Origin of the sequence: Sphingomonas sp. GC_Shp_5 (assembly GCF_026540855.1) — a bacterium.
In the GTDB taxonomy this organism is placed as follows: Bacteria; Pseudomonadota; Alphaproteobacteria; order Sphingomonadales; family Sphingomonadaceae; genus Sphingomonas.
On the sequence record NZ_JALNUP010000006.1, the window covers coordinates 106,132 to 161,878 of the forward strand.

Annotated in this window: 56 protein-coding genes and 1 tRNA gene (2 of these 57 running past the window's edge); 36 read left to right on the plus strand and 21 right to left on the minus strand. The window is 68.0% G+C overall.

The features are described from left to right. On the minus strand, positions 1-804 hold the 5' portion of the coding sequence (fumC, locus tag OXR60_RS06785; RefSeq protein WP_267395041.1) for a class II fumarate hydratase. It extends 588 nt beyond the left edge of the window; 804 of the gene's 1,392 nt are visible here — the first part of the coding sequence; its start codon is at positions 802-804; its stop codon lies off the left edge, out of view. 241 nt (positions 805-1,045) lie between these two features. Further along, complete coding sequence (locus OXR60_RS06790) at positions 1,046-1,531, minus strand: ClpXP protease specificity-enhancing factor SspB (RefSeq protein ID WP_267395042.1); 486 nt, start codon at positions 1,529-1,531, stop codon at positions 1,046-1,048. A gap of 71 nt (positions 1,532-1,602) precedes the next feature. On the opposite strand from OXR60_RS06790, the gene hisB reads away from it, so the two are divergent. The 9 genes from hisB (at position 1,603) to OXR60_RS06835 (ending at position 7,422) form a co-directional block, all read left to right on the plus strand. Then, positions 1,603-2,190: an imidazoleglycerol-phosphate dehydratase HisB gene (gene hisB, locus OXR60_RS06795; RefSeq protein WP_267395044.1), complete on the plus strand. Its 588-nt coding sequence runs from the start codon at positions 1,603-1,605 to the stop codon at positions 2,188-2,190. A gap of 192 nt (positions 2,191-2,382) precedes the next feature. After that, positions 2,383-2,991 carry an imidazole glycerol phosphate synthase subunit HisH gene (gene hisH, locus OXR60_RS06800; protein ID WP_267395045.1) on the plus strand — a complete coding sequence of 203 codons (609 nt, stop codon included), beginning with the start codon at positions 2,383-2,385 and terminating at the stop codon, positions 2,989-2,991. Then, complete coding sequence (gene hisA / locus OXR60_RS06805) at positions 2,988-3,749, plus strand: 1-(5-phosphoribosyl)-5-[(5-phosphoribosylamino)methylideneamino]imidazole-4-carboxamide isomerase (protein WP_267395046.1); 762 nt, start codon at positions 2,988-2,990, stop codon at positions 3,747-3,749. Before hisH ends, hisA begins: the two co-directional genes overlap by 4 nt. Beyond that, positions 3,746-3,985, plus strand: coding sequence for a hypothetical protein (locus tag OXR60_RS06810; protein ID WP_267395047.1), 240 nt, complete (start codon positions 3,746-3,748; stop codon positions 3,983-3,985). The genes hisA and OXR60_RS06810 overlap by 4 nt, the downstream gene beginning before the upstream one ends. Further along, a complete protein-coding gene (gene hisF / locus OXR60_RS06815) occupies positions 3,982-4,743 on the plus strand; it encodes an imidazole glycerol phosphate synthase subunit HisF (RefSeq protein WP_267395048.1) in 762 nt (253 codons plus the stop codon). Before OXR60_RS06810 ends, hisF begins: the two co-directional genes overlap by 4 nt. Positions 4,744-4,798: 55 nt before the next feature. After that, positions 4,799-4,981, plus strand: a complete 183-nt coding sequence (locus OXR60_RS06820; RefSeq protein ID WP_267395049.1) for a hypothetical protein — start codon at positions 4,799-4,801, stop codon at positions 4,979-4,981. 32 nt (positions 4,982-5,013) lie between these two features. Then, complete coding sequence (locus tag OXR60_RS06825; RefSeq protein ID WP_267395050.1) at positions 5,014-5,319, plus strand: phosphoribosyl-ATP diphosphatase; 306 nt, start codon at positions 5,014-5,016, stop codon at positions 5,317-5,319. Positions 5,320-5,353: 34 nt separating this feature from the next. Next, positions 5,354-5,731 (plus strand): histidine triad nucleotide-binding protein, encoded by a 378-nt coding sequence (locus OXR60_RS06830; RefSeq protein ID WP_267395051.1) that lies wholly within the window; start codon positions 5,354-5,356, stop codon positions 5,729-5,731. Between the two features lie 134 nt (positions 5,732-5,865). Further along, positions 5,866-7,422 carry an amino acid permease gene (locus OXR60_RS06835; RefSeq protein ID WP_267395052.1) on the plus strand — a complete coding sequence of 519 codons (1,557 nt, stop codon included), beginning with the start codon at positions 5,866-5,868 and terminating at the stop codon, positions 7,420-7,422. A 106-nt stretch (positions 7,423-7,528) separates the two neighbouring features. On the opposite strand, the gene OXR60_RS06840 is transcribed toward OXR60_RS06835, so the two are convergent. Further along, a complete protein-coding gene (locus OXR60_RS06840; RefSeq protein WP_267395053.1) occupies positions 7,529-8,527 on the minus strand; it encodes an adenosine kinase in 999 nt (332 codons plus the stop codon). Positions 8,528-8,645: 118 nt separating this feature from the next. Here OXR60_RS06840 and OXR60_RS06845 point away from each other — a divergent pair, with 118 nt between their 5' ends. From OXR60_RS06845 to OXR60_RS06855, 3 genes are all read left to right on the plus strand, one after another. Then, positions 8,646-9,323, plus strand: coding sequence for an EI24 domain-containing protein (locus OXR60_RS06845; RefSeq protein WP_267395054.1), 678 nt, complete (start codon positions 8,646-8,648; stop codon positions 9,321-9,323). Positions 9,324-9,415: 92 nt separating this feature from the next. Further along, positions 9,416-9,727 (plus strand): hypothetical protein, encoded by a 312-nt coding sequence (locus tag OXR60_RS06850; RefSeq protein WP_267395110.1) that lies wholly within the window; start codon positions 9,416-9,418, stop codon positions 9,725-9,727. Between the two features lie 49 nt (positions 9,728-9,776). Next, on the plus strand, positions 9,777-10,886 hold the full coding sequence (locus OXR60_RS06855) for an aldose epimerase family protein (RefSeq protein ID WP_267395055.1): 1,110 nt from the start codon (positions 9,777-9,779) through the stop codon (positions 10,884-10,886). Positions 10,887-10,982: 96 nt separating this feature from the next. Here OXR60_RS06855 and queG read toward each other — a convergent pair whose 3' ends face one another. Beyond that, the gene (gene queG / locus OXR60_RS06860; RefSeq protein ID WP_267395056.1) at positions 10,983-12,047 is read right to left on the minus strand and encodes a tRNA epoxyqueuosine(34) reductase QueG; all 1,065 of its coding nucleotides are present in this window, start codon (positions 12,045-12,047) and stop codon (positions 10,983-10,985) included. Positions 12,048-12,163: 116 nt separating this feature from the next. Between queG and OXR60_RS06865 the strand changes: the two genes are divergently transcribed. The 3 genes from OXR60_RS06865 to msrB all read left to right on the plus strand — a co-directional run bounded on the left by OXR60_RS06865 (position 12,164) and on the right by msrB (position 14,964). Next, the gene (locus OXR60_RS06865; protein ID WP_267395111.1) at positions 12,164-13,057 is read left to right on the plus strand and encodes an ATP-binding cassette domain-containing protein; all 894 of its coding nucleotides are present in this window, start codon (positions 12,164-12,166) and stop codon (positions 13,055-13,057) included. After that, positions 13,054-14,283: an ABC transporter permease gene (locus OXR60_RS06870; protein WP_267395057.1), complete on the plus strand. Its 1,230-nt coding sequence runs from the start codon at positions 13,054-13,056 to the stop codon at positions 14,281-14,283. The genes OXR60_RS06865 and OXR60_RS06870 overlap by 4 nt, the downstream gene beginning before the upstream one ends. A 186-nt stretch (positions 14,284-14,469) precedes the next feature. Beyond that, positions 14,470-14,964 (plus strand): peptide-methionine (R)-S-oxide reductase MsrB, encoded by a 495-nt coding sequence (gene msrB / locus OXR60_RS06875; protein WP_267395058.1) that lies wholly within the window; start codon positions 14,470-14,472, stop codon positions 14,962-14,964. An 82-nt stretch (positions 14,965-15,046) separates the two neighbouring features. On the opposite strand, the gene OXR60_RS06880 is transcribed toward msrB, so the two are convergent. Further along, entirely contained in the window at positions 15,047-15,625 is a 579-nt protein-coding gene (locus OXR60_RS06880) for a CHAP domain-containing protein (protein WP_267395059.1), read from the minus strand. A 426-nt stretch (positions 15,626-16,051) separates the two neighbouring features. Between OXR60_RS06880 and OXR60_RS06885 the strand changes: the two genes are divergently transcribed. Then, the gene (locus OXR60_RS06885) at positions 16,052-17,197 is read left to right on the plus strand and encodes an acyl-CoA dehydrogenase family protein (RefSeq protein WP_267395060.1); all 1,146 of its coding nucleotides are present in this window, start codon (positions 16,052-16,054) and stop codon (positions 17,195-17,197) included. Between the two features lie 376 nt (positions 17,198-17,573). Here OXR60_RS06885 and OXR60_RS06890 read toward each other — a convergent pair whose 3' ends face one another. Both OXR60_RS06890 and OXR60_RS06895 read right to left on the minus strand, forming a co-directional pair. Continuing rightward, positions 17,574-19,829, minus strand: a complete 2,256-nt coding sequence (locus OXR60_RS06890; RefSeq protein ID WP_267395061.1) for an NADP-dependent malic enzyme — start codon at positions 19,827-19,829, stop codon at positions 17,574-17,576. Positions 19,830-19,961: 132 nt separating this feature from the next. Further along, a complete protein-coding gene (locus tag OXR60_RS06895; protein ID WP_267395062.1) occupies positions 19,962-20,336 on the minus strand; it encodes a helix-turn-helix domain-containing protein in 375 nt (124 codons plus the stop codon). A gap of 104 nt (positions 20,337-20,440) precedes the next feature. Between OXR60_RS06895 and OXR60_RS06900 the strand changes: the two genes are divergently transcribed. From OXR60_RS06900 to OXR60_RS06915, 4 genes are all read left to right on the plus strand, one after another. Further along, positions 20,441-21,187 carry an SDR family NAD(P)-dependent oxidoreductase gene (locus OXR60_RS06900; protein WP_267395063.1) on the plus strand — a complete coding sequence of 249 codons (747 nt, stop codon included), beginning with the start codon at positions 20,441-20,443 and terminating at the stop codon, positions 21,185-21,187. A 148-nt stretch (positions 21,188-21,335) separates the two neighbouring features. Then, positions 21,336-23,912 (plus strand): DNA mismatch repair protein MutS, encoded by a 2,577-nt coding sequence (mutS, locus tag OXR60_RS06905; RefSeq protein ID WP_267395112.1) that lies wholly within the window; start codon positions 21,336-21,338, stop codon positions 23,910-23,912. A gap of 221 nt (positions 23,913-24,133) precedes the next feature. Next, entirely contained in the window at positions 24,134-26,878 is a 2,745-nt protein-coding gene (locus OXR60_RS06910; protein ID WP_267395064.1) for a [protein-PII] uridylyltransferase, read from the plus strand. A 63-nt stretch (positions 26,879-26,941) separates the two neighbouring features. After that, complete coding sequence (locus OXR60_RS06915) at positions 26,942-27,406, plus strand: DUF4126 domain-containing protein (RefSeq protein WP_267395065.1); 465 nt, start codon at positions 26,942-26,944, stop codon at positions 27,404-27,406. A gap of 41 nt (positions 27,407-27,447) precedes the next feature. On the opposite strand, the gene OXR60_RS06920 is transcribed toward OXR60_RS06915, so the two are convergent. The 4 genes from OXR60_RS06920 to OXR60_RS06935 all read right to left on the minus strand — a co-directional run bounded on the left by OXR60_RS06920 (position 27,448) and on the right by OXR60_RS06935 (position 34,102). Beyond that, positions 27,448-30,261 (minus strand): TonB-dependent receptor, encoded by a 2,814-nt coding sequence (locus tag OXR60_RS06920; protein WP_267395066.1) that lies wholly within the window; start codon positions 30,259-30,261, stop codon positions 27,448-27,450. Positions 30,262-30,469: 208 nt separating this feature from the next. Further along, a complete protein-coding gene (infC, locus tag OXR60_RS06925; RefSeq protein ID WP_267395067.1) occupies positions 30,470-31,003 on the minus strand; it encodes a translation initiation factor IF-3 in 534 nt (177 codons plus the stop codon). Between the two features lie 174 nt (positions 31,004-31,177). Next, entirely contained in the window at positions 31,178-33,187 is a 2,010-nt protein-coding gene (thrS, locus tag OXR60_RS06930; RefSeq protein ID WP_267395068.1) for a threonine--tRNA ligase, read from the minus strand. A gap of 111 nt (positions 33,188-33,298) precedes the next feature. After that, positions 33,299-34,102 (minus strand): LD-carboxypeptidase, encoded by an 804-nt coding sequence (locus OXR60_RS06935; RefSeq protein ID WP_267395113.1) that lies wholly within the window; start codon positions 34,100-34,102, stop codon positions 33,299-33,301. 110 nt (positions 34,103-34,212) lie between these two features. On the opposite strand from OXR60_RS06935, the gene OXR60_RS06940 reads away from it, so the two are divergent. Continuing rightward, entirely contained in the window at positions 34,213-35,643 is a 1,431-nt protein-coding gene (locus OXR60_RS06940) for a Mur ligase family protein (RefSeq protein WP_267395069.1), read from the plus strand. Positions 35,644-35,677: 34 nt separating this feature from the next. Further along, positions 35,678-35,932: a DUF6356 family protein gene (locus OXR60_RS06945; protein ID WP_267395070.1), complete on the plus strand. Its 255-nt coding sequence runs from the start codon at positions 35,678-35,680 to the stop codon at positions 35,930-35,932. On the opposite strand, the gene OXR60_RS06950 is transcribed toward OXR60_RS06945, so the two are convergent. Further along, a complete protein-coding gene (locus OXR60_RS06950; RefSeq protein ID WP_267395071.1) occupies positions 35,925-36,296 on the minus strand; it encodes a PilZ domain-containing protein in 372 nt (123 codons plus the stop codon). The genes OXR60_RS06945 and OXR60_RS06950 overlap by 8 nt on opposite strands. 179 nt (positions 36,297-36,475) lie before the next feature. Here OXR60_RS06950 and OXR60_RS06955 point away from each other — a divergent pair, with 179 nt between their 5' ends. From OXR60_RS06955 to OXR60_RS06980, 6 genes are all read left to right on the plus strand, one after another. Continuing rightward, positions 36,476-37,198: an alpha/beta hydrolase gene (locus tag OXR60_RS06955; RefSeq protein ID WP_267395073.1), complete on the plus strand. Its 723-nt coding sequence runs from the start codon at positions 36,476-36,478 to the stop codon at positions 37,196-37,198. Beyond that, positions 37,195-38,040 (plus strand): hypothetical protein, encoded by an 846-nt coding sequence (locus tag OXR60_RS06960; RefSeq protein ID WP_267395074.1) that lies wholly within the window; start codon positions 37,195-37,197, stop codon positions 38,038-38,040. Before OXR60_RS06955 ends, OXR60_RS06960 begins: the two co-directional genes overlap by 4 nt. A gap of 70 nt (positions 38,041-38,110) precedes the next feature. Beyond that, positions 38,111-38,545, plus strand: a complete 435-nt coding sequence (locus OXR60_RS06965) for a VOC family protein (RefSeq protein ID WP_267395075.1) — start codon at positions 38,111-38,113, stop codon at positions 38,543-38,545. Between the two features lies 1 nt (position 38,546). Next, the gene (gloB, locus tag OXR60_RS06970; protein ID WP_267395076.1) at positions 38,547-39,272 is read left to right on the plus strand and encodes a hydroxyacylglutathione hydrolase; all 726 of its coding nucleotides are present in this window, start codon (positions 38,547-38,549) and stop codon (positions 39,270-39,272) included. 36 nt (positions 39,273-39,308) lie between these two features. After that, positions 39,309-39,716 (plus strand): hypothetical protein, encoded by a 408-nt coding sequence (locus OXR60_RS06975; protein ID WP_267395077.1) that lies wholly within the window; start codon positions 39,309-39,311, stop codon positions 39,714-39,716. Further along, positions 39,713-40,090: a hypothetical protein gene (locus tag OXR60_RS06980; RefSeq protein WP_267395078.1), complete on the plus strand. Its 378-nt coding sequence runs from the start codon at positions 39,713-39,715 to the stop codon at positions 40,088-40,090. The genes OXR60_RS06975 and OXR60_RS06980 overlap by 4 nt, the downstream gene beginning before the upstream one ends. A gap of 59 nt (positions 40,091-40,149) precedes the next feature. Here OXR60_RS06980 and hslU read toward each other — a convergent pair whose 3' ends face one another. The 6 genes from hslU to OXR60_RS07010 all read right to left on the minus strand — a co-directional run bounded on the left by hslU (position 40,150) and on the right by OXR60_RS07010 (position 46,195). Next, complete coding sequence (gene hslU / locus OXR60_RS06985; protein ID WP_267395080.1) at positions 40,150-41,442, minus strand: ATP-dependent protease ATPase subunit HslU; 1,293 nt, start codon at positions 41,440-41,442, stop codon at positions 40,150-40,152. A 123-nt stretch (positions 41,443-41,565) separates the two neighbouring features. After that, entirely contained in the window at positions 41,566-42,132 is a 567-nt protein-coding gene (gene hslV / locus OXR60_RS06990) for an ATP-dependent protease subunit HslV (RefSeq protein WP_276046667.1), read from the minus strand. Positions 42,133-42,200: 68 nt separating this feature from the next. Beyond that, complete coding sequence (locus OXR60_RS06995; protein ID WP_267395082.1) at positions 42,201-42,566, minus strand: 3TM-type holin; 366 nt, start codon at positions 42,564-42,566, stop codon at positions 42,201-42,203. Between the two features lie 27 nt (positions 42,567-42,593). Continuing rightward, positions 42,594-43,133, minus strand: a complete 540-nt coding sequence (locus tag OXR60_RS07000) for a glycosyl hydrolase 108 family protein (protein ID WP_267395083.1) — start codon at positions 43,131-43,133, stop codon at positions 42,594-42,596. A gap of 87 nt (positions 43,134-43,220) precedes the next feature. Continuing rightward, complete coding sequence (locus OXR60_RS07005) at positions 43,221-45,581, minus strand: EAL domain-containing protein (RefSeq protein ID WP_267395084.1); 2,361 nt, start codon at positions 45,579-45,581, stop codon at positions 43,221-43,223. Positions 45,582-45,583: 2 nt separating this feature from the next. Next, positions 45,584-46,195 (minus strand): methylamine utilization protein, encoded by a 612-nt coding sequence (locus OXR60_RS07010; RefSeq protein ID WP_267395085.1) that lies wholly within the window; start codon positions 46,193-46,195, stop codon positions 45,584-45,586. Between the two features lie 116 nt (positions 46,196-46,311). Between OXR60_RS07010 and OXR60_RS07015 the strand changes: the two genes are divergently transcribed. After that, positions 46,312-47,172, plus strand: a complete 861-nt coding sequence (locus OXR60_RS07015; protein WP_267395086.1) for a DUF3034 family protein — start codon at positions 46,312-46,314, stop codon at positions 47,170-47,172. Between the two features lie 4 nt (positions 47,173-47,176). Beyond that, positions 47,177-47,650 carry a group 1 truncated hemoglobin gene (locus OXR60_RS07020; protein ID WP_267395087.1) on the plus strand — a complete coding sequence of 158 codons (474 nt, stop codon included), beginning with the start codon at positions 47,177-47,179 and terminating at the stop codon, positions 47,648-47,650. Between the two features lie 60 nt (positions 47,651-47,710). Here the strand turns inward: OXR60_RS07020 and OXR60_RS07025 are convergent. Continuing rightward, positions 47,711-47,787 (minus strand) — tRNA-Pro (locus OXR60_RS07025). Between the two features lie 207 nt (positions 47,788-47,994). Between OXR60_RS07025 and yajC the strand changes: the two genes are divergently transcribed. The 4 genes from yajC (at position 47,995) to OXR60_RS07045 (ending at position 51,436) form a co-directional block, all read left to right on the plus strand. Beyond that, positions 47,995-48,333, plus strand: coding sequence for a preprotein translocase subunit YajC (gene yajC, locus OXR60_RS07030; RefSeq protein WP_267395088.1), 339 nt, complete (start codon positions 47,995-47,997; stop codon positions 48,331-48,333). Beyond that, a complete protein-coding gene (gene secD, locus OXR60_RS07035; protein WP_267395089.1) occupies positions 48,333-49,931 on the plus strand; it encodes a protein translocase subunit SecD in 1,599 nt (532 codons plus the stop codon). The genes yajC and secD overlap by 1 nt, the downstream gene beginning before the upstream one ends. A 157-nt stretch (positions 49,932-50,088) precedes the next feature. Next, a complete protein-coding gene (gene secF, locus OXR60_RS07040) occupies positions 50,089-51,060 on the plus strand; it encodes a protein translocase subunit SecF (protein WP_267395091.1) in 972 nt (323 codons plus the stop codon). A gap of 7 nt (positions 51,061-51,067) precedes the next feature. Continuing rightward, the gene (locus OXR60_RS07045) at positions 51,068-51,436 is read left to right on the plus strand and encodes an MTH938/NDUFAF3 family protein (protein WP_267395092.1); all 369 of its coding nucleotides are present in this window, start codon (positions 51,068-51,070) and stop codon (positions 51,434-51,436) included. Here the strand turns inward: OXR60_RS07045 and OXR60_RS07050 are convergent. Both OXR60_RS07050 and OXR60_RS07055 read right to left on the minus strand, forming a co-directional pair. Further along, positions 51,418-52,599: a glycosyltransferase gene (locus OXR60_RS07050; RefSeq protein ID WP_267395093.1), complete on the minus strand. Its 1,182-nt coding sequence runs from the start codon at positions 52,597-52,599 to the stop codon at positions 51,418-51,420. The two genes, OXR60_RS07045 and OXR60_RS07050, sit on opposite strands and share 19 nt — an antisense overlap. 82 nt (positions 52,600-52,681) lie before the next feature. After that, the gene (locus OXR60_RS07055; protein WP_267395094.1) at positions 52,682-53,506 is read right to left on the minus strand and encodes a class I mannose-6-phosphate isomerase; all 825 of its coding nucleotides are present in this window, start codon (positions 53,504-53,506) and stop codon (positions 52,682-52,684) included. Positions 53,507-53,591: 85 nt separating this feature from the next. On the opposite strand from OXR60_RS07055, the gene OXR60_RS07060 reads away from it, so the two are divergent. Both OXR60_RS07060 and recN read left to right on the plus strand, forming a co-directional pair. Next, positions 53,592-54,575, plus strand: coding sequence for an outer membrane protein assembly factor BamD (locus OXR60_RS07060; protein ID WP_267395095.1), 984 nt, complete (start codon positions 53,592-53,594; stop codon positions 54,573-54,575). A gap of 157 nt (positions 54,576-54,732) precedes the next feature. Further along, on the plus strand, positions 54,733-55,747 hold the 5' portion of the coding sequence (gene recN, locus OXR60_RS07065) for a DNA repair protein RecN (protein ID WP_267395096.1). Its footprint extends 644 nt past the window's final position; the window shows 1,015 of its 1,659 coding nt (coding positions 1-1,015); it begins with the start codon at positions 54,733-54,735; its stop codon lies beyond the right edge, outside the window.

Here is a 55,747-nt window from a genome sequence, read left to right on the forward strand (position 1 = left end):
CGCCTCGAACTTGTTGGGCGCGGTCTCGAACGGCAGGCCGGTGAGCGCGGCCATCTCGGTCGCGAAATCCTCGGCAAAGCCCGCCGGCGCGTTGAGCCCGGTGCCAACCGCGGTGCCGCCCTGCGCGAGCTTGCACAGGCCATGCTCGATCAGCGGCACCAGCCGCGTCCGCGCCAGCCGCACCTGCGCGTAATAGCCGGAGAATTCCTGGCCGAGCGTCAGCGGCGTTGCATCCTGGAGATGGGTGCGGCCGATCTTGACGATGTCGTCCCACGCCTCGACCTTGGCGAGCAGCGCCGCCTCGAGCTTTTCCATCGCCGGCACCAGCCGGTGGGTCGCGGCGAGCGCCGCGGCGACGTGCATCGCGGTCGGGAAGCTGTCGTTGGACGATTGGCTGCGGTTGACGTCGTCATTGGGGTGGACTGGCACCTTGCCGCCGCGCGTGCCTGCGAGCATCTCGTTGGCGCGGCCGGCGATCACCTCATTGGCGTTCATGTTGGATTGAGTGCCCGACCCCGTCTGCCAGATCACCAGCGGGAACTGGTCGTCGAGCGCGCCGCTCGCGACCTCCGCCGCCGCCGTCTCGATCGCCGCGGCCTTGTCGGCATCGAGCCCATGGCGCCGGTTCACCCGCGCCGCCGCCTGCTTCACCAGCGCCAGCGCATGGACGATCTCGATCGGCATCTGCTCGCGCGCGCCGAACGGGAAATTCTCGATCGATCGCTGGGTCTGCGCGCCCCAATAGGCTTGCGCGGGAACCTCGATCGGGCCGATCGAATCGGTTTCGGTACGGGTGTCGGTCATGGAGACACTACTAGCGCCGGCGATGGGAGTTCCAACGCCTGCCAGCTACCCGCCGTCATCCCAACGAAAGCTGGAATCTCCATTGACGGCGCCGCGCCCGCGGCCGGAGTTCCAACGCCTGCTAACTACACTCCGTCATCCCAGCGATAGCTGGGATCTCCATCGATGGCGCTGCGCCCGCGGCCAAAGATCCCAGCTTTCGCTGGGATGACAGCAGGGAGTGACGCCACCCGCCGCCCGGTCACTTCTTCCGCTTGAAATCCACGCTGACGACGTTGGAGCCATCCTCCACCGGGGTCACGGTCGGGCCGTCGTTCTCGGCCTCGTCGTGCGGCTCGGGGCCGTCGTCGGGGCCTTCGGTCGCCTGGAAGCGCAGCTCGAAGTTCACCGCGGGATCGTGGAAACCGGTGATCGCCGAATAAGGGATCACCAGCTTGCTCGGCACCTGGTTGAAGCTCAGTCCCACCGAGAACTTCCGCTCGTCCACCGTCAGGTCCCAATAGCGGTTCTGCAGGACGATCGTCATCTCGTCCGGAAACCGCTCGATCAGCCGCTTGGGGATGTCCACCCCGGGCGCCTGGGTCTTGAAGGTGATGTAGAAATGATGCTCGCCGGGCAGGCCGCCGCTCTCGGCAACGGTGTCGAGCACGCGGCCGACCACGGCACGCAGGGCTTCCTGGACGATTTCGTCATAGGGAATAAGGCTATCGGGCAGGCCGTCGGTCATTCCCCTTGGGTAGCGGGGTTTGATGACCGGTCAAGATTGCATGACGCCCGATGACCGTTATGGAGCCTGACATGCGCACTTCGACGATCAACCGCTCCACCGCCGAGACCAAGATCGACGTCACCGTCAATCTCGATGGCACCGGCCTTTATGACGTGTCGACCGGAGTCGGCTTCTTCGATCACATGCTCGAGCAGCTGTCGCGCCATTCGCTGATCGATCTCCACGTCCGCACCGTCGGCGATCTGCACATCGACCAGCACCACACGGTGGAGGACACCGGCATCGCGATCGGCGAGGCGGTCGCCCGGGCGCTCGCCGACAAGCGCGGCATCCGCCGCTATGGCGACGCGCTGTCGCCGATGGACGAGACGCTCACCCGAGTCGCGCTCGATATCTCCGGCCGCCCCTGGCTGGTCTGGAAGACCGAATTCAGCCAGAAGCGCCTCGGCGAGATGGACACCGAGATGTTCGAGCACTTCTTCCACAGCTTCGCCCAGGCCGCCGGGATCACGCTGCACATCGAGACGCTCCACGGCAGCAACAACCACCATATCGCCGAAAGCGCGTTCAAGGGCCTCGCCCGCGCGCTGCGCATCGCGGTGGAGATCGATCCGCGCAAGGCCGATGCGATCCCCTCGACCAAGGGGATCCTGTGACGCGTGCCCCTGCCATCACACCGGCAGCGCTACCTCTGCCCTTCCCGTCATCCCGGCGCCCCAAGCCGTCACCCCCGCGCCTATATCCGTCACCCCAGCGCAAGCTGGGGTCTCAAGCCGCAAGCGCGGGACGAGAGTCGCCGGAGACCCCAGCTTGCGCTGGGGTGACGATCATGACGGACGTCCCAGCCCATGGCTGACCTCGCACTCATCGATTATGGCGCCGGCAACCTCCATTCGGTGGAGAACGCCCTGCGCGCCGCCGGCGCCACCGACATCGTCGTCACCGCCGATCCCGCGCTGGTGACGCGCGCCGATCGCATCGTCCTCCCCGGCGTCGGCGCGTTCGGCGCCTGCGCCGCGGCGCTGCGCGCCGTGCCCGGGATGGTCGAGGCGATGGAGCAGCGCGTCCGCCGCGACGGCGTTCCCTTCCTCGGCGTCTGCGTCGGCATGCAGCTGATGGCCGACGCGGGCCACGAGATGGGCGAGCACCGCGGCCTCGGCTGGGTGCGCGGCCAGGTCCGCCGGCTCGAGCCCGCCACCGCTGCCGCCAAGGTGCCGCACATGGGCTGGAACGACGTCGTGCCGCACGGCGACCATCCGCTGGTCCCCGCCGGCGAAGCCTATTTCCTCCATTCCTATGCCTTCGAAGGAGACGATGTGATCGCCACCAGCGACCATGCCGGCCCGGTCACCGCCGCGATCGCGCGCGACAACATGCTCGGCGTCCAGTTCCACCCCGAAAAGAGCCAGCGCTATGGCCTCGCCATGCTCGCCGGCTTCCTCGCGTGGCGGCCATGAGCGAGGCGGTCACGAGCGACGCGGGGCCGCTGATCGTGTTCCCGGCGATCGACCTCAAGGCCGGTCAGGTCGTCCGCCTGGCGGAAGGCGACATGAACCGCGCCACCGTCTATGGCGACGATCCCGCCGCCCAGGCGCTGCTGTTCGCCGAGGCGGGCGCCGAGCACCTCCATGTCGTCGATCTCGATGGCGCCTTTGCCGGCGAGTCGGTCAACGGTGACGCGGTCAGGGCGATCGTCGCGGCCTTTCCCGGCCACGTCCAGCTCGGCGGCGGCATCCGCACCCGCGCCAGCGTCGAGCGCTGGTTCGATCTCGGCGTGTCGCGCGTCGTGATCGGCACCGCCGCGCTCGACGACCCGGAGTTCGTCCGCGCCGCCGCGCGTGATTTCCCCGGCGGCATCGTCGTCGCGGTCGACGCGCGCGATGGCATGGTCGCGACCAAGGGCTGGGCCGATGTTTCCACCACGGCAGTGGTCGATCTCGCCCGCCGCTTCGAGGATGCCGGCGTCGCCTCCTTGCTGTTCACCGACGTCGGCCGCGACGGGCTGCTCAAGGGCTGCAACGTCGAAGCGACGGTGGACCTCGCGCGCTCGGTCGACATCCCGGTGATCGCCAGCGGCGGGGTCAAGGGCCTGGCCGAAATCCACGTCCTCGCGCTCCATGTCCGCGACGGGGTCGAGGGCGTGATCACCGGTCGCGCGCTTTACGACGGCCGGCTCGATCTCGCCGCGGCGCTCAGCGTCGCGCGCGCCGCATGATGCCCGCGGTTACCGGCACACTGATCGGCGGCGTCACCGCCTGCTATGTGCCGCTGCTGCGCGATCAGATCCGCGACGGCGAGATCGGCATCCCGTTGACGGGCACCAACCCCATCAAGGTGCGCAGGATCGAGCATCCCTGGCTGTTCCGCGCCTCCGTTGTCGGCCAGATCGTGCTGGTGACGCTGTTGCTCGCCGCCGCGGTCGTGCTGCTCGCCGAGGCGGTGCTGCGATGACCGTCCGCGCCCGCGTCATTCCCTGCCTCGACGTCGCCAACGGCCGCGTCGTCAAGGGCGTCAATTTCGTCGAGTTGCGCGATGCCGGCGATCCGGTCGAGCAGGCCCGCGCCTATGATCTCGCCGGCGCCGACGAGCTGTGCTTCCTCGACATCACCGCCAGCCACGAAGCACGCGGCACCATCCTCGATGTCGTCCGCCGCACCGCCGCGGTGTGCTTCATGCCGCTCACCGTCGGCGGCGGCGTCCGCACCGCCGACGATGCCCGCGCGCTGCTGTTGGCCGGCGCCGACAAGGTCGCGGTCAATTCCGCCGCGGTCGCGCGGCCCGAGGTGGTTGCCGAGATCGCCGAGCGGTTCGGCAGCCAATGCTGCGTCGCCTCGGTCGACGCCCGCCGCGTCGACGGCGCCTGGGAGGTGTTCACCCACGGCGGCCGCCGCGCCACCGGGATCGACGCGGTCGAGCATGCCCTGCGCCTCGCCGATCTCGGCGCCGGCGAGTTGCTCGTCACCTCGATGGATCGCGACGGCACCCGCAGCGGCTATGACCTCGAGCTGATCCGCACCATCGCCGATCGCGTCAGCGTGCCGGTGGTCGCCTCGGGCGGTGTCGGCGGCCTCGACGACCTCGTCGCCGGCATCCGCGACGGTCACGCCAGCGCGGTGCTCGCGGCCTCGATCTTCCATTTCGGCGAGGCCAGCGTCGCCGACGCCCATGACGCGCTCGCCGCGGCGGGAATCCCGGTGCGGAGCCACTGAGCGCCGCCGCACGGTGAGGGTGACGGCCGCCGGCTCTCCCGCTACACCCACCCCCATGCTCCCGATCCTCTCCGTCGCTGGCGGCCACAGCGGCACCGTCCATCCGCGTGACCAGCCCGAACTGTCCGATTTCGCGCTGTTCGCGGTCGCGATCATCGCGGTGTTCTTCGTCCGCCGCGCGCTGCGCAAGCGCTTCATCACTCGTCGCCGCGAGCGCGACGCGGCGAGGGAGGATTGACCCTGGGGCCGCTCCCGCGCCAAGCGGCAGGGATGGACACGCTCGATCGCCTCGAAGCCACGATCCGCGCCCGCCGCGGCGCCGATGCCGGCACCTCCTACACCGCCAGCCTGTTCGCCAAGGGTCGCGCCAAGATCGCCCAGAAGGTCGGCGAAGAGGCGACCGAGACGGTGATCGCCGCGCTCGCCGCGCCCGACACGCTCGCCGCCGAAGCCGCCGATCTCGTCTTCCACCTGCTCGTCCTGCTCGCCGACGCCGGCCTTAGCCTCGACGACATCCGCGCCGAGCTGGACCGGCGCGAGGGCGTCTCGGGCCACGACGAGAAGGCGTCCCGCTAACCCTCCACCGTCCCGATCTCCAAGGAAGGCCGCCATGCCGATCGACGCCACTCAGCCCTATGACGACCAGAACGTTTTCGCCAAGATCCTGCGCGACGAGATCCCCGCGCGCCGCGTCTACGAAGACGATTATGCGATTGCCTTCCACGACATCGCCCCCTCGGCGCCGAGCCACATCCTGGTGATCCCGCGCGGCCCCTATGTGTCGTGGGACGATTTCAGCGCGCGTGGCTCCGATGCCGAGATCACCGGCTTCGTCCGCGCGGTCGGCACCGTTGCGCGCGCCGCCGGGCTGGTCGAGCCCGGCTACCGGCTGCTCGCCAACACCGGCGGCGATGCCGGCCAGGAGGTGCCCCACCTCCACATCCACCTCTTCGCGGGCCGGCCGCTCGGGCCGATGCTGGCGCGCTGAGCCGCTCCGCCGGGCGCGTTTGCCCAGCCCGTCAAATCAAAAAACATTGCGCCCACCCTATTTGGAGTTAGGCTCGGGCGCTTCACCATGCGGAGGCGCAGCCAGGCGCCGCGCAAGTGGGGGGAATTGACTAGATGATTTTCGGGCGCGTCAAACCACTCGACGCTATCCTCGCCACGGCCGAGAAACGCGGGCTTCATCGCTCGCTCGGCGCGTTCCAGCTCACCATGCTCGGGATCGGCGCCGTGATCGGCACCGGCATCTTCGTGCTCACCTCCGAAGCCGCGCAGAAAGCCGGCCCGGGGATGATGCTCTCGTTCGTCATTGCCGGCTTCGTCTGCGCGGTCGCGGCGCTCTGCTATTCCGAGCTCGCCTCGATGGTGCCGGTCGCGGGCTCCGCCTATACCTATACCTATGCGGTGATCGGCGAGCCGCTCGCCTGGATGGTCGGCTGGGCGCTGATCCTCGAATATGCGCTCGGCGCGAGCGCGGTCGCGGTCGGCTGGTCGGGCTATTTCGTCGGGCTGCTCGCGCATCTCTCCAGCTTCGTGCCGTTCCTGCCCGACATCGCCATCCCGCAATGGCTCGCGGTCGGCCCCAGCCAGGGCGGGCTGATCAACCTCCCCGCGGTGGTGGTGTCGATGCTCGTCACCTGGCTGCTGGTGCTCGGCACCAGCGAGAGCGCCAAGGTCAATGCGATCCTGGTCGGCGTGAAGATCCTCGCGCTCACCCTGTTCATCGCGATCACCCTGCCCGCCGCCAACGGCGCCAATTTCACGCCGTTCATGCCGACCCATCTGTCGGGCGTCGCCGGCGCCGCCGCATCGATCTTCTTCGCCTATGTCGGCTTCGACGCGGTCTCCACCGCCGCCGAGGAAACCAAGAACCCGCAGCGCAACGTGCCGATCGGCCTCATCGCCAGCCTCGGCATCTGCACCATCTTCTACCTGCTCGTCGCCGCCGGTGCGATCGGCTCGCCGCTCGGCGCCCAGCCGGTGATGGACGCCGCCGGCCGCCTGCTCGATCCGGGCACGCCCGAACTCGCCGCCCGCTGCCAGCAGATCATCGCTGGCGGCGCGCTCGAGCCGCTGTCTTGCTCCAAGGAGGCGCTCGCGCACATCCTGCGCGTGTTCGGCTGGCCGATCGCGGGCAACTTCCTCGCCGCCGCGGCGATCATCGCGCTGCCTTCGGTGGTGCTGATGATGATGTTCGGCCAGACCCGCGTGTTCTTCACCATGGCGCGTGACGGGCTGCTGCCGGCGCGGTTCGCCGCGGTCCACCCGAAGTTCCACACCCCGCACGTCATCACCATCGTCACCGGTGTGGTGGTGACGATCGCCGCCGCCTTCGCGCCGGTCGGGCAGCTCGCCAATTACTCCAACTCGGGCACGCTGTTCGCCTTCGCGATGGTCTCGATCGCGGTGCTGGTGCTGCGTCGCACCGATCCCAGCCGCAAACGCCCGTTCCGCACCCCCTTGGTGTGGGTCGTCGCGCCGGTGTCGGTGCTCGGCTGCCTCTACCTCTATGCGTCGCTGGACTGGGCCTCGATCCTGGTGCTGCCGATCTGGGGTGCGGTCGGCCTGCTGATCTACTTCGCCTACAGCCGCAGCCGCAGCCACGTCGGCCGCGGCATCGTCGACGTGGTCGACGATCCGGCGATGCAGCCGGAGATCGCCAAGCCGCTGCACTAGAGCGGCGCACCACCGACACGCAAAAAGGGCCGGGGGAGCGATCCCCCGGCGCTTCTTCTATCGCACCGTCCCGGGCGCGGCCCGGGACAAGCATCGCCGCGGGCGCTCAGCCCAACTTGGCGGCGACCATTGCCTTGAGATCCACCGTTGGCCGCGCGCCGACATGGCTGATGATCTCCGCCGCGCAGATCGCGCCGAGCTTGAGCGACTCGGCAAGGCCCTTGCCCTGCGCCTGGCCGTGGAGGAAGCCCGCCGCGAACAGGTCGCCGGCACCGGTGGTGTCCACCACCCGCGCGATCGGCTCCGCGGCCACTTCGGCGCGGCTCCCGGCCTGCACCGCGATCGCGCCCTCGGCCCCGCGGGTGACGACCAGCGTCGGCACCTGCGCGGCGAGCTTGGCCACCGCCGCGTCGAACTCGTCCACTTCGGCGAGCGCGACCAGTTCGCCCTCGTTGGCGAACAGGATGTCGATCATCCCGTCGGCGATCAGCGCGCGGAAGTCGCCGCCATGGCGACCGATGCAGAACACGTCGGACAGGGTGAAGGCGACCTTGCGGCCGGCCTTGCGCGCGGTCTCGATCGCCGCCCGCATCGCCGCGCGCGGCTCCTCGGGATCCCACAGATAGCCCTCGAGATAGAGGATCGCCGCATCGGCGATCAGCGACAGGTCGAGCGCGCGCTCGGGCAGGAACTGCGAGGCGCCGAGGAAGGTGTTCATCGTCCGCTGGCCGTCGGGGGTGACGAAGATCAGGCAGCGCGCGGTGGTGGGATCGCCGGCGCGCACCGCGGTGTCGAAATGGACGCCCGCGGCGCGGATGTCGTGGCCGAACACCTGGCCGAGCTGGTCGTCGGCCACCTGGCCGATGAAGCCGCACTTGCCGCCGAGCGCGGCGATGCCGGCAACGGTGTTCGCCGCCGATCCGCCCGACACCTCATGCCCCGGGCCCATCTTGGCATAAAGCGCATCGGCGTCTTCCGCCGAGAACATCAGCTGCATCGACCCCTTGGCGACGCCGATCTCGGCGATGAACGCGTCATCGGCCTCGGCGAGGATGTCGACGATCGCATTGCCGATGGCGACGACGTCATAGGTAGGCTGGGACAAGGGGCAACTCCGCAAGACAAAGGACCCGCGCCCCCTATCGCGGAACGCGCGCGCACGCGAGCCCTGCGGTCGCGCGCCGTCATTGACCCCGCCCCCGCGCCGCGCCACCCCTGGCGCCATGCTTCGCGCCCTCATTCTCTCGCTCCGCCAGCTCGGCGACCCGGCCATCGTGCGGCTGCTGGCCAAATCCCTGCTTCTCACCGCCGCGGTGTTCGCCGCGCTCGGCGTCGGCCTCTATTATGCGCTGTCCGCCTCCATCCCCGCGCTCACCGGCTGGCAGGACGACGGCGTCACCGCCGCGGTCGCCACGGTGGTGATCGCGGTGCTCGCCGCCTGGCTGCTGTTCCGGGTCGTCGCCATCGCGGTGCTCGGCCTGTTCGGCGACGACATCGTCCACGCGGTCGAGGCGCGGCATTACCCGGTCGCGCTCGCCAGCGCCCGCCCCGCCGGCATGCTGCGCGCGGCACGCCTGGGCCTCGGTTCGGCGGCGCGTGCGATCGCGCTCAACCTGCTGATGGTGCCGGTCTACATCGCGCTGCTGTTCACCGCGATCGGGCCGGCGGTCGCCTTCTTCGCGGTCAACGCCTGGCTGCTCGGGCGCGACCTCGGCGACATGGTCGCGAGCCGCCATCTCGACGATGCGGCGATGCGGGGCTGGCGCAAGGCCACCGCCGGGCGGCGCTGGCTGCTGGGCCTTGCCGTCACCGGGCTGTTCGTGGTTCCGCTGCTCAACATCCTCGCGCCGATCCTCGGCGCGGCGATGGCGACGCATCTATTCCATGGGGACCAGGCGTGACACGGCGGATCATCACCAGGCAGGCCAACAACCAGGGAGCTCTCACCCGGGCGGCCGTCATCGGCCTCGCCACCACGCTCGCCGCCTGCGCCGTGCCCGCGCCCCAGCCCGCCGCACCCGCGCCGGTCGCCATCCCCTATACCAGCGCCGGGCTCGAGCGCGTGCTCGGCCAGAATGCCGGCGCGCTCACCCGGCTGTTCGGCCAGCCCGATGCCGACGTGCGCGAGGGGCCGGCCCGCAAGCTCCAGTTCGTCGGCCCGATCTGCGTGCTCGATGCCTATCTCTATCCCAAGGGGTCGGACGAGCCGCGCGTCACCTATCTCGACGCGCGCGAGCCGGACGGCAGCACCATCGATCGCGCGAGCTGCGTCGCCGCGCTGATCCGCCGCGACGGCGGCAAATAACCCGGGGGCGCCGGTTGCCGCTGGCGCCACAGCGGCATAAGCTGCCGCGATGCGTCACCTGCCTCTCGCCGCCGCGCTGCTCGCGCCCATGCTCCTCGCCGGCCACCCGGCAGCGGCGCAGATCCGCGAGGATGCGCCCGGGCTCCACGAATACAGCCTGCACAATGCGCATGGCCTCACCGTGCGCTTCCTCAATTTGGGCGGCATCATCACCGCGATCGAGACACCCGATCGCGCCGGCCACCGCGCCAACATCGTCTTGGGCTATGGCTCGACCGCCGATTATCGCGACAAGATCACCAAGAACGGCTTTGGCGCGCTGATCGGTCGCTATGCCGGCCGCATCGCCGGCGCGCGCTTCACGCTCGGCGGCAAGGACTATCGCCTCAACGCCAATGACGGTGCCAACGCGCTCCACGGCGGCGGCAACGGCTTCGACGTCCAGCGCTGGCAGGTCGCCCCCTTCCACGCCGCCGGGGTCGACGGCGCCCGGCTGACGCTGGTCAGCCCCGATGGCGCGCAGGGCTTCCCCGGCCAGCTGACGGTCACCGTCACCTATCGGCTGCTCGCCGACGACAGCTTCCACATCGACTATGCGGTGCGCACCACCCGCCCGACCTTTTTCAACATCACCAACCACAGCTATTTCAATCTCGCCGGCGGCGGCAGCGTGGCCGATCAGCGCCTGCGCATCGCCGCCAGCCGCTGGATCGATTCGGACGCGGTCGGCATCCCCACCGGCGCCCTCGCGCCGGTCGCCGGCACCCCGCTCGATTTCACCGCCGAGCATGCGATCGGCGAGCGCTGGGACGTCAAGGCACCGATGATGGCCGCACATGGCGGCTACAACCACGGCTGGGCGTTCGACGGCGGCGTCACCCGCACAGCCCGTCCGGCGGTGTGGCTGCGCGACCCCGCGTCCGGCCGAACGCTCCGGGTCGAAACCACCGAGCCGTCGGTCCAGGCCTATACCGGTGACTATATCGACGGAAAGGACGTCGATGCGCAGGGTCGCCCGATCCACCCGCGCGACGGCATCGCGCTCGAGACCCAGCATTTCGCCGACGCCCCACACCAGCCGTCCTTCCCCTCGACGCTGGTGACCCCGGCCAAGCCGTATCGCTCGACCACGGTGTGGCGCTTCGGGGTGGCACGCTAAGCGCCAAGCTTGTCGGGGAAAGGAGCTGGTCGCCTCGTCACCGTCATCCCAGCGGACGCTGGGATCTCCAGAAACGGCGCGACTCCCGCGCCCGCCTCACCCCACCGCCACCGCCAGCCGCCCGAGCGCCCAGCCCGCGGCATCGCGCACCACCTCCGACGGATCGCCGAGCAATCCCTGCAGCACCCCGGCGAGCGCCGGATCGCCGCTGTTCCCTGCCGCATAGGCCGCATTGCGCACCATCCGGTCGCGCCCGATCCGCTTGATCGGTGAGCCCGCGAACACCTGGCGGAAGCCCGCATCGTCGAGCGCCAGCAGGTCGGCGAGCGCCGGCGCGGTCAGCTCCGCGCGCGGCTGGAACGCCAGATTCGCGTGCGCCGCGGCGGCGAACTTGTTCCACGGGCACACCGCCAGGCAGTCGTCGCAGCCGTAGATCCGGTTGCCCATCGCGGCGCGCAGCGTCTCGGGCACCGGCCCGGCATGCTCGATCGTCAGATAGGAGATGCAGCGCCGCGCATCGAGCTGGTATGGCGCCGGAAACGCGTCGGTCGGGCAGGCGCGCTGGCACGCGTCGCATGACCCGCAAGTGTCACGGCCGCCGCGATCGGGCGCGAGGTCCAGCGTCGTGTAGATCGCGCCGAGGAACAGCCAGCTGCCATGGTCGCGGTTGACGAGATTGGTGTGCTTGCCCTGCCAGCCGAGCCCGGCGGCCTCGGCGAGCGGCTTTTCCATCACCGGCGCGGTATCGACGAACACCTTGAGGTCGCAGCCCGCGGTCTGCGCCAGCCAGCGCCCCAGCGCTTTCAGCTGCTTCTTGATCACGTCGTGATAGTCGCCGCCCTGCGCATAGACCGAGATCCGCCCGATCCCGCCTTCGTCGGCGAGCCGCAGCGGATCCGCGGCCGGGGCATAGCTCACGCCCAGCGCGATGACGCTGCGCACCGCGGGCCACAGCCCTGCCGGACTGCCGCGATGGTGCGCACGCTCCTCCATCCAGATCATGCCGCCGTGCCGGCCTTCGTCGAGCCATTCGCGCAGCCGCGCGGCGGTGAGCGGCGCGGCATCGGCACGCGCGATGCCACAGGCGGCAAAGCCGAGCTCGGCCGCCTTCGCCTTGATCGCCCGTTCGAGTTCGGGCTGTTCCAGCTTGTCTTCCGCCACGCCGCCCCGCTACCACATCTCCATGGCGGCCGACACGCCCCACCACGGCCGAACGGGACAAGCATTTGGATAGACGGGTGTCGTTCGACGGGGAGGTTGCGATCAGCGCCACCGGCATGGTCAAGCTGTTCGGCGAGCGCCGCGTCGTCGACGGGGTCGATCTGTCGGTGCCGCGCGGCGCGATCTACGGCGTGCTCGGCCCCAATGGCGCCGGCAAGACCACCACCTTGCGGATGCTGCTCGGCATCATCGAACCCGATGGCGGCAGCCGCACGCTGCTCGGCCACAGCGCCCCGCGCGACGCCAGCGACCAGGTCGGCTACCTGCCCGAAGAGCGCGGCCTCTACCCGGCGATGAAGGCGCGCGAGGCGATCGCCTTCATGGGCGCGCTGCGCGGGCTCGACTGGAAGACCGGCCGTGCCCGTGCGGTCGAGCTGATGGAGGCCGCCGGGCTCGGCCACGCCGTCGACGAGAAGATCCGCAAATTGTCCAAGGGCATGGCCCAGCTCGTCCAGTTGCTCGGCGCCGTCGTACACCGCCCCGATCTGCTGGTGCTCGACGAACCCTTTTCCGGTCTCGATCCGGTCAACCAGGAGCGGCTCGAGGCGCTGATCAACGCCGAGCGCGACCGCGGCGCGACCGTGCTCTTCTCCACCCACATCATGGCCCATGCCGAGCGGGTGTGCGACCGGCTGGCGATCATCGCCGGCGGCAAGCGCCGGTTCGAGGGCACGGTGGACGACGCCCGCGCCACCCTGCCGCAGCGCGTCCGCTACCGGCCGAGCAGCCCGCGCCCCGGCATCGCCGACGTGCTCCCCGCCGATGCGGTGGCCGACGGCGACGAATGGCGGTTCGCGATGCCGCCGCAGGGCATCGAGCGCCTGCTGGTGACGCTGATCGATCGCGGCGACGGCATCGCCGGCCTGTCGATCGAGCGCCCCAGCCTCCATGACGCCTTCGTCCGCATCGTCGGCGGCAATGGCGATGCCCTTCCGGAGCCCCAGGCATGACCGCCAATCTGCGCCGCAGCATTCGCCAGACGCTGACCATCGCCCGCCGTGATTTCAAGGCGACGGTGTTCACGCCGATCTTCCTGCTGTTCCTGTTCGCGCCGGTGATCATGGGCTCGTTCGGCGCGATCGGCGGGATGGGCGCCGCCAGCGTCTCCGAAGGCTCGGCCGACAAGACCCGCGTCGTCGTCATCCTGCCGCGTGCCCACGCGCGCACCATCGCCGAGGCCGACACCCGCCTGCGCGCCGCGTTCCGCGACAGCGAGGCACCGCCGCCGCTTACCACGCTGGCGCCGGACGCCGATCCGGCCGCCCAGGCGCGCACTGCCTTCGCCGCCAAGGATTACGACGCCGCCGCGGTGCTCTACGGCCCGCTCGAGCGTCCGCAGATCCTCTATGGCGCCCGCGGCAGCCGCGCCGCCGACTATCTCGCGCTGCTCGCCGGCGAGACGCTCGCCGCGCAGCAGCTCGGCGCAGCGCTGCCGAAGGTGGTGCCGACCAAGACCGCGATCGCCCGCCAGGGCGCGACCGCGAGCGGCCAGCACCAGTCGGCGTTCTTCGCGGTGTTCGGCATCTTCTTCCTCACCCTGTTCCTGTCCGGCCAGGTGGTCGGCACCATGGCCGAGGAGCGCAACAACAAGGTGATCGAGGTGCTCGCCGCCGCGGTGCCGCTCGAAAGCGTGTTCCTCGGCAAGCTGCTCGGCATGTTCGGCGTCGCGGTGCTGTTCGTCGGTTTCTGGGGCACGGTGGTAAGCCAGATCGGCGCGGTGCTGCCGCCCGCCGCCGCCTCGGCCTTTGCCGAGATCTCGCCCGCGGTCGGCACCCCCACCTTCGCCCTGCTGTTCGCGGCCTATTTCACCATGGCCTATCTGCTGCTCGGCTCGGTGTTCCTCTCGGTCGGCGCGCAGGCATCGACGATGCGCGAGATCCAGATGCTGTCCTTGCCGATCACGGTGATCCAGGTCGCGATGTTCGCGCTGTCGTCGGCCGCCGCCGCGCATCCCGGCACCGCGCTTGCCACCTTCGCCGAGGTGTTCCCCTTGTCCTCGCCGTTCGCGATGGCCGGTCACGCCGCCAACAGCCCCGAGCTGTGGCCGCACCTCGCCGCGCTCGCCTGGCAGCTGCTGTGGGTGACGATCTTCATCGCCACCGGCGCCCGCCTGTTCCGGCGCGGCGTGCTCCAGTCGGGCAGCGCCAAGCCGTTCTGGCGCCGCGCCAGGGGGTAACCGTCATCCCAGCGAAAGAGCGACCGGTCGGATCGTTCCCCGAACGATCCTTGAGCATCCGGGGGATGCTCAACCGATCGCTGATCTCGTGCCACGCGGGAATCCCTCAGAAAGATCCCAGCTTCCGCTGGGATGACGGATGATGGGCATCTGGATGCCCCCCGTCCCGCCTCCTATATCCTCCTGATGGATCACGCCCCCACCCGCCGCTCGTTGCTCTCGCTCGCCGCCACCGGCATCGCCGGCGCCGCCTTGTGGGGCTGCCGCAGCGCTCCCGCCGCCGCGGCCGATCATTATCCCGTGCAGATGACCGACGCCGCCTGGCGCGCGAAGCTCGGCGACCAGGCCTGGGCGGTGCTCCGCCACGAGAGCACCGAGCGGCCCTATTCGAGCCCGCTCAACAACGAGCATCGCGCCGGCATCTTCACCTGCAAGGGCTGCGGGCAGCCGGCCTATTCGTCCAAGACCAAGTTCGAGAGCGGCACCGGCTGGCCGAGCTTCTGGGCACCGCTCGCCAATGCGGTGGAGACCAAGACCGACCGCTCGATGTTCGAGGAACGCGTCGAGGTTCATTGCGCGCGCTGCGGCGGTCATCTCGGCCATGTGTTCGACGATGGGCCCAAGCCGACCGGCAAGCGCTATTGCATGAACGGCGTCGCGATGACCTTCAAACCGGCCTGACGCGGCCGCGAACGCAAAAAAGGCCCCGGGTTGCCGGGGCCTTTTTGTTCGTCTCCCCGGGGCAAGCCCCCGGATCAGCCGTTCAGCGTGCCGCGATCGGCACCACCGGCACCGCCGCCGAGGTCGCGATGATCGCGGTGTTGGCGCGTGCCACGGCATCGGCGTCATCGTTGTTCGCCGCATCGTCACCGGCCTCGCCCAGCGGCGCATGACCCGAATAGATGAAGCCGTTGGTCGGATAGGCCGAGGTGCCGAGCCCGCCGGTCGGCGCATACCAGACCTTGACCTCGCTCCAGTCGCCCGCCGCCGACACGTCGATCGCGCGGACGTTGCGCTCAATCGCGCCGGGGCGGGACCAATTGGCGTGGGTCAGCAGCACTTCGCGGTCGCTCACCACCTGCGACACCATCGCGACATGGCCGACGCGCATGCGGCCGGTCGACTGGAAGGAGAGCACCGCGCCGACCTTGGGCGAATGACCGCGATCATAGTGACCGGCGGCCTGGCTCCACCAGGTGTTGGCATTGCCATGGATGTCGATGCCCGAAATCTCGCGGGCATAAGGGGCGCACTGCCAGAACTGGGCAGCAGCCGGGGTGGCCATCATCAGGCCGCACGAAACCACCAGCGCGAAACGCGCTGCCAACGCCTTGAAGTTCATTTTGCTGACCCCCCGGTCAAAAACCCGTTTGTCCATTGTTGGCTACGGGAGGAGTCGCGGATCACCAAGTCGCCGCGGAACCTTTTCCGATGAACGGTGTTCGCGCGCCGATGAACGGCTCGCCGTGCGACGAAATGCACGGATTTCAGCCGATCGTCGTTACCGGCAGGTTGATAAAGGGTTCGGAACCCTACCCTTTTCGAGTCACCGGGGCCGCCACCGACACCATCGCGGGTCACTCGGGGCCCTGTTCCGGCGCCGCCGCTCCGCCCGCCAGCTGCTCCTCATGGCGGGGCAGATCCCGGGATCACGGCGCCGGTTCGCGTTTCCCACCCCGTCGCGAACGCTCTATCGTCGCCCCACCCGCGCAACGACGCGGCGTCGCCGGCCCGCCAGCCGGGCCAGCAACGACCAGGAGGATGCCGGATGCCGCTCGACCCCGATACGTTCGCCGCGCTGATCGACACCGTGCGCCGCTTCGTCGCCGAACGGCTCCGCCCGCTCGAGGCGCAGGTCGAGGCCGACGATGCGATCCCCGATGCCCTCGTCGCCGAGATGAAGGCGATGGGGCTGTTCGGCCTGTCGATCGCCGAGGAATATGGCGGCCTCGCGCTGACCATGGCCGAGGAGGTCCGCGTCGCGATCGAGATGGGCCGCACCACCCCGGCGTTCCGCTCGGCGTTCGGCACCAACGTCGGCATCGGCAGCCAGGGCCTGGTGATGGCCGGCACCCCCGAGCAGAAGGCGAGCTGGCTGCCGCGCATCGCCAGCGGCGAGATCGTCACCAGCTTCGCGCTCACCGAGCCCGACGTCGGCTCGGACTCGGGCGCGGTAAAGACCCGGGCGATCCGCGACGGCGACGTCTTCCGGCTGACCGGCACCAAGCGCTACATCACCAACGCCGACAAGGCCCAGCTCTTCACCGTCATGGCGCGCACCGGTGACGAGCGCGGCGCCCGCGGCATCTCCGCCTTTCTGGTCCCGCGCGATCTCCCCGGCATCACCCTTGGCGAACCCGAAAAGAAGATGGGCCAGCGCGGCGCCAAGGTCGCCGACGTCCATTTTGACGACGTTCCCGTCCCCGCCGCCAACCGCTTGGGCGACGAGGGCGAGGGCTTCCGCATCGCGATGCGCGTGCTCGATCGCGGCCGCCTCCACATCGCCGCGGTGTGCGTCGGCGTCGCCGAGCGGCTGATCGCCGACAGCGTCGCCTACGCCAGCCAGCGTCACCAGTTCGGCGTGCCGCTCGCCCAGCACCAGCTGATCCAGGCGATGATCGCCGACATGAAGACCGAGGCGCTCGCCGCCCGCGCGCTGGTGTTCGAGACCGCCGCGCTCAAGGACGACGGTGCCGACGTCGTGCTCGAATCGGCCGCCGCCAAATATTTCGCCAGCGAGATGGTCGGCCGCGTCGCCGACAAGGCGGTGCAGATCTACGGCGGCGCCGGCTATATCGCCGACTATGGCATCGAACGCCTCTACCGCGACGTCCGCCTGTTCCGCATCTACGAAGGCACCAGCCAGATCCAGCAGCTGATCATCGCCCGGGAAACGATCAAGCGCGGCGGGTGAGCACGGGTGGCACCAGACTCCAGCTTCCGCTGGGGTGACGGAAAGAGAGGATCCATCTGGGCCGTTACGCCGATCCGCCACCGCCACGCCTGCACACCCAGCCCCAACCGTCATCCCAGCGAAAGCTGGGATCTCCCACGATGGCGCCATGCCCGCGGCTCAAGACCCCAGCTTTCGCTGGGGTGACGGTCAGAAGACCCCCGTCCCAATCGCCACGCCGGCACACCCAGCCCCACGCCGTCATCCCAGCGAAAGCTGGGATCTCCCGCGCCTGCGCGCCCCCCGCGGCGCCAGACCCCAGCTTCCGCTGGGGTGACGACCAACGAAGCGACCGCCCCGGCCGAACACGGAGGCGGCGCCAGCCGCCCCCGCACCCTCAGCGCGCGATCCCGCCCGCCGCCAGCACCGCCAGCGTCACCAGCTCACTCGCGGTGCTCGTCATCGGCGCGATCTGCACCGGCTTTTCCATGCCGATCAGCATCGGCCCGATCACGTCGTCGCCACCGAGCTCGCGCAGCAACTTGGCGGAGATATGCGCCGATTGCAGCCCCGGCATGATCAGGATGTTGGCCGGCCCGGAGAGGCGCGCGAACGGATAGTTGGCGAGCTGCTTGGGATTGAGCGCGACGTCGGGCGGCATCTCGCCTTCATATTCGAAGCCGACGTTGCGCCCGTCGAGCACGGTGATCGCATCGCGGATATTGTCCACCCAGGCGCCCTTGGGGTTGCCGAAGGTCGAATAGCTCATCAGCGCGACGCGCGGCTCATGCCCCATCCGCCGCGCGACCTGCGCGGTCTGCTCGGCGAAGTCGGCAAGCTGCTCGCCGGTCGGCCGCTCGTTCACCGTCGTATCGGCGATGAACACGGTGTGGCTCTGCCCCACCAGCACGTGGATGCCGAACGGGGTGCGCCCGGCCTCGGGATCGATCACCCGCTTCACCTCGCGCATGGTCTGCGCCCAGGTGCGGGTGATGCCGGTGATCATCGCATCGGCCTGCCCCAGCTGGAGCATCGCCGAGCCGAAGATGTTGCGATCCTGGTTGATCATCCGCTCGACGTCGCGGCGCAGATAGCCGCGCCGCTGCAGCCGCTCGTAGACGAAGTCGACCATCGCCGGCACCAGAGGCGAATGGCGGCTGTTGTGCAGCTCATACTCGTCGGGGTTGACGCCGAGCGCCGCCAGCCGGTCGTTGACGTCGTCGCGCCCCACCAGCACCGGCGTGCCATAGCCGCCTTCCTTGAACGCGATCGCGGCGCGCAGCACCACTTCCTCCTCGGCCTCGGCGAACAGCACCCGCTTCGGCCGCGCCCGCGCGCCTTCATAGGCCGCGCTCAGCACCGCGGTGGTCGGGTTGAGCCGCGCGCGCAGCGTCTCGCGATAGGCGCCCATGTCGACGATCGGCTTGGTCGCGACGCCTGAATCCATCGCCGCCTGCGCGACCGCGGTGGAGACCACCTCCATCAGCCGCGGATCGAACGGCGTCGGGATGATATATTCCGGCCCGAAGCTGTGCTGGACGCCATAGGCGGTCGCCACTTCCTCCGGCACCCGCTCGCGCGCGAGCTCGGCGATCGCATTGGCGGCGGCGATCTTCATCTCCTCGTTGATCCCGGTCGCGCGCACGTCGAGCGCGCCGCGGAAGATGAACGGGAAACAGATCACATTGTTGATCTGGTTGGGATAGTCCGATCGGCCGGTGGCGATGATCGCGTCGGGCCGCGCGGTCTTGGCCTCCTCGGGCAGGATCTCCGGCGTCGGATTGGCCATCGCGAAGATGATCGGCGCGTTGGCCATGTCGACCACCATGTCGGCCTTGAGCGCGCCCGCCGCCGACAGGCCGAGGAACACGTCGGCCCCGACCAGCGCTTCCTTCAGCGTCCGCGCCTCGGTCACCGCAGCATGCGCCGACTGCCACTGGTTGATGTCGTCGCGACCCTGGTAGATCACGCCCGCCTTGTCGCACATGATGACATGGTCGTTGCGCACGCCCATCGCCTTCATCAGCTCGGTGCAGGCGATCGCCGCCGCGCCGGCGCCGTTGACGACGAGCTTGATGTCCTGCAGCCGCCGCCCGGTCAGCAGGCAGGCGTTGATCAGCCCCGCCGACGCGATAATCGCGGTGCCGTGCTGGTCGTCATGGAACACTGGGATGTTCATGCGCTCGCGCAGCGTTTGCTCGATGATGAAGCATTCCGGCGCCTTGATGTCCTCGAGGTTGATGCCGCCGAACGACGGCTCCATCAGCTCGACCGCATCGATGAACCGGTCGACGTCCTCGGTCTTGAGCTCGATGTCGATCGAATCGACATCGGCGAAGCGCTTGAACAGCACCGCCTTGCCTTCCATCACCGGCTTGGAGGCGAGCGCGCCGAGGTTGCCCATGCCAAGGATCGCGGTGCCGTTGGAGATCACCGCGACGAGATTGCCCTTGGCGGTATAGTCATAGGCCTTGGCGGGATCGTCGGCGATCGCCTGCACCGGCACGGCGACGCCCGGCGAATAGGCCAGCGCCAGATCGCGCTGGGTCGCCATCGGCTTGGAGGCGATGATCTCGATCTTGCCCGGCCGGCCTTCCGAGTGGAACAACAGCGCCTCGCGCTCGGAAAACTGGATGGTTCGTTCGTCGGCCATGATCGCCCTTCTTTCGGAGTGGGATTGCCTTAGGCAAAAGGGCGCTGAAATTAAACCCGGCAAAGCCCCCCTAAACCGCCGTCACGGCAGCAAAAGCGAGCGGTGCGAGCCGCTCTTTCCCGGCCCGGCCGCTCAGCGTGTGTCGAAATCGGCACGCGCCGCCGCGATCCGGTCGATGTTCTTCGCCGCCCACACCCACACCCCGCAGAACGCCTCGCTCAGCGTCGCGCCAAGGTCGGTCAGCCGGTATTCGACGCGGGGCGGCACCACCGGATGGACGGTGCGGATCACCAGCCCATCGCGCTCCATGTGGCGCAGCGTCTGGGTCAGCATCTTCTGGCTGATGCCGTCGGCGAGCGCGGCGATGCGGCTGAAGCGCTGCTCGCCGTGCTCGGTCAGCACCTCGAGCACGATCATCGTCCATTTGTCGGCGACGCGGCCGATCACCTCGGTGACGAGTTCTTCCACCCGCGGATCGAGCTCGGGATAATCGTGATCTACCATCATGCTCTCCACTCGGTAAGTACCGCACTTTCGGGTGCCTACTTTCGTTCCGTGCGTGTCGGCCATATCTCTTATGCGCGACGTTAGACAAGTTAGGAGCCATCCCCATGAAGATCACCGGCAACACCATCCTCATCACCGGCGGCGGCACCGGCATCGGCCGCGCGCTCGCCGAGGCGCTCCACGCGAAGGGCAACCAGATCATCATCGCCGGCCGCCGCGAGGGCCCGCTCCGCGAGGTCGCGGCGGCCAACCCCGGCATGGCCTTCGCGACGCTCGACATCACCGATCCCGCCGCGATCAAGGCCTTCGCCGCCACGCTCGTCGCCGATCATCCCGCGCTCGATGCGGTGATCCTCAACGCCGGGATCATGAAGGCCGAGGACATGCTCGCCGAGCCCTATGACCTCACCGACGCCGAGGCGACGATCACCACCAACCTGCTCGGGCCGATCCGGCTGGTCGCGGCGCTGCTGCCGCACTTCAAGGCGCAAGGCAGCGCGACGATCCTCACCGTCTCGTCGGGCCTCGCCTTCGTGCCGCTCGCGGCCACCCCCACCTACAATGCCACCAAGGCGGCGATCCACAGCTGGTCGCAGTCGCTCCGCCACCAGCTCAAGGACACCGGCATCCAGGTCATCGAGATCGCGCCGCCCGCGGTCGCCACCGATCTGATGCCCGGCCACGCCGAGAACCCCCATTCGATGCCGCTCGCCGACTATATCGCCGAGACGGTGTCGCTGCTCGAGACCCAGCCCGAGGCGGCCGAGAATCTGGTCGAGCGGGTCAAGTTCCTCCGCAACGCCGAGCGGTCGGGCCACTACGACCAGGTCTTCGCCCAGCTAAACGGCTGACGCGGCGCTCTCCTTCTCCGCCTGGTGGACGAGCGAGCGAGACGCGAAGCGCGGGATGGGTGAAGGGGTGAGCGCCACTCTTCCACTCGTCCCGCGCACCCTCTATCCCCCGCGCATGGCGACCAACGCACCCCCAGCCCCCACCCCGATGATGGCGCAATATCTCGCGCTCAAGGCCGAAGCCGAAGACTGCCTGCTGTTCTACCGGATGGGCGATTTCTTCGAGCTGTTCTTCGATGACGCCCGCATCGCCAGCGGCGTGCTCGATATCGCCCTCACCTCGCGCGGCGAGCATCTGGGCGACAAGATCCCGATGTGCGGCGTCCCCGTCCATGCCGCGACCGCCTATCTCCAGCGGCTGATCAAGGCCGGCCACCGCGTCGCCATTGCCGAGCAGACCGAGAGCCCTGCCGCCGCCAAGGCGCGTGGCGGCTCCAAGACGCTGGTGTCGCGCGGCATCGTCCGCGTCGTCACCGCCGGCACGCTCACCGAGGAAGCCCTGCTCGACGCCCGCACCGACAACTGGTGCGTGGCGATCGGCGAGGTCGCCGGCGCCGTCGCGCTCGCCGCCGCCGACGTCTCCACCGGCCGGTTCGAGATCATCGACTGCTCGGCCGATGCGCTCGGCGCCGAGCTTGCCCGTCTCGCCGCCGCCGAGGTGGTCGCCGCCGAGAGCAGCGACCATGCCGACGCCGCGACGACGCTACGCCCCCGCCAGGGCTTTGACAGCGCGGCGGGCGAGGCGCGGCTGAAGCGCCTGTTCGAGGTCGCGACGCTCGATGGCTTCGGCCAGTTCAGCCGCGCCGGGCTCGCCGCCGCCGGCGGCCTGGTCGCCTATCTCGAGCATACCGCCAAGGGCGCCCTCCCCTTCCTGCGCCCGCCTCGCCTAACCCGCGCCGCCGAGACGATGGCGATCGACGCGGCGACCCGTGACAGTCTAGAGCTCACCTGCACCACCGGCGGCCAGCGCAAGGGCAGCCTGCTCGACTGCATCGACCGCACCGTGACCGGCGCAGGCGCCCGCCTGCTCGCCGCCGATCTCGGCGCGCCGCTGCTGGATACCGGCGCGATCAACGCCCGGCTCGATCTCGTCCAGCACCTCCATGACGACATCGTCCAGCGCGAACAGCTCCGCTCCGCGCTGCGCGCGCTGCCCGACATCGGCCGCGCGCTCGGCCGCCTCGCCGCCGGCCGCGGCAGCCCGCGCGATCTCGGTCAGCTGCGCGACGGACTCGATGGCGCCTGGCACCTCGGCGAACGGCTCGGCCAGGGCGATACGCTCGCCCTGCTTGTCCAGATCGCCCCCAAGCTGCGCGGCCATGGTGCGCTGATCGATCTGCTCAAGCGCGCGCTCGTCCCCTCGCCGCCGATCGAGGCAAGCGACGGCGGCTATATCGCCGCGGGCTATGATCTGGCGCTCGACGACCTGCGCGATTCCGGCGCTGGTGGCCGCCGCGCGATCGCCGCGCTCGAGGCAGAGTTCAAGACCGCGACCGGCATCGCCACGCTCAAGATCCGCCACAACAACGTGCTCGGCTATCACGTCGAGGTGCCTGCGCGCGCCGCCGACCCGCTGATGAAGCCAGAAAGCGGGTTCACGCATCGCCAGACGCTGGCCGGCGTGGTCCGCTTTAACACCCCGGCGCTCCACGAGGTCGCCGCCAAAGTGTCGCAGGCCGGTGCCCATGCGCTCGCTGCCGAGGCCGCGCATTTGGAGGAGCTGACAACCGCCGCGCTCGCGCATCGCGAGGCGATCGCCGCCACCGCGGATGCGCTCGCCCGGCTCGATGTCGCCGCCGCGCTGGCCGAGCGCGCCGCCGAGGGCCAGTGGGCAAGGCCCCATCTCGTCGACCATGCCTGTTTCCAGATCGAGGGCGGCCGCCATCCGGTGGTCGAGGCCGCGGTCGCGCGCGCCGGCGACCGGTTCGTTGCCAACGACTGCACCTTGTCGGAGCGCTCGCGGCTGTGGCTGGTCACCGGCCCCAACATGGGCGGCAAGTCGACCTTCCTGCGCCAGAACGCGCTGATCGCCGTGCTCGCGCAATGCGGCAGCTATGTCCCCGCCGCCGCCGCGACGCTCGGGCTGGTCGATCGACTGTTCAGCCGCGTCGGCGCGTCGGACAATCTCGCGCGCGGCCGTTCCACCTTCATGGTCGAGATGGTCGAGACCGCTGCGATCCTCGCGCAGGCGACTCCACGCAGTTTCGTGATCCTCGACGAGGTCGGCCGCGGCACCTCCACCTACGACGGCCTGGCGATCGCCTGGGCGGTGGTGGAGGCGATCCACGAGGACAATCGCTGTCGCTGCCTGTTCGCGACCCATTATCACGAGCTGACGCGCCTGGCCGAGCGCTGCGATGCGCTCACCCTCCACCACGTCCGCGCCCGCGAATGGAAGGGCGAGCTGGTCCTGCTCCACGAGCTCGGCCAGGGCCCGGCCGACCGCAGCTACGGCCTCGCCGTCGCCCGCCTCGCCGGCATGCCGCCCGCCACCGTCGCGCGCGCCAAGTCGGTGCTGGCCAAGCTCGAGGCCGGGCGCGCCAAGACCGGTGGACTGGCGGCCGGGCTCGACGACCTGCCGTTGTTCGCCGCGGTGCAGGTGGTCGAGGCCGAACGAGGCGATCCGGTCCGCTCGGAGGTGGAGGCGCTCGACGTCGACGCACTGACGCCGCGCGAGGCGCTCGACACGCTGTACCGGCTGAAAGCGCTGGCGCGGGAGGGATAACGCCCCACACCGTCATCGCGACGTGCGGACGGCCGACGATCGACGTTGGCTGTCCTACACACCACGAGCCTGATACGGCAGAACAGCAGCCATCATCCCGCGCCCGATCGGCATCAAAATGGAAACGATCGCCGCAGACGATTAACGCCGTTGATCTCAACTTCCTCAACTTGTCATCGCCTACTACAGCGTTTGCCACGCCAACATCAGCAACGGTCGCCATGCCCAGCCGCTTCGATCATCTCCCCAACCGCCGCGCCATCGTCGATCGCCGCGTGCTCGCCGAGCAGATCGCCGCGCTGACCGGTAGCGCGCAGCAGCTGCGCAGCCAGGCCACCGCGCTGCTCAAGACCGCGCTCGGCGCCGGTCGCGTCGAGATCGAGCGGCGGCTGATCGAGCATCCCTCGCGCGGCCTCGAAGCCTCCAACGCCCAGGCCTATCTGGTCGACGCGCTGCTGCGCATCCTGTTTGATTTCGCCACCCAGCGCCTTCACCCGCTCGCCAACCCCACCACCGGCGAGCGGCTCACGCTGATCGCGGTCGGCGGTTATGGCCGCGCCGAGATGGCGCCTTATTCGGACGTCGACATCGGCTTCCTCACCCCGGCCCGCCAGACGCCCTGGGCCGAGCAGGTGATCGAATCGATGCTCTACGCGCTATGGGACCTCGGCTTGAAGATCGGCCATTCCAGCCGCTCGATCGACGAGATGGTCCGCCAGGCGCGGGCCGACGTCACCATCCGCACCGCATTGCTCGAGGCGCGCTTCGTCTGTGGCGATACCACGCTCTACGACGAGGCCGCCAAGCGCTTCAAGGCGGACGTCCAGCACGGTACCGAGCGCCAGTTCATCGCCGACAAGCTCGCCGAACGCGACGCCCGCCACGTCAAGATGGGCGATACCCGCTATGTCGTCGAGCCCAACGTCAAGGAGGGCAAGGGCGGGCTGCGTGATCTCCACGCCTTGTTTTGGATCGGCAAATATATCTATGACGTCCAGCGCGGCGCCGATCTGGTCGAGGTCGGCCTGCTCACCAAGGCCGAATATCGGCTGTTCCACCGCGCCGACAATTTCCTCCAGGCGGTGCGCTGCCACCTCCACAGCATCACCCAGCGCGCCGAGGATCGGCTGACCTTCGACGTCCAGCGCGAGATCGCAACGAGGATGCGCTTCTCCGACCGCCCGGGCAAACCCGCGGTCGAGCGCTTCATGCAATATTACTTTCTGCAGGCGAAGACGGTCGGCAACCTGTCCGGCGTCTTCCTCGCGCATCTCGACGAGCTGTTCGCGGCGCGCGGCAGCCGCTTCGGCCTGCCGACGATCCGCCGCCGCCCCGGCAAGCTCCACGGCTTCGTGCTCGATCGCGGCCGCCTCGCCCTGCCGCGTGATGACTTCTTCCGCGAGGATCCGGTGCGGCTGATCGAGATCTTCGCGCTCGCCGATCTCCACGGTGTCGAGATCCACCCGCTGGCGATGCGGGCGGCGGGGCGCGACGCCAAGCTGATCGACGACCATCGCGCCGATCCGCGCGCCAACGCGCTGTTCCTCGACGTGCTCACCTCGCCGCGCGATCCCGAGCTGGTGCTGCGCTGGATGAACGAAACCGGCGTGTTCGGCCGCTTCGTGCCCGATTTCGGCCGCGTCGTCGGCCAGATGCAGTTCGACATGTATCATCACTACACCGTCGACGAGCACACCATCCGCGCCATCGGCCTCCTCGCCCGGATCGACCAGGGCAGGCTCAAGGACGATCATCCGCTCGCTTCGGCGATCATCAAGCACGTCGTCTCGCACCGCGCGCTGTATGTCGCCGTGCTCATCCACGACATTGCCAAGGGCCGCGGCGGCGATCATTCGTTGCTCGGCGCCGAGGTCGCGGAGCGGCTCTGCCCGCGCCTGGGACTGAGCGCCGCCGAGACCGAGACCGTCGCCTGGCTGGTCCGCTATCACCTGCTGATGTCGGCCACCGCGTTCAAGCGCGACCTCTCCGATTTCAAGACCATCCTCGATTTCGCCGAGACGGTGCAGAGCCCCGAGCGGCTGCGCATGCTGCTGATCCTGACCATCGTCGATATCCGCGCGGTCGGCCCCGGGGTCTGGAACGGATGGAAGCGCCAGTTGCTCGGCGATCTCTACGAGGCGGCGGAGGAAGTGCTCCGCCTCGGCCACAAGCAGCGCGGCCGCGACGAGCGGATCGCGAGCCGCCAGGCGACACTGCGCGCCTCGCTCGGCTGGCCGGACGACGCCTTCGACCGATTCGTCAGCCGCTTCCCCGAGGCCTATTGGATTGCCGAGCCTGACGACGTCCTTGCCCATAACGCCCGTTTCATCGCCGCCGCTGGCGATGCCGGGCTGGCGATCGACGCCCAAGTCTATCCCGGCCGCGGCGCGACGCTGGTGACGATCTACGCCGCCGATCATCCCGGCCTGTTCTATCGCATCGCCGGCGCCATCCATGTCGCCGGCGGCAACATCATCGACGCGCGCATCCACACCACGCGCGACGGCATGGCGATCGACAATTTCCTGGTCCAGGATCCGTTCGGGCGCCCGTTCGACGATCTCGGGCAGCTTGCTCGGCTGAAGACCGCGATCGAGGACGCGCTCGCCAACCGCGGCAAGCTCACCGATCGCCTCGTCGCCAAGCCCGCCGCGCGCACCCGCGCCGATGCGTTCGACATCGCTCCCAACGTGCTGATCGACAATCACGCCTCCAACCGCTTCACCGTGGTGGAGGTGAACGCCCGCGACCGGCCGGCGCTGCTCAACCAGCTCGCGCATGCGCTGTTCCAGTCCAAGGTGACGCTGCACTCGGCGCATGTCGCCACCTATGGCGAGCGCGCGGTGGACACCTTCTACGTCACCGATCTCACCGGCGACCGCATCACCGCGACGGCGCGGCTGCGCACTCTGGAGAAGCGGTTGCTGTCGGCCGCCGCGGGCGAGGAACTCGACCTGGCGGCGTGACCATGGAACCCTGATGGCTGGTCGGCGCGTTTTGAGCGGCAATCACCTCCAGCGGAGACCATCATGCTCGCTTCCTTCCTCATGGGCCTCGTCGGCGGCCAACGCGCCATGACTCCGCTCGCCACCGTTGCCATCGCCGCCGCCCGTGACGAGCTGCCCGCCGACAATGGCGCCCCCAAGCTCCTCGCCCATCCAGTGGTCGCCGCCGGCGCGCTCGCGCTCGCCGTTGCCGAGATGGCCGGCGACAAGCAGAAGACGGCGCCCGACCGCATCGTCCCTATCGGCCTCGCGGCGCGCTTCGTCACCTCGGCGATCGCCGGCGCCGCGCTGTCCTCGCACAAGCAGCGCTGGCTTGGCGCGGCGATCGGCGGCGCCACTGCGGTAGTCGCCTCCTACCCGGGCTGGCGTGCCCGCATGGCGGCGCTCGGCCGTTACGGCCAGACGCCGACCGGCTTCGTCGAGGATGCCGCGGTGGTTGCCGGTGCCGCCGCGATCACGCGCAACGCCGCCACGCTCGCCGCCGTCTGAGCTGATCGAGGACGAGGGCTGCTCGCCCTCGTCCTCGAGACCTAGAAGCGCGTCCGCAGCGTCACGCCATAGGTGCGCGGCTCGGCGAGGAACGAGGTGAAGATCTGGTTCCCCACTGCAAAGCTCGGGGCACCAAACCGCTGCACCTGCGCCTGGCTGCCCGCGCCCTGGAATGGCGCGTTGAACGCTACCTGCTGATATTGCGTGTTGGTGAGGTTCTGCCCCCACACCTCCAGCGCCCAGGACTGTTTGGGCCCGCGGATGCCAATGCGGGCGTTGAGCAGGAAGAAGCCATCCTGCTCTTTTTCGATGAACTTGTCGGACCCGGTGTTATAGTCCGAGGTCAGCCGGCCATCGACGTAGAACAAGGCGCTCAGCCCCGACGAACCGATCGGCGGCGACCAGCTTGCCGATGACGTCACGACATGACGCGGCGCGTTGGACAAGTCGCTGCCCGAGAGCAGGAACAGCGCCGCATCAAGCGCCTCGCCGCTCTCGCTGCCCACCAGATTATGCCGGAAGCGGGTGTCCGACAGCGTATAGCCAAGGCTGATCGAAACGTCGCGCGCCGGGAACACGCCCGCCTCGAGCTCGAAGCCCTGGCTGAGCACGCCATAGCCGGTCTTGCCAGTGCAAGTGCCGGTAGCCGAGCTGTTGTCGCCATCCGCGCCGTTGAGGCTGTCGCCGCAGGAGGTGAGGTTCTGGACGATGTAGTTGGTGCCATTGAAGGTGTTGAGCTGGAAGTTCTTGAACTCCTGGCGGAAGCCAGCAGCGTTGAAGGTGAACTGCGGGCTGGTGTATTTCAGCCCCACTTCATAGGCGTTCACCGTCTCGGGATCGAAGCGCAGCCGGCTGGCGCTGGCGTTGGTCGGCGACGTGAACACATTGGCCGATAAGTCCGAACGATCGAGGTTGTACCCGCCCGCCTTATAGCCGCGCGAATATGAGGCGTAGAGCAGCAGGTCGGACACCGGCTTGTACGAGATGACGCCGGTGCCGGTGAACTCGCCCTCACTGATCCTGTCCTGAAGATCGAGCGCATTGAGCGCCGAGGTTGAATTGCCGGTGCAGGTAAGCGTGATGATGCCGCCGAGCAGCGATTGTAGCGAGGCGAATGCCGGATTGGCCAGGAACGGGCTCAGCGCCGCCTGCTGGGCGGGGCACACGGTGTTGTTGTTGTTGAAATCGGCGTGGAAGTCTTTGCGCTCATGGGTGTAGCGCAAGCCGCCGGTAATGCTCAGCTTGTCGGTGATCTTGAAGATATTGTGGGTGAAGAAGGCGTAATTCTCGCCATCCTGATAATAGGTCGAGCGAGTGTCGCCGAGGTCGTTGAGCGTCGACAGCCGAGTGACGCCCCCGATCACGATCGGCGCGGCAGCCCCCAGCGAGGCTGTCAGCGCCGCGCGCCCGGTCGGGCTCAGGCAACCAGGGGCACTCGGATTGCGCAGCACCGCCGCCGGGTTGATCGTGGCGACGACCCGGCAGGCGGCGAACGCGCCATATTGGGTGCCGAACTTGAGGTTGTCGGCGACGACGATGTCTTCCTTGGAATAATAGCCGCCGATCAGCCAATCGAGCTTGCCGCCGAACGCCTCGCCGTTGAGCCGCAACTCTTGGCTGAAAGTGTGGAACTGGCGATAGCTGTTGCCGTCGTCGGGCCGATAGCCGATGTCGAGATTGCCATAGTCGATGTCAGAGGCGCCGCCCGACTTATACTCGCGATAGGCGGTGATCGAGGTCAGGGCGGCGCCGCCGAAATTCCAGTCGAGCTGCGCCGATCCGCCATAATCCTTGGTGACATTGGCATAGTCGCGGCCGGGGGTGAAGGCGATCTGGCGATTGTACGGATCACCGGCGCTCGGGAAGATTGCCCCCAGCGACTGCATCACCTGGACGATACGATTGCCCGCGGGATTGATGGTGAAATCGCCCGGCACGCCCGGCGTGGGATCAATCTTTTCGCGCAAGTCGGTGTAGACCGCGCCGCAGCATTTCTCGTCGCGGCGGGTATAATCGCCGATCAGCCGCAGCGAGATGTCCGGCGTCGGCTCGAACAGCAACTGGCCGCGGACGAAGTAGCGATTACGATCGTTATAGTCGGTGTCGTTGACGACATCGCGGTAGAAGCCGTCACGCTTGCTGGCGACGCCGTCGATCCGGAACGCCAGTTTGTCCTTGATGATCGGCCCGGTGATGCCGATCGCCGAGCGCAACGCATCGTAATTGCCATAGCTGACCTCGGCATAGCCGCCGAACTGATATTGCGGCAGCTTGGTGATGACGTTGATCGTGCCAGCGGACGCGTTACGGCCCGACAGCGTGCCCTGCGGTCCGCGCAGCACCTCGATCCGGTCGACTTCGCCCAGATCGTTGAGCCCGGAGCCGGTGCGGCTGCGGTAGACGCCGTCGATGAACACCGCGACCGAACTTTCGAGCCCGGGATTGTCGCCGACGGTGCCGATACCGCGAATGCGGGCGGAGGCATTGGCCTCCGAGCCGGTCGACGACACCAGCAGTGACGGCGTGAGCTGCGTCATCTGGCGGATGTCGGTGGCGCCCGAATTCTGCAGCGCCTCGGTGCTCACCGCCGAAATCGCGATCGGCACGTTGGAGAGGCGCTCGGCACGGCGCGTCGCGGTGATGATGATATCGTCGTTATAATATCGGGTACGGTCGGTCGCGACGGGCTGCCCCTGGTCGACAGAGGCATTGGCGGCAGCGCCCGGCGTACTGGCCTGCGCCTCGGCCTGCGTTGTCGCCGCATCGGTCGGTTGCTGAGAGGGTGCCTGCTGTGCGAGGGCAGGTGCCGCAATCGCGATGGTCGCGGCGGATAGCAGATACGCGGTCAGGCGCATGATGGTCCTCTCCCTGGTCGAACCCTGTTTTTGAACTTCGGGTTTCTTCAGGAAGCTAGGATCGCCCCTGCGTCAGCGTCCAATTATTTCGCCGCGTAACCGCATTTTCCAAAACAGTGTATCCCATACGCAACACCGGGCCTGTTGCCAGACCCGGTGTTCGAATCGCGTTGTCGCTGCGCCTGGGAAGCCGGATGGCGGCGCAGACTTACTTGGGCGCGAGCACCATGAGCATCTGCCGGCCTTCCATGCGTGGATAGGCCTCCACCTTGGCGATCTCGGTGACCTGCTCGGCGACGCGCTGCAGCACCGCCATGCCGAGCTGGCCGTGGCTGAGCTCGCGACCGCGGAAGCGCATGGTCACCTTGACCTTGTCACCCTCCTCGATGAACTCGGCGACCTTCTTCATCTTGGTGTCGTAATCGTGATCGTCGATGTTCGGACGCATCTTGATCTCCTTGATCTCCTGCGTCTTCTGCGACTTGCGGGCGAGATTCGCCTTCTTCTGCGCCTCGTACTTGAACTTGCCGACGTCGAGGAACTTGGCGACGGGCGGATCCGCATTCGGCGACACCTCAACCAGATCCAAGCCGATTTCCTGCGCCTGCGCCATCGCCTCGCGCGTGTACATCACGCCAAGATTCTCACCCTCATGGTCGATCACGCGGACCTTGGGGCTGACGATCCACTCGTTAAAGCGGGGACCATTCATTGGCGGCGCCTGATTGGGTCGGCGCATCATGGGAGGACGTATGGGTATTGCTCCTGTGGTGGTTAAGGCCGGTATATAGTGTTTCGGCAGCCGTTTTAAAAGGATGTCGGTGGGTGTGCGCCAACCTGGGTTGAAGTGAGCACACCGTCGCCCCTCCCCTGCGTCATCCCGTGTCACACAGGGATGACGCAGGATCCGTCGCGATCAGCGCAGATCGGGGGCCAGCGCCTCCTGGCGGAGCTGCTCTGTCACCGCGGCGAGGCTGAGCATTTCCTGGCCCTGGCTGCCGAGTCGCCGCACCGCCACGGTGCCCTCCTCGGCCTCGCGCTTGCCCACAACCAGCAGGTTGGGAACCTTGGCCAGGCTGTGCTCGCGCACCTTATAGTTGATCTTCTCGTTGCGCAGGTCCGTCTCCACCCGCAGCCCCGCCTTGCGCAGCTCGGCGGCGACCTCGAGGGCATAATCGTCCGCGTCGGAGACGATCGTCGCCACCACCACCTGGACCGGCGCCAGCCAAAGCGGGAAGCGCCCGGCGTGATGCTCGATCAGAATGCCGATAAAGCGCTCGAACGTGCCGAGGATGGCGCGATGAAGCATCACCGGGCGATGGCGGTTGCCGTCTTCGCCGACATAGCTCGCGTCGAGTCGCTCGGGCAGCACGCGGTCCGACTGGATGGTGCCGACCTGCCAGGTGCGGCCGATCGCATCGGTCAGGTGAAATTCGAGCTTTGGCGCATAGAAGGCGCCCTCGCCCGGCAGCTCCTCGAACTTGGCGAGGATGCCCTCGCTCAGCTGCGAGGTGAGCACCGCCTGGCGCAGCTCGTCCTCTGCCTGGTCCCACATCGCGTCGTCGCCGAAGCGCTTGTCGGGGCGCAACGCGAGCTTGATCGCATAATCCTCGAAGCCGAGATCGCGATAGACACTGTCGAGCAACTCGCAGAACTGCTGCACCTCGGCGACCAGCTGATCCTCGCGGACGAAGATGTGAGCATCGTCCTGGGTGAACTGGCGTACCCGCATGATCCCGTGCAACGCGCCATGGGGCTCGTTACGGTGGCAGCAGCCGAATTCGGCCATGCGGATCGGCAGGTCGCGGTAGCTCTTGATCCCCTGGCGGAAGATCAGCACGTGCGCCGGGCAGTTCATCGGCTTCAAGGCCATAAGATCGGCGGTGCCGCTGAAAATCGCCGCGTCATCCTCAGTGCCGGGAATCTCGTCCGGCACCACGAACATGTTCTCGCGATACTTACCCCAATGGCCGGACTGCTCCCACTGGCGCGCGTCCATCAGCTGCGGCGTCTTCACTTCGGCATAGCCTGCGGCATCGAGCCGGCGGCGCATATAGGCCTCCATCGCCCGCCACAGGATATAGCCCTTGGGGTGCCAGAACACCGAGCCCTGCGCCTCGGGCTGGAGGTGGAACAGGTCCATCTCCGCGCCGATCTTGCGGTGATCGCGCTTGGCCGCCTCTTCCAGGCGGAACAGGTGCTGGTCTAGCTGCTTCTTGGTGAGCCAGCCGGTGCCGTAGACGCGGCTCAGCATCGCGTTGTTCTGGTCCCCGCGCCAATAAGCGCCCGACACGCGGGTGAGCTTGAACGCGGCGGGATCGAGCTTGCCGGTCGAGGGCATGTGCGGCCCGCGGCACATGTCGAGCCACTCGCCCTGTCGATAGATCGTCAGCTCCTCGCCTTCGGGCAGCTCGGCGGCCCATTCGGCCTTGAAGCGCTCACCCTGCGCGTTCCAGCGATCGATCAACTCCTGGCGCGTCCACACCTCGCGTACGAACGGCTCGTTGCGGGCGATGATGGCGCGCATCTCGGCCTCGATCGCAGGCAGGTCGTCATCGGTGAACGGGCGATCCTTGCCATCGATCTTGGGCGGCGCGAAATCATAATAGAAGCCGTCCTCTGTCGCCGGACCGAAGGTGATCTGCGTGCCCGGGAACAGATGCTGCACCGCCTCGGCCATCACATGCGCGAAATCGTGGCGGGCGAGCTCAAGCGCATCGGCTTCGTCGCGCATCGTGATCAGCGCGAGATCCGTGTCTTTCTCGAAAGGGCGAGACAGATCGCGAACCTCGCCATCGATCCGAGCGGCGATCGCCGCCTTGGCAAGGCCGGGGCCAATGGCGGCGGCCACGTCCGCCGGGGTAGTCCCCGGGGCTACCTCGCGGACGGAACCGTCGGGCAGCGTGATGCGGAACATGGCGGACATGACAGGCTTTCATTGGGTGAAAGGAGGCGCGGCTTATGCCGTCGCCGCCGTCATATAGGCAAGCGGTGCGCGCGCGTCATCCCGGCGTTACGCGGCGGGTGGCGGATGTGGTCACGCGATCCCGAACGGCACCACATGGTTCGCCTGGCTATGCCCGATCTCCGCCCGCCCGAGATAAGGCACGCCGAGTTCCCGGCACCAGCGATCCATCATGAACTCCAGCGTCTCGCCCCATTCGGGTTCATTGGGGGTGATGTCGTTGACGATCCCCAGCCGCACTCCCGCCAATCCCTTGAGCTGGGTGGCATGAGCCATGTGGAACAGCAGCCGGTCGATATTGTACATCGCCTCGGACACCTCCTCGATCAGCAGCACGTGATCGGTGAGGTCCGGCAGCCATGGCGTGCCGATCAGCGCGCCAAGGATCGAGAGGTTGAACGCCGCCGCCGGCCGCCCGTCGAGCCCTGGTTCCAGCCCCTGACGGTCGCCTCGCGCCAGCCAGCCGAGCGAACGCGCGACGGTCGCATCGCCGCCCTTGCGGCGGATGTCGCTCGCCATCGGCCCGTGCGCCGGCCGGCCGATCCCGCGCGCGTAAAGGGCGCCGAGCAGGAACCCCATGTCCGAATAGCCCAGATACGCCTTGTGCCGCGCCGCCGCCCCGAGCTGCGGCATCACCGTCGAGAGGATGCGGTTGGAGCCATAGCCGCCCCGCAGGAACCAGATCGCGTCGAATCCGGGATCGTTGGCATAGTCGAGAAACGCCGCCGCCCGGCGCGCGTCCGATCCGGCGAAATGGCCGTCGACCTCGAAACATTGCGGGTGGAAGACGAGATCGACCTCGGGATAGGCTAAAGCCGCGAACGCGCTGACCGGAGCGACGACGTCGTGATTGCCGATGCTCGCCAGCGCGAGAATGCCGATCTTCACTCCGATTATCCCCACATTCGTCCGCCGGCAGCGGCTACCGGGCCCGACAATCCACACAGACCTTGCCCGCCGCCGCCCGTCTCGACTAGCCCGGCACCATGCAGATCGGCAACCTCGCGAACCGCCCTTGTTTCTTCGTCGGTATCGGGGGCTCAGGGATGATGCCGCTCGCGATGATCCTCGCCGGCCGCGGCGCCCGGGTGTCGGGCTCCGATCGCAACCTCGATAGCGGCCGCGTCCCTGCCAAGTTCGACGATCTCGCCGCCAGGGGTATCGCTTTGTTCCCGCAGGACGGCAGCGGCATCACCAGCCCGGGCCAGCTCGTTATCGCCTCGGCCGCGGTGGAAGACAGCGTCGCCGACATTGTTGCCGCGACCCGCCTCGGCTGCCAGCGCGCCACCCGCCCCGAGCTGCTCTCGGCCTTGTTCAACGACAGCCGGCTGCCGATCGGCGTCGCCGGCACCAGCGGCAAATCCACCGTGACGGGCATGATCGGCTGGATCCTCCACGCCTGCGGCCGCGACCCGACGGTGATGAACGGCGCGGTGATGAAGAATTTTGCGACCGCCGATGCGCCGTTCGCGAGCGCCTTGATTGGCAACGGCGAGGCATTCGTCAGCGAAGTCGACGAAAGCGACGGCTCGATCGCGCATTACCGCCCGCGCATCGCCGTGCTCAACAACGTCAGCCTCGATCACAAGGGGCTGGACGAGTTGCGCACGCTGTTCGCCGGCTTCATCGCCAAGGCCGAGACCGCGATCGTCAATATCGACAATGATGAGGCGGCGCTGCTCGCACGGCAGCGTCCGGCGGCGCAGATCACCACCTTCGGCATCGCCCGAGACGCGGATTTCACCGCGCTCAACCTCGTCGAAGCGCCGTTCTCGATAGGCTTCGATCTGGCGGTCGGCGGCAATCCGCCGATCCCCGTCCGCCTCCAGGTTCCCGGGCGGCACAATGTCGCCAATGCCCTGGCCGCGATCGCCGCGTCGGTCGCGGCCGGTGTGCCGCTGACGGAGGCCACCACCGCGGTCGCCGGTTTCACCGGCTTGCGCCGCCGATTCGATCTGGTCGGCGAGGCCGGCGGCGTCGCGGTGATCGACGATTTCGGCCACAACCCCGACAAGATCGGCGCCACGCTGGATACGCTCCATGCCTTTACTGGTCGGCTGCTGATGCTGTTCCAGCCGCACGGCTATGGCCCGCTCAAGGTGATGCGCCACGACCTGGTCGAGGCACTGGCGGCGCGCATGGCTCCTGACGACATCCTCGTCCTGCCCGATCCGGTCTATTACGGTGGCACCGTCGCGCGCGAGGTGACCAGTGCCGACATCGTTGCCGACCTCCGCGCGGCAGGCCGCGATGCCCGCTATGTCGCCGATCGTGCCGCCGCCGCCGCGCTGCTGGTCGCCGAAGCACGTGCCGGCGACCGGATCGTCGTGATGGGCGCGCGCGACGATACGTTGAGCCTGCTCGCCGCCGAGATGCTCGCCCGGCTCGGCGAGGGTGGCGCCGGGGCAACGACCTGATATGCTCGGCCGTGCTGAAGCACGGAGTACAGCCATGTTGCGTCGCCTGTTCCTCGATCACCCCCAGGCCGTTGGCGAAAGCTATGGCGAGCATCTGGCGACCGCCGGTCGCTTCGGGTTGGCGATGGTCGTCGGCGGTGGTGCTTGCCTGATCCACGCCGTCCTGCCTGCCGCCTTCAAGACCACCGGGAGCAGCACCGTCGCCGAGCTCCATCGACAGATGGTCGCCAAGCGCGGCGCGGTGAAGGCCGATCAGCTGCAGATGCGGACGGTCGACTTCGTCATCTGATCGGCTGGGGAACGACCATCGCGGCGTCGCGATCGCCGATTCGCGACGCGCGCAGATGCTCGAGCCCGGCATAGTTCCGGCGCACAATCTCCAGCGGGTCGACCGGGCCGGCAAAGCGCAGCCCATAGGTGCTCGCCGACTTCCACATCACGGTGCCCGGCATGTCGAGGCCATTCGCCTTCAGCGTCACCCGCATGCCCAGCCGCAACCCGGAGATGCAACGTACCTTGGCGCCATCGCGCGAGATGTTGGCGATGATCACGGGATACAGGTCGGACTGCACGGCCAGCTGGCCGCCGAAGTGGGTCGGAAACCGCTGCGCCGCACGTGCGTCGCGCGAGGCCGGCGTGCTTGATAGCGACATATTACCTCCATGCAGAGACATGTGCCATCGACGAAGCTAATCTGCATTAGTTCCAAAGTGGACGCAACAATCGAAGTTAATGAAACCCTTCCACTTTTTCTTTGGTGCGGGCGGAGGATCTTAGAGGGGTTAGCCGCGGAGTGGTTCTCGTGCCCGCGCTTTGCTTCTACAAGCGCCGGATGACCGACATTCCCCGCCCTCGCCTCGCCTATCATCTCACCGCCGGCGCCGGGCCGACGATCGTGTTCCTGCCCGGCTATGCCTCCGACATGAACGGCACCAAGGCGGTGGCGCTGGAGGCCTGGGCCAAGGCGGCGGGGCGCGCCTACCTGCGCTTCGACTATGCCGGCTGCGGGCAGAGCGAGGGCGTCTTCGAGGAGCAGAGCCTCGCCGATTGGCGTGACGACGTGCTGGCGATGCTCGACGATGCCGTGCAGGGCCCCGCGATTATGGTCGGATCCTCGCTTGGCGGCTGGCTGATGCTACTCGCCGCCAAGGCGCGCCCCGAGCAGGTCGTCGGCCTGGTCGGCATCGCCCCTGCACCGGATTTCACCGATTGGGGGTTCAGCATGGACGAGAAGATGGTGATCCTCTCCAGCGGACGGCTCGAGCGCGCCAACCGCTACGGTCCGGCCCCCACCGTCTACACCCGCGCCTTTTATACATCGGGCGAGGCCAACCGGTTGATGTTCGGGCCGATCGCCTTCGACGGCCCCGTTCGCCTGGTGCAGGGCCAGGCCGATCCCGACGTGCCCTGGCACCGCACCTGCCGCCTTGCCGAGCTGATTCGTTCAGCCGATGTGCAGACCTGGCTGGTCAAGGACGGCGACCACCGCCTGTCGCGCGCTTCTGATATTGCGCTCGTCATCCGCGCGGTCGAGGATGTGATTGGCCAGTTATGATCAGCCTGCTGCTTGCCGCCGCCGCCCTGCAATCGACCCCGGCGAAGCGCCCGGTCGATACGGGCCCGGCTGACCCGCGCGAGGCGCGCTATGAGCGCTGCGTCGATCTCGCCACCCGCGATACCGCCGCCGCCCGCACCGAAGCATCGCAATGGGGCGCCACCGGCGGCGGCTGGTTCGCGCGCCAATGCGCGGGCATCGCCTATACACGCGACGGCCAATATCCCGCCGCTGCTACCGAATTCACCGCCGCCGCCCGCGCCGCCGAGCTCGCGCACGATGCCCGCGCCGCCAATTACTGGGCGCAGGCGGGCAATGCCTGGCTGGCCGCAGGCGAACCCGCCAAGGCCCGCACCGCGCTAGACACCGCGCTGGTCGCCGGCACCCTGACCGGTCTGTCGCTGGGCGAGGCACAGCTCGACCATGCCCGTGCGCTGGTCGTCGCCGGCGAGATCGGCGCCGCCCGACGCGATCTCGATCTCGCCCTCACCAACGCCACCGCCGATCCGCTCGCCTGGCTGCTGTCGGCGACGCTCGCGCGCCGGATGGGCGACCTGCCCCGTGCCAAGAAGGACATCGCCGAGGCGCTCCGCCGCTCGGCAGACGACGCTTCCGTCCAGCTCGAGGCCGGCAACATCGCCGCCACCGCGCACGACGAGGCCGGTGCCCGCACCGCCTGGGCCGAGGCGGCACGACTATCGCCCAACAGCGACGTCGGCCGCCACGCAGTCGATGCGCTGCGGCAGTTCGATACCCCGCCGCCGGCGGGTCCTGTCCCGGCAACCGCGCCGCCGCCCCCGTCTTCGCTCAAGTCTCCGCCGACCTCTCCCCAAGGCCGCTAAAACCTGCCACCTCGGCTGGCAGCGCTGCGGCTCAGTCCCTAGGTAGCAGCCGGCCACCAGAGGAACCTGCATGAAATACCTCCACACCATGATCCGCGTCACCGATCCCGACGCGACCATCCGGTTCTTCGAGCTGCTCGGCCTCAAGGAAGTACGCCGCATGGATAGTGAGCGCGGCCGTTTCACGCTGATCTTCCTCGCCACCCCCGACGCGATCCGCCAGCCCGGCGAACGCGCCGACGCCGAGGTCGAGCTGACCTATAATTGGGATCCGGAGAGCTACAGCGGCGGCCGCAACTTCGGTCATCTCGCCTATCAGGTCGATGATATCTACGAGACCTGCCAGCGGCTGATGAACGCCGGCGTCACCATCAACCGTCCGCCGCGCGACGGCCACATGGCGTTCGTCCGTACCCCCGACGGCATCTCGATCGAGCTGCTCCAGGATGGCGTGCTCGAGCCCGCCGAGCCCTGGTCGTCGATGCCCAACACTGGCGAGTGGTGACATGCTGGAGATCGTCCGCGTCCCCGTGCTGAGCGACAATTACGCGTGGCTGCTCCACGATGCCGCCTCGGGAGAGACCGTCGTGGTCGATCCCGGCGAGGCGGCACCGGTGCTGGCGGCGGCATCGGCAAGGAACTGGACGATCGACGGGGTGTGGACCACGCACTGGCATCCCGACCACACCGGCGGCAACGACGCGATAAAGGCGACCGGCGCACGGATCACCGGTCCCGCCGCCGAGGCCGCCAAGATCCGCAGCCTCGATGTGCTGGTCGGCGAGGGCGATACCGTGACGCTCGGCGATCACGTCGCACGGGTGATGCAGGTGCCGGGGCACACCCAGGGCCACATCGCCTTCCACTTTGCCGACGATCGCGCGATCTTCACCGGCGACACGTTATTCGCGATGGGATGCGGGCGATTGTTCGAAGGCACGCCGGCCGACATGTTCGCCAACATGCAGCGCTATGCGGCGCTGCCCGATGACACCCAGGTCTATTGCGGACACGAATACACCCAGTCGAACGGCCGCTACGCCCTGTCCGCCGAGCCCGGCAACCAGGCGATCGTCGATCGCATGGCGCAGGTGGATGCCGCACGCGCCGCCGGCGAGGCGACGATTCCCACCACCATCGGGCTGGAACGGGCAACCAATCCGTTTCTCCGCGCCGCGACCGTCGAGCAGCTTGCCGAACACCGCCGTGCCAAGGATAATTTCCGCGGCTAAACCGGCGGTCGTGCGTTGGGCCATTGGAGGTCGACCATGCGCTACCTGATTGTTCCGTTGCTCGCGATGCTGGGCGCTTGCACGTTGACGCCGGCGCAGCAGGCCGCCGTTGCCCGGTCGGATGCAGCCAGCCAGCAGGGCCTGGCCAAGGAACTCGCCGGGCTGGAGCCGGGCCAGCCGGTATCGTGCCTGACCAACTACCGCTCGCGTCAGCTCAAGGGCTATGGCTCGACCTTGGTCTATGTCGAAGGCCGAAACCTCAAATATCGCGTCGAGGCGCCGGGCTGCGAGGGCGTGGCGCGCGGCGACATTCTCGTCACCGTGTCACCGACCGGGCAATTGTGCAGCGGCGACATCGCACGCACCGTGTCGCAGACCTCGCGCATCCCGAGCGGCGGCTGCGGGCTGGGTGAGTTCACCCCCTATCGCAAGCCGCGCTCGTGAGCCCGCTTCTCAAGCGGGGCCTGACCTTCGCCGCGCTGGCGCTGGCGCTGGCGCTCGCCGCCAACAAGTCGAATCCGCTCGCCGGCCGCGTTGCCGGCGCGCCGGTCGAATGCATCAGCCTGGCTCCCGGCGCCACCAACGGCCCGCAGATCGTCGACGATCACACCATCCTCTATCGGCAGTCGGGCAAGCGGATTTGGCGTACCGGCCCGGTCGGCACGTGTCCCGGGCTGCGCCCGCTCGCCACCATGATCGTCGATGTCTACGGCAGCCAATTGTGCCACAACGATCGCTTCCGGACGATCGAACCGGGGATGAGCATCCCCTCGGCCTCATGCCGGCTCGATCGCTTCACGCCCTACGACAAAAAATAGCGGGTATCCCGCATCCGTCATCCCAGCGGACGCTGGGATGACGGTTGACAGCTATAGACCTACAGCACGAACCGGCTGAGATCGGTGTTCTTGGCGATGCTCGCGAGCTGCCGATCGACATAAGCGGCATCCACCGTCACCGGATCGGTGCGATCCTCGGCGTCGAAGCTCACTTCCTCGAGCAGTTTCTCCATTACCGTCTGCAGGCGCCGCGCGCCGATGTTCTCGACCTGCCCGTTCACTTCGGCGGCGATCCGCGCGATCGCGGCGATGCCATCGGTGGTGAAGTCGATGTCGACGCCCTCGGTGGCGATCAGCGCCTTATACTGCGCCGGCAGCGAGGCTTTGGTGTCGGAGAGGATCGCGATGAAATCCTCCTCGGTCAGGCCCTTGAGCTCGACGCGGATCGGCAACCGCCCCTGGAGCTCAGGCAACAGGTCGGAAGGCTTGGCGACATGGAAGGCGCCGCTCGCGATAAACAGGATATGGTCGGTCTTCATCGGCCCATATTTCGTCGCCACCGTGGTGCCCTCGATCAGCGGCAGCAGGTCGCGCTGCACGCCCTCGCGGCTCACCGAGCCGCCCCGCACGTCGCTGACCGCGATCTTGTCGATCTCGTCCAAGAACACGATGCCGTTGGCCTCGGCATCGGCGAGCGCGGTGCGGCTCACCTCGTCCTGGTCGAGCCGCTTGTCGGCCTCCTCCTCGACGAGCTTGTCCCACGCCGCGCGCACCGTCACCTTGCGCCGCTTGAGCTGCTGGCCGCCGCCGAACGACTTCATCATCTCGGAGATGTTGATCATCTGGGCGCCGCCGCCAGGCACCTCGAACGGGGTCTGCGGCGCCTGCTCCAGCTCGATCTCGATCTCGGTCTGATCGAGATGGCCGTCGCGGAACCGCTGCTTGAACGATTCGCGGGTCGCCTGGCTTGAATCCTTGCCGACCAGCGCATCGAGCAGCCGCGCCATCGCGGCGTCCTCGGCCTTGTCCTTCACCGCCAGGCGGCGGCGCTCTTTCTCCAGCCGGATCGCCTCTTCGACGAGGTCGCGCGCGATCTGCTCGACATCACGGCCGACGTAGCCGACCTCGGTGAACTTGGTCGCCTCAACCTTGACGAACGGCGCGTCGGCGAGCTTCGCCAGCCGCCGGCTGATCTCGGTCTTGCCGCAACCGGTGGGCCCGATCATCAGGATATTCTTGGGCGTCACCTCGTCGCGCAGGTCGGCGGACAACTGCTGCCGCCGCCAGCGGTTGCGCATCGCCACCGCCACCGCCCGCTTGGCGTCACGCTGGCCGATGATGTGTGCGTCGAGCGCGGCGACGATCGCCTTGGGGGTCAAATTCTCGTTCATTCTACCTCATGCCCCGGCCACACCGGGCGTAGTGTCCGTCATCCCAGCGAACGCTGGGATCTCGTGCCGCAAGAAATTTTCGTATCAACATGGAGCCCCAGCCTTCGCCGGGGCGGCGGCGGGTCAGTTCACCGAGTCCATGGTTTCGATCGTCAGCCGGTCGTTAGTGTAGACGCACACCTCCGCCGCGATCCCCATTGCCTTGCGGCACAAGGTCTCGGCGTCGGGTTCATAGTCGACCAGCGCGCGCGCTGCGGCGAGCGCGTAATTGCCGCCCGATCCAATCGCGGCGATGCCCGCCTCGGGCTCGAGCACGTCGCCATTGCCGGTGAGAATCAGCGTCACCTCCTTGTCGGCGACGATCATCATCGCCTCGAGGTTGCGGAGGTATTTGTCGGTGCGCCAGTCCTTGGCGAGCTCCACCGCGGCGCGCATCAGCTGGCCGTGGTGGCGCTCGAGCTTGGCCTCGAGCCGCTCGAACAGGGTGAACGCATCGGCGGTGGCGCCCGCGAAGCCGCCGATCACCGAGCCGTCGCCCAGCCGGCGCACCTTGCGGGCATTGGGCTTCATCACCGTCTGCCCCATCGATACCTGGCCATCACCGGCGATGACGACCTTGCCTCCGCGCCGGACCGAAAGAATGGTGGTGCCATGCCAGACGGGCATGGCGTGTGGATCATTTCCGTTCATGGCCGGCATATGGGTGGCGCCTTGGCCAGTTGCAAAGCCCCTCGCCGCTACGAGGGGGGGCAGCGCAGTCAGCGCTCCACGCCGCGCGCCTTCCCCCAGCTGCGCGCCATGGTATAACCGAGGTAGCCGGTCCCGAAGAGTGCGTAGAGCGGCTCGGGGATGCCGTTGAGGTAGGCCGTCATCCCGTGCGCGATCGCCGCCGCCGCCGCCGGCCGCACGGCGGCGATCATCCCCATCGGGATCGACCATAGCAGCAGCGCATACATGACGTAGAGGAACGTCGGCCGAGCCCGACGCGTCCAGGCGTCGATATTAGCATCCGGCGCCTCGATTTTGAGCAGTTCGATCTTCGCCGCCTCGCGCGCCGCCGGATCGGCCACCACCCGATCGATCAGCGCCGCCGCGGCAGGTGCGCCCCCAGGCATGATGATCATCGCCCCCTCCTCCGCACAGACACTTGTTTAACCGATCCGGTTGGCAAGCCAGCCATAGAGGAAAGCCTCGTTCGCTGGGCGCCGCTCGGCCAGCGCGAGATAGCGCTCGCCCTGCAGTGCCTCCATCGCCTTGATCAGAACCCGCCCCGCGCCCGCGCCACGGCGGGCCATGAACGCATCGAGCGCCGCCAGCGTGCGAGTGCCCACCGCCCCATCCAGCGGCACGTCGGGGTAATCCGCTGCGCCGCGATTAAGGGCATTGAGCGCACGCTGCAGGAAGGTCGCCGCCACTGCCGGCCCCATATTGACGCCGGTGTCGAACAGTTCGGCGGCAATATCGAACGAGCGCCGCGCCACCTGATCGAATCCTGGTCGCAGCCAGTACATTCGGCGATAGATCGCCACCGCATCGTCGCGCGGCAGGCTGCGCATCGCCCCGGCATAGCCCTGTGCCCGCGCCACCGCGACGGTGATCCCCCAATTGGTCTCGCCGCCCTTGTCCGCGGGATGATTGGCATAGCCGCCTTCCCGGTCGATCACCTCGTCGATCAGCTGCTCGATGGTCATGCCCGCCTCCCTGCTCAGAAAGCAAGCGAACCATAAAGGTTTGCTGTAGGACAGCGGAAAATGCCTGGGTCGTCGTTTTCGGTCCGTTCAGGCGGCGCGGCTCACCGCGGTCTGCTCGGCGCAGCGGTCGAACAAGGCTTCGATCCGGTCCTCGGCGAGTGGTCGGCTGAACAGATAGCCCTGGATGCTGCTGCACCCCTGCCCGCGCAGCCGCGCGAGCTGGTCGTCGCTTTCCACGCCTTCGGCAGTGGTCTCCATGTGCAGCGCCTCGGCAAGCTGCACGATCGCGCGCACGATCGCCGCAGCACTGTCGTCATAAGCCACCGCGGTGACGAACGAGCGATCGATCTTGATCTTGTCGAACGGGAACTTGCGCAGGTAGCTCAGCGACGAATAACCGGTGCCGAAATCGTCCAGCGCCACCCGCACGCCCATGTCGCGCAACCGGTGCAGCATCGCCACCACCGGCCCCTCGCCGTCGAGGAAAACCGATTCGGTGATCTCGATCTCGAGTCGTCCCGGCGCCAGTCCGCTCTGCGCCAGCGCCTGGAGCACGATGGTCTGGAAGCCGGTGTTGCGGAATTGCAGCGGCGAGACGTTGATCGCGATCCGCACGTGATCGGGCCATTCGACGGCGGCGCGGCAGGCTTGGTGAAGAACCCACTCGCCGATCGCGACGATAAGTCCCGTCTCCTCGGCGACCGGGATGAACTCGGTCGGCGGCACGCGGCCGCGATTCGGATGATTCCAGCGCAGCAGCGCCTCGAAGCCGCTGATCGCATCGTCCTTGAGCGCCACGACCGGCTGGAAGTTGAGCTGGAATTCGTTGTTCTTGAGCGCCTTGCGCAGGTCGAGTTCAAGCTGCCGACGCTTGCGCGCAGCCTCGTCGAGGGCCGGCTCGAAGAAGCGGAAGGTGCCGCGGCCATCCTGTTTGGCGCGGTATAGTGCGAGATCGGCGTTCTTGAGCAGCAGGTCAGGATCGTCGCCGTCGACCGGGCCGATCGCGATGCCGATGCTGGTGCCGCTGGCGATCACATGGCCTGCCGCCTGCAACGGCTCCTGCAATGCGTCGACGATCTGCTGCGCGAGCACACGCGGTCGGTCGGCCAGGAAGCCGTTGGCGAGGACGATGGCATATTCGTCACCGCCAAGACGCGAGACCATGCCGTCGGGCGCCATCTCCACCAGCAACGCACCGATCCGCCGCAGCAGCGCATCGCCCACCGGATGGCCGAGCGTGTCGTTGACGCCCTTGAAGCCATCGAGATCGAGGCACAACACCGCCACCTCGCCCCCGGTCCGCGCCGCGCGCGCGATCGCCTGCTCGAGCGCCTGGCGGAACGACACGCGGTTGGGCAGCCCGGTCAACGAATCGTGAAACGCCAGATGGGTGATGCGATGCTCGCGCTCGACGATCTCTGCCGACATCCGGTTGAAGCTGTCCGCGAGCCGGCCGATCTCGTCGGCTCCTTCCACCGGCACCTCGGTGTACTCACCGGCCTCCAGCGCCTTGGCGGCGCGATCAAGCACCGCGATCGGGCGGGCAATGCTGCTCGCCAGCCGGCCGCTGGCGAGCAGCACCAGGATCAGCCCCATCAGGCCGGCAAGCCCGATGCCGATCTGCAGCGGGCGGTATTGCGCGAGCGCCGAGCCATGCGGATAGCGGATCAGCAGCGCCGCCGAGGCCTCGCCACCGGGACCATGGAGCGGCTTCACCAACGCGAAGGCAGCGCCACCGGGCAGATCGAGCGTCGTCAGCGTCCGCCGGCCCATCGACTCGCGTACCAGCCGGTCGAGCTGGGGATTGGCCGGGATTGAACCGTCCGCGGCTGCCCAATGGTCGGTCGCGGTACGTTGCAGGATCGTCGCGGTGAGCGGGATGGCGGACAAGCGCTCCAAGCTACGCATCTCGCCGCCGTCGAGGCGGATTGCAAAAGCGACCCAGCCGATCTCGGTTGGCGCGAGGATCGGCGACAGGATGATCCGGTACACCGCGCCGTCGACGCTGATCACCGCGTCGCGCCGCCCGTCGGCGAGCACGAACGGCAATTGGCCCACCGCCGCCGCCAATGGTCCATGGACGCCGATCACCGCGCCATCCTCGTCCACCACCATCGCCAGCGGCACGCCCGCGCGATTGCGCAGGCTTACCAACGCGCTGTCGATGGTCGATCGATCGCCGCTGGCGATCGCGCTGCGGAAGCCGAAATCATGCGCCAGCACGTCGGCGGCGCTCGCCAGCGATCGCTCGCGCAGCGCCCACAACCGGTCGTACACCGTCCCGCTCGCCGACAGTTCGGCCATCACCGAGGTTCGTGCCGCGTCCTGGACGATCACCTGGGTCACGCCGGCAATGCCGATCAGCGCCACCCCGAACAAGGCGGCGTAAAGCACGGCGAGCCGCGTCCGCAGCGAGCGGAAGCGCAACCGCGACCAGATGGGCGGCATCGTCAACGCTGGATCGCGACGGTGGTCGCCAGCCCGGCGGCGGCGATGGTCTTGGGCTGGGCAAGCATGTTGCCCGCGGCGCGGATCGATGGGTGCCAGACCCTCAGCGTTACCACGCCTGTAGGCACGCCGGTGAGCGCGACTCGCCCCGCGGCATCGGTCACGCCGGCATAGGGCGTCGTCGTCACATAGACGAAGCCGCTCATCTGGTCATGGATGTTGCAGCCGAGCGCGACCACCCCGGGCTTGTCGAATGTCACCGCGCGCTGATCGTCGCGGCCATAGAGCTTGAGGTCGAACTTGCGCGGCTTGGAGAAGGAATAGACGTGGTGGCGCACCTTGTCGCGATTGGGAAAGCCCACCGACGCGCCGACCGGCACCACCAGCACATGCGGCTCGAACGCGATGTCACGCTGCTGGACCATATAGGATCCGCGCGGCACCGCCACGGGTCCGCCGGGCACCTCAACCGACACCACCGCATCGGCGAGCGGCCTCCCGTCGGGACCCTTGACGATCACCGTGACCGGCGCCGCGGCGGCGATCGCCGGCAGCAGGAGCCCGGCAGCGATCAGCCATCCGGCGGCAACGATAGAGGTCGGGGAGCGAGCCATCCCCGGCCTGTAGCTCAACGTCGTTTACCGTTCGTAAAGGTGGGTTTTACCGGCTGGCAACCACAGCCCGGCTAATCAGGTCGGCGATGACGCGGATCCTAACCTACGATAGAATAATGGCAATTTCGTTGCTGGCCGCCACAATGCCGGCTGCGCCGGCGCTGGCCGAGGAGCATCGCGCCGGCGGCAAGCTGCTGCTTACCAACGGCGTCTCTACCGTAGACGGCGCCGCCGGCGGCGGGCTGGCCAGCTGGGCGGTGATCGCCGGTAACGAGACCCGCGACGGCATCGGCGGCAGCGCCCATGCGACGCTCGTCGCACTGCCCGATTTCACCCTCAAGAGCTATGGCGCCGCGGTCGGCGTGTTCGATCGGCTGGAGGTCTCCTACGCTCATCAGAGCTTCGACACCCGCGCGGCCGGCGCTGCGCTCGGGCTCGGCCGCGGCTTCACCTTTGCGCAGGACGTGGTCGGCGCCAAGCTGCGGATTGCGGGCGACGCGGTCTGGGCGCAGGACAGCCTGCTGCCGCAGATCAGCATCGGCGTGCAGCACCATATTGCCGACAAGGCGGCGGTGATCCATGCGGTCGGCGGCCGCGAGAGCGAGGGCACCGACCTCTATGTCGCCGCCACCAAGCTGCTGCTCGCGCAAAGCCTCGTCCTCAACGGCACCGTCCGCTTCACCAAGGCCAACCAGTTCGGCCTGCTCGGCTTCGGCACCGACGGCCGCAACGCCCGCACCGCGCAATTCGAAGGCTCGGCGGGCTACATGCTGTCGTCGCGGCTGGTGATCGGCGGCGAGTATCGCACCAAGCCCGATCGGCTCGGCTTCGCGCAGGAGGACGATGCCTATGACCTGTTCGCCGCCTGGGCGGTGCAACGCCACGTCTCGCTTACCGCCGCCTATGTCGATCTCGGCGACATCGCCACCGTCAAGAACCAGCGCGGGCTGTTCCTGTCACTCCAGACCGCCTTCTGAAGGAATGATCGTGTCGATCCTGCTCGCCCTCGCCCTTGCCGCTCAGGCCACGCCGCCGGGCGAGGAACCGGTCGCGCCTTATCCTCACAGCAACGCCAATGCCGGCGCCACGCCGTTCGCGGGCACCGGCATGTGGCGTGCTTTCCATGGCAAAGACGGTGTCGACCGGCTGATCGACCGCTTCGTCGCCCGCAACGCCGCCGATCGGCGCATTGCCGACATCTTCCGCAACCAGGATCTGATCCGCCTGCGCCGCGTGCTCAAGGAGCAGTTCTGCTACATTCTGGGCGGCGGCTGCGCTTATTCGGGGCGGACCATGAAGGAGGCGCACACCAACATGGGCGTGCAGATGGCCGACATGGGTGCGCTGGTCGAAAACCTGCAATGGGCGATGCGCCAGGAGCAGGTGCCGTTCGCGGCACAGAATCGCCTGCTCGCGAAACTCGCGCCAATGAAGCGCGACGTCGTCCAGCGCTAGGCCACCGCCCGCCTGCGGCTGCAGGAGCACGACGCATCGTCCGTGCTGACAGAGTTGAATTGGTCGGGGCGACAGGATTCGAACCTGCGACCCCCACACCCCCAGTGTGATGCGCTACCAGGCTGCGCTACGCCCCGACCGGCTGGCGACCCGCGAGTAGCTCGCCGGTCATCCAGAAGGCGGGCCTCTAGGCCGGTGTCGGCAGCGATGCAAGCGCGGATCGGCGAGGCGCCCGTGATTGGCCGCGATTGGCGGAATGATTGCGCGCGCGGCCCACCAATGCTAGCGCGCGACGCTTCACGGGCGGGGACATTTTTCCTGCCGATCAGCCATGCACGGACAAGATGATCATCTCCCCAGCTTATGCCCAGGTCGCAGGCGCCACCGGTGAATCGAGCGGTTTCGCTTCGATCATTAGCCTTGCGCCGCTGTTCCTGATCTTCATCGTCTTCTATTTCCTCATGATCCGCCCACAGCAGCGGCGCATGAAGCTGCTCCAGCAGTCGGTCGAGGCGGTGAAGAAGAACGACACCGTGGTCACCGCCGGCGGCATCGTCGGTAAGGTCACCAAGGTGGAGGACGGCTTCGTCGAGGTCGAGATCGCCGCCAACACCCGGGTCCGCGTGGTCAAGTCCACCCTCACCGAGGTGACCAGCCCCAATTCGAAGCCGGCGAACGACTGATGCTCGATTTTCCTCGCTGGAAGGTCGTCTCGATCTGGACGCTGCTCGCGGTGCTCTGTGCGCTGGCGGTCCCGAGCTTCCTGCCCGAACGCATCACCAACAGCTGGCCGATCCACCCGCGGATCAACAAGGGCCTCGATCTCGCCGGCGGCAGCTACCTGCTGCTCGAGGCCGATACCCAGGATCTCGCCAACAGCCGCATCGAGGCAATGCGCGACCAGATCCAGGGCGCGATGCGCAATGGTACGCCGCGGATCGCGATCGGCGACATTTCGACGCGCGGCAACCAGGTGACCTTCCTGCTGCGTGATCCTTCGCAGGTGGATGCGGCGCGCGAGCGGCTGCTCGGCATCACCGGCGGCGGCGCCGGGATGACCGGCCAGCGCGAGTGGGACATCACGGTGGTCGACACCAGCCGGTTCGTCGTCACCCCCACTCAGGCCGGCCTTACCCAGGCGGTCAAGACCGCGATGGCCGACGCTCGCGAGGTGGTCCGCCGCCGCATCGACGAGCTCGGCACCCGCGAGCCGACCGTCGTTGGCCAGGGCGACAACCGCATCGTCGTCCAGGTGCCCGGCCTGCAAAACCCGCAGGCATTGAAGGATCTGCTCGGCAAGACCGCCAAGCTCGAATTCAAGCTGGTCGACACCAATGCCAATCCGGCGGATCTCGCCAAGGGCATCGCCCCGATCGGCAGCCAAGTGCTGCCTTATCCGGGCAACCCTGCCGGGCCGCCGTTCATCGCGGTCAAGCGCGGCGTGATCATCTCCGGCGACCAGCTCGCCGATGCTCGCCAGGCCTACGACCCACAGACCAACCTTCCCAACATCACCATCAACTTCAACGCCGATGGCGGCAATCGCTTCGCGCGGGTGACGCAGCAGAACGTCAACAAGCCGTTCGCGATCATCATCGACAATAGCGTGATCTCGGCGCCCAACATCAACGAGCCGATCCTCGGTGGCTCGGCCTCGATCTCGGGCAACTTTACGGTCGAGAGCGCCAACCAGCTCGCCATCGCGCTGCGCTCGGGCAAGCTGTCGGTCAACCTCAAGGTGATCGAGGAATCGACTGTCGGCCCGGATCTCGGCAAGGACTCGATCCGCGCCGGCATCCTCGCCTGCTCGGTCGCCGTGGCGCTGGTCGTCGCCTTCATGTTCCTGACGTACGGCCGGTTCGGCCTCTATGCGAACCTAGCCGTGATCATCAACGTGTTCGTGATCCTCGGCGTGCTCGCGGTACTCCATGGCACCCTCACCCTGCCCGGTATCGCCGGTTTCGTGCTCACCATCGGTACCGCGGTCGACGCCAACGTGCTGATCAACGAGCGCATCCGCGAGGAACGCCGGCGTGGCCGCTCGGTCGTTCAGGCGGTCGAGCTCGGTTATAAGGAAGCGAGCCGGACGATTTTCGAGGCCAACATGACCCACGGCATCTCCGGCGTGATCATGTTCGTGCTCGGGTCGGGCCCGGTGAAGGGTTTTGCGGTGGTGCTGCTGATCGGCATCATCACCTCGGTGTTCACCGCGGTCACCTTTACCCGCATGCTCGTCGCTTTGTGGATCCGCCGCAACAAGCCGAAGACGATCAACATATGATCGGCACAGCATCAGCCCCAACAACGTCACCCCAGCGCAAGCTGGGGTCTCGTGCGGCAGTAGCGGCGCAGGAGCCGCGAACGACCCCGGCGTTCGCCCGGGTGACGGCTTTTTTGATGGAAGCTCCCGGCACACGCCGGGGCGACGGGTTTAGCTCATGAAACTGCTCAAGATCGTCCCCGACAACACCAACATCGATTTCGTCCGCCTGCGCGGGATCGCCTTTGGGCTGACCCTGCTGCTCAGCGTGCTCGCGATCGGCCTGGTCGCGGTAAAGCACCTCAACTTCGGCGTCGACTTTGCCGGCGGCCTGATGATCGAGGAAAAATTCGCGACCACGCCCAACCAGGACCAGGTTCGCAGCGCCGTGGATCGGCTCGGCGTCGGCGACGCCTCGCTTCAGTCCGTCGGTGACGGCAAGACGCTGACGATCCGCCTCCCGGTTCAGAAGAGCGCCGATGAGGGTGCGACCAACGCCGTCGTCAAGAAGGTCGAGGGCGCGCTGGCCCAGCAATTCCCGGGCGCCACTTTCTCGCGCTACTCCACCGTCTCAGGCAAGGTCTCGGGCGAGCTGATTGAGCATGGCGCGCTTGCGGTGGTCCTCGCCATCCTCGGCATCGGCCTGTTTGCGGTGGTCCGCTTCGAATGGCAGTTCGGCGTCTCCACCATTGTCGCCATCGTCCACGATCTATTGATGACGCTGGGCTTCTTCGCGCTCACCGGGTTCGAGGTCGATCTCAACATCGTTGCGGCAGTGCTGACGATCATCGGCTATTCGATTAACGACAAGATCGTGATCGACGACCGGATCCGCGAGAACATGCGCCGCTATCGCAAGATGGAGATGCGCGAGATCATCAACCTCTCGGTCAACGAGACGCTCCCGCGTACCGTGATGACTTCGGTGACGATCCTGCTCGCGCTGGTCGCGATGCTGTTCCTCGGCGGCCATGTGCTGCGCGGCTTCACCGCCGCGATGATCCTCGGCATCGTCGTCGGCACCTATTCGTCGATCTACGTGTCGTCGTCGCTGCTGATCACCCTTGGTCTGCGCGCCGATCCCCGCCCTGCCAAGGGCGGCGACCGGTCGATCGACAATGCCGAGCGGGTCGGGCCGCGGGACCGCTGAGATGCGGATGAGCGAGGATTCGCCCCCCTCGGGCGGCCCGATCGTCCGCGCCTTCGCCGGCACCGGCTTCCGAGTCGGCGAGACCGCGCACCGCGCACTGCTGATGACGGTTGAAGCCGCGACTGACTGGGCGCCGCCCGCGCTCGGCGATCTCGCGATCGAGCATCTGCCATCGCTGGTCGCGATGCAGCCCGAGTTCATCCTGATCGGTACGGGCGCCACCCTGGTCCGCCCGCCGGTAGCGCTGGTGAAGGCGCTGGAGGCCCGCCGCATCGGCATCGAGGCGATGGACAGCCGCGCCGCCGCCCGCGCCTGGGGCGTGCTGCGCAACGAAGGTCGCCAGATCGCGGCCGCGCTCTACCCGCTCGACGCCTGACCACGCGCCACCAGCCGGGCGAGATGCTCTGCCAGTGCCGTGGCATTCGCTTCCCAGCTGAACCCCGCCACCGTCTCCCGCACCAACTCCGGCGCGGGCGGCCTGGCCAGCACGTCGGCGATCGCGCCGGCAAAGGCGGTCGGATCGCGCCTCACCACCCGCCCGGCGGCCCCGCTTGTCACCACCTCGCGCGCGCCACCTGCATCGGTGATCACGATCGGCGTCCCGCAGCTCAGCGCTTCCACCCAGGCGTTGGCCAGCCCTTCCGAGGCCGAGGCCAGCGCCATCAAATCCGCCGCCGCGACCAGGTCTGGCATCGCAGCATGCTGCACCGGGCCGACCAGCCGCACCCGGTCCGAGATGCCCAGCCGTGCCGCTAGCGCCGCCAGCCGGCCCTGCTCAGGCCCCTGCCCGGCCACGATCAGCGTCACGCCTGGCAGCGTTGCCACCGCCTCGATGACGATGTCATGCCCTTTGCGCGGGATCAGCGCGCCGAGCGACAGCACCAGGGGCCCGGCGACGCCCAGCGCCTGCTTGAGCACCACCCGATCGCCAGGGCAGAAGCGATCACGGTCGATTCCCGTGTGGTGAACGCGAATTTTTGCTCCCGGCATGCCGAGCGCGACCATGTCCGCCCGCATCGCCTCGCTCACCGCGAGCAACCCGTCGGCGGCTTGCCCCGCCGCGAGCACCTGACGCCGCGTCACCGCCGCCCGCCCCCAATGATGAATATCCGCGCCGCGCGCCTTGATCGACACCGGCACGCCATAGCGCCGCCCGAGCGCCACCGCGGCCGGGCCGTCGGGGAAAAAGAAGGACGCATCGATCACGTCGAAGCCGGCATCGTCGCGGATCGCATCCAGCACCGGCACCAGCGCGCGCTCGAGTAGCCGGGCATGCCAGCGCCCGCCGGTCGCCGACACGGCGGTGAAGCGCGGTCGGTGGACATCGAGCCCCTTCCAGCGCTCGCGCGTCGGCACGTCGAGCAGTGCGGGGCGGAGCAACCGCGTCAACGGCGTCGGTGGCAGGCCGATCGGCGCCACCACCGTCACCTTCACCCCCGGCCGGGCGGCGAGGCCGAGCGTCTGGCGCTCGACGAACACACCGAAATTGGGCCGGGTGGCGTCGGGAAACAGGGTCGACAAGGTCAGGATGCGCAGCATGGTCCGCGCATCATAGCCCCTGCCGGTTAACGCCTGCTCCTGTGGTCACCACAGGCCGCATCATCGACAGGGGCGATCCGAATCAGATCCGAGTCACGCCCGGATAGGCGAACAGTACATCGGCATCGGCGCTGGTCGTCACCGTCTCGCTGCCGGTCACCGTCACGCACTCACCCGCCTTGAACGCGACGCCGCCGACGTCACCCGATCCGGTGATCGGCACGATCCAGGCGGTCTTGCCCTCGGGCAGCGCCACGGCATGCGTCCCGGCAGTCCAGCGCTCGAGCACGAACTTCGGGCCCTCGACCAGAATCTTGCGGTCATCGCTGACAACGCCAGGCGAGGTGATCGGCTGGTACGGCGTCAGATGTGAGACCGCGACGCCGTCCTTGAGGTGCAGCTCGCGATCGCTGCCGTAATCGTACAGGCGATAGGTCGTCTCGGAGTTCTGCTGCACCTCGATCAGCGTCAGTCCGCCGCCGATCGCATGGATCGTCCCCGAGGGCGCGTAGTAGAAGTCGCCGGCCTTCACCGGCACCCAATCGAGATCCTCCTCGATCGAGCCGTCCTGCGCATCGGCGCGCAACTTGTCCTGCGTGATCGGCGCCTTGGGCCCGAGCGCGATCGTCGAATCGTCCGCGGCGGCCAGGATCGTCCAGCATTCGTCCTTGCCGCGGGGCAGGCCGCGGGCATGCGCCTCTTCGTCGTTGGGATGCACCTGCACCGACAGCTTCTGGCCGGTGAACAGGTATTTGATCAGCAGGTCGGGCGTGGTGTCGCCCGGCTCCTGGAACCAGATCTCGCCGATCGGGTCGCCGCCGGCAGGCGCGTCCTCGAAGCCGAAGCCAAGGTCGTGCCGCCCCCAGGGTTTTTCGACGCGATGGGTGTGGAGCAGCTTGGCGGGCATGAGAATCCTTTCGTGGGTCGCGAACGCCGAACGCGTAACGCGGGGGATTGTTCGCCGCCACCCCCTTACGCTAAGAGCAAGGCCGATGCGTATCCCCCAGTCCAAGGCGCTGTCTCTCGCGCTGATCGCCGCCGTTGCGTTCCCCATCGCCGGCTGCGCCCGCAACCGTGCCAAGGGGGACACGCCTTATGTCGCCCGCGACGTCGGTACGCTGTACTCGACGGCGCGCCGCCGGCTGGATCAGGGGCGCTACAAGGAGGCTGCGATCCTGTTCGACGAGGTCGAGCGCCAGCATCCCTATTCGGTCTGGGCCCGCCGCGCGCAGCTGATGAGCGCGTTCAGCTATTATCTCGGCAACGATTACACCCAGTCGATCCAGTCCGCGCAGCGCTTCCTGTCGGTCCACCCGGGCAACCGTGATGCACCTTACGCTTATTATCTCGTTGCGCTGAGCTATTACGAGCAGATCAAGGACGTCACCCGCGACCAGAAGATCACCCGCCAGGCGCTCGACGCGCTCGGCGAACTCACCCGCCGCTACCCGAACACGCGCTACGCCTCGGACGCGCGGCTCAAGATCGATCTCGTCAACGATCACCTCGCCGGCAAGGAGATGGAGATCGGGCGCTTCTACGAGACGCGCGGCCAGTGGCTCGCCGCCTCGATGCGCTTCCGCACCGTGATCGACCAATATCAGCAGACCACGCACACGCCCGAGGCGCTGATGCGCCTCACCGAGACCTACCTCGAGCTTGGCGTGCCCCAGGAGGCCCAGCGCGCCACCGCAGTGCTCGGCCACAATTATCCCGGTACCGACTGGTATGCCCACGCCTACAAGCTGATGCAGGAGCATCCGCCCAAGGCCGTTGCCGCGCTCGCCCCCGGGCAGGAAGCGGTTCCGCGCGGCACGCCGGGCTCGCTCGGCACTCAGGGCAACGCGCTGCCCGGTTCGTCCGGCACCGCGACGCCGACCGCGGAGGCGCCCGGCGCGCCGACCCCGGCAAGCCCCAGCGGCGGCGCCGGCAGCACGGCGCCGATCACGCCCGCCGGTACCACGCCCACGACCTGATTTCCCAAGAACGAGCGGCCAAACACAACTTTCGTCATCCTGAACTCGGTTCAGGATGACGAACTGACGTACGCCGGCACCGTTTAACGATCATCATTCCGCACGATCGGAACGTTTAGGGATCAACATTGCCGCGCGGCACGCTATATCGGCCACGATGCTGACCGCGCTGGCCATTCGCGACGTCGTCCTGATCGAGGCGTTGGACCTTGAGTTCAGGGCCGGACTCGACGTGCTCACCGGGGAAACCGGCGCCGGCAAATCGATCCTGCTCGATGCACTGGGCCTCGCGCTCGGCGGCCGCGGCGAAACCGGACTGGTGCGCCATGGCGCCACCCAGGCGGTGGTCACCGCCACCTTCGATCCGCCCGCTGGCCCGATCGCCGCCTTGCTCGAGGACAATGGCATCGAGCTCGAGCCCGGCGAGCCACTGCTGATACGCCGCATCGTCAAGGCCGACGGCGGCAGCCGCGGCTTCGTCAACAATCAGCCCGCCGGCGCTGCGCTGCTGCGCGAGATGGCGCCGATGCTGGTCGAAATCCACGGGCAGCATGACGATCGCGGCCTGCTCAACCCCCGCGGCCATCGCGCGCTGCTCGACAGCTTCGGCCGGGTCGATCCAGGCGACACCGCGCGCGCCTGGGCGACGCTGCGCGCCGCCGAGGCCAGGCTGGCGGACGCCCGCGCCGACATCGACACCGCCGCGCGCGACCGTGAGTGGCTCGAACACGCCGTCGGCGAACTCACCGCGCTCGCCGCCGAGCCCGGCGAGGAGGAGGCGCTCGCCGACAAGCGCCGCTCGATGCAGCGCGCCGAGAAGATCGCTTCCGAGCTGGAGGCGATCGACGACTATCTCGAAGGCTCTGACGGCGGCCTGGCCCAGTTGCGGCAGGCGGCGCGGGTGCTCGAGCGGATCGCCGAGGACCACGCCTCGCTTGGCGAGGCGCTCGCTGCGGTCGATCGCGCGATGATCGAGGCGACCGCCGCCGAGGACAGCCTGCGCGAGGCGCGCCGCGACCTCAACTACGACCCCCGCGCCCTCGAGGATGACGAGACCCGCCTGTTCGAGCTGCGCGCGATGGCGCGCAAGCATCGCGTCCAGCCCGACGATCTCGCCGCGCTCGCCGAGGAGCTGACCGCGCGGCTCGAGCGACTCGAGGCCGGCGAAGGCG

Coding starts and splice junctions, on each gene's coding strand:
- OXR60_RS06790 (WP_267395042.1), bottom strand. CDS start 1,531: ATGACCGACGGCCTGCCCGATAGCCTTATTCCCTATGACGAAATCGTC.
- hisB (WP_267395044.1), top strand. CDS start 1,603: ATGCGCACTTCGACGATCAACCGCTCCACCGCCGAGACCAAGATCGAC.
- hisH (WP_267395045.1), top strand. CDS start 2,383: ATGGCTGACCTCGCACTCATCGATTATGGCGCCGGCAACCTCCATTCG.
- hisA (WP_267395046.1), top strand. CDS start 2,988: ATGAGCGAGGCGGTCACGAGCGACGCGGGGCCGCTGATCGTGTTCCCG.
- OXR60_RS06810 (WP_267395047.1), top strand. CDS start 3,746: ATGATGCCCGCGGTTACCGGCACACTGATCGGCGGCGTCACCGCCTGC.
- hisF (WP_267395048.1), top strand. CDS start 3,982: ATGACCGTCCGCGCCCGCGTCATTCCCTGCCTCGACGTCGCCAACGGC.
- OXR60_RS06820 (WP_267395049.1), top strand. CDS start 4,799: ATGCTCCCGATCCTCTCCGTCGCTGGCGGCCACAGCGGCACCGTCCAT.
- OXR60_RS06825 (WP_267395050.1), top strand. CDS start 5,014: ATGGACACGCTCGATCGCCTCGAAGCCACGATCCGCGCCCGCCGCGGC.
- OXR60_RS06830 (WP_267395051.1), top strand. CDS start 5,354: ATGCCGATCGACGCCACTCAGCCCTATGACGACCAGAACGTTTTCGCC.
- OXR60_RS06835 (WP_267395052.1), top strand. CDS start 5,866: ATGATTTTCGGGCGCGTCAAACCACTCGACGCTATCCTCGCCACGGCC.
- OXR60_RS06845 (WP_267395054.1), top strand. CDS start 8,646: ATGCTTCGCGCCCTCATTCTCTCGCTCCGCCAGCTCGGCGACCCGGCC.
- OXR60_RS06855 (WP_267395055.1), top strand. CDS start 9,777: ATGCGTCACCTGCCTCTCGCCGCCGCGCTGCTCGCGCCCATGCTCCTC.
- OXR60_RS06865 (WP_267395111.1), top strand. CDS start 12,164: ATGGTCAAGCTGTTCGGCGAGCGCCGCGTCGTCGACGGGGTCGATCTG.
- OXR60_RS06870 (WP_267395057.1), top strand. CDS start 13,054: ATGACCGCCAATCTGCGCCGCAGCATTCGCCAGACGCTGACCATCGCC.
- msrB (WP_267395058.1), top strand. CDS start 14,470: ATGGATCACGCCCCCACCCGCCGCTCGTTGCTCTCGCTCGCCGCCACC.
- OXR60_RS06880 (WP_267395059.1), bottom strand. CDS start 15,625: ATGAACTTCAAGGCGTTGGCAGCGCGTTTCGCGCTGGTGGTTTCGTGC.
- OXR60_RS06885 (WP_267395060.1), top strand. CDS start 16,052: ATGCCGCTCGACCCCGATACGTTCGCCGCGCTGATCGACACCGTGCGC.
- OXR60_RS06890 (WP_267395061.1), bottom strand. CDS start 19,829: ATGGCCGACGAACGAACCATCCAGTTTTCCGAGCGCGAGGCGCTGTTG.
- OXR60_RS06895 (WP_267395062.1), bottom strand. CDS start 20,336: ATGATGGTAGATCACGATTATCCCGAGCTCGATCCGCGGGTGGAAGAA.
- OXR60_RS06900 (WP_267395063.1), top strand. CDS start 20,441: ATGAAGATCACCGGCAACACCATCCTCATCACCGGCGGCGGCACCGGC.
- mutS (WP_267395112.1), top strand. CDS start 21,336: ATGATGGCGCAATATCTCGCGCTCAAGGCCGAAGCCGAAGACTGCCTG.
- OXR60_RS06910 (WP_267395064.1), top strand. CDS start 24,134: ATGCCCAGCCGCTTCGATCATCTCCCCAACCGCCGCGCCATCGTCGAT.
- OXR60_RS06915 (WP_267395065.1), top strand. CDS start 26,942: ATGCTCGCTTCCTTCCTCATGGGCCTCGTCGGCGGCCAACGCGCCATG.
- OXR60_RS06920 (WP_267395066.1), bottom strand. CDS start 30,261: ATGCGCCTGACCGCGTATCTGCTATCCGCCGCGACCATCGCGATTGCG.
- infC (WP_267395067.1), bottom strand. CDS start 31,003: ATGATGCGCCGACCCAATCAGGCGCCGCCAATGAATGGTCCCCGCTTT.
- thrS (WP_267395068.1), bottom strand. CDS start 33,187: ATGTCCGCCATGTTCCGCATCACGCTGCCCGACGGTTCCGTCCGCGAG.
- OXR60_RS06940 (WP_267395069.1), top strand. CDS start 34,213: ATGCAGATCGGCAACCTCGCGAACCGCCCTTGTTTCTTCGTCGGTATC.
- OXR60_RS06945 (WP_267395070.1), top strand. CDS start 35,678: ATGTTGCGTCGCCTGTTCCTCGATCACCCCCAGGCCGTTGGCGAAAGC.
- OXR60_RS06950 (WP_267395071.1), bottom strand. CDS start 36,296: ATGTCGCTATCAAGCACGCCGGCCTCGCGCGACGCACGTGCGGCGCAG.
- OXR60_RS06955 (WP_267395073.1), top strand. CDS start 36,476: ATGACCGACATTCCCCGCCCTCGCCTCGCCTATCATCTCACCGCCGGC.
- OXR60_RS06960 (WP_267395074.1), top strand. CDS start 37,195: ATGATCAGCCTGCTGCTTGCCGCCGCCGCCCTGCAATCGACCCCGGCG.
- OXR60_RS06965 (WP_267395075.1), top strand. CDS start 38,111: ATGAAATACCTCCACACCATGATCCGCGTCACCGATCCCGACGCGACC.
- gloB (WP_267395076.1), top strand. CDS start 38,547: ATGCTGGAGATCGTCCGCGTCCCCGTGCTGAGCGACAATTACGCGTGG.
- OXR60_RS06975 (WP_267395077.1), top strand. CDS start 39,309: ATGCGCTACCTGATTGTTCCGTTGCTCGCGATGCTGGGCGCTTGCACG.
- hslU (WP_267395080.1), bottom strand. CDS start 41,442: ATGAACGAGAATTTGACCCCCAAGGCGATCGTCGCCGCGCTCGACGCA.
- hslV (WP_276046667.1), bottom strand. CDS start 42,132: ATGAACGGAAATGATCCACACGCCATGCCCGTCTGGCATGGCACCACC.
- OXR60_RS06995 (WP_267395082.1), bottom strand. CDS start 42,566: ATGATCATCATGCCTGGGGGCGCACCTGCCGCGGCGGCGCTGATCGAT.
- OXR60_RS07000 (WP_267395083.1), bottom strand. CDS start 43,133: ATGACCATCGAGCAGCTGATCGACGAGGTGATCGACCGGGAAGGCGGC.
- OXR60_RS07005 (WP_267395084.1), bottom strand. CDS start 45,581: ATGCCGCCCATCTGGTCGCGGTTGCGCTTCCGCTCGCTGCGGACGCGG.
- OXR60_RS07010 (WP_267395085.1), bottom strand. CDS start 46,195: ATGGCTCGCTCCCCGACCTCTATCGTTGCCGCCGGATGGCTGATCGCT.
- OXR60_RS07015 (WP_267395086.1), top strand. CDS start 46,312: ATGGCAATTTCGTTGCTGGCCGCCACAATGCCGGCTGCGCCGGCGCTG.
- OXR60_RS07020 (WP_267395087.1), top strand. CDS start 47,177: ATGATCGTGTCGATCCTGCTCGCCCTCGCCCTTGCCGCTCAGGCCACG.
- yajC (WP_267395088.1), top strand. CDS start 47,995: ATGATCATCTCCCCAGCTTATGCCCAGGTCGCAGGCGCCACCGGTGAA.
- secD (WP_267395089.1), top strand. CDS start 48,333: ATGCTCGATTTTCCTCGCTGGAAGGTCGTCTCGATCTGGACGCTGCTC.
- secF (WP_267395091.1), top strand. CDS start 50,089: ATGAAACTGCTCAAGATCGTCCCCGACAACACCAACATCGATTTCGTC.
- OXR60_RS07045 (WP_267395092.1), top strand. CDS start 51,068: ATGAGCGAGGATTCGCCCCCCTCGGGCGGCCCGATCGTCCGCGCCTTC.
- OXR60_RS07050 (WP_267395093.1), bottom strand. CDS start 52,599: ATGCTGCGCATCCTGACCTTGTCGACCCTGTTTCCCGACGCCACCCGG.
- OXR60_RS07055 (WP_267395094.1), bottom strand. CDS start 53,506: ATGCCCGCCAAGCTGCTCCACACCCATCGCGTCGAAAAACCCTGGGGG.
- OXR60_RS07060 (WP_267395095.1), top strand. CDS start 53,592: ATGCGTATCCCCCAGTCCAAGGCGCTGTCTCTCGCGCTGATCGCCGCC.